Origin of the sequence: Chryseobacterium formosum, assembly GCF_026460885.1 — a bacterium.
Taxonomy (GTDB): domain Bacteria; phylum Bacteroidota; class Bacteroidia; order Flavobacteriales; family Weeksellaceae; genus Chryseobacterium; species Chryseobacterium formosus.
In genome coordinates this window covers 57672-115342 of record NZ_JAOVZW010000003.1, presented here as the reverse complement: position 1 = coordinate 115342, position 57671 = coordinate 57672, and the positions used below count along the sequence as shown (strand labels likewise).

The window sequence follows — 57671 nt, the reverse complement described above, 5'->3', positions numbered from 1 at the left end:
GGATTGTATTTCCCTGAACTTTCAGCGTTTATTTTTCCTAAAGAATCATTAGGAAACTTACAGTTTTTGAGCCAAATCGGTTTGATTCTCTTCATGTATATCGTCGGAATGGAACTTGACTTAAGTATTTTAAGAAAAAAAGCACATGATGCAGTGGTTATCAGTCACGCAAGTATTATCATTCCATTTGCATTGGGAGTTGGGCTTTCTTATTTCATTTATAAAGAATTTGCACCGGACGGAATTCAGTTCAGTTCCTTCGCTTTATTTATAGCGATTGCAATGAGTATTACAGCATTTCCGGTTTTAGCAAGAATTGTTCAGGAACGAAATCTTCATAAAACCAAGATAGGAACTGTTGTAATTACCTGTGCAGCAGCGGATGATATTACAGCTTGGTGTATTTTGGCAGCCGTAATTGCAGTGGTAAAAGCGGGATCTTTTTCGGGATCAATTTTCGTAATTATCATGGCAATAGTCTATGTTTTCATCATGATAAAAGCGGTAAGACCATTCTTACACAGAATTGCAGAATCTCAAAAAGGAAAAGGTTTCATCAGCAAAGCTTTGGTAGCCGTATTTTTCTTAATCTTAATTATCTCTTCTTACGCAACAGAGGTTATCGGAATTCACGCATTATTCGGAGCATTTATGGCAGGAGCAATTATGCCTGAAAACGTAAAATTTAGAAATCTGTTTATCGAAAAGATAGAAGATGTAGCCTTGGTTCTATTGCTTCCTCTTTTCTTTGTTTTTACTGGTTTAAGAACACAAATCGGATTATTGAATGATCCGCATCTTTGGAAAATCGGAGGTTTTATTATTCTAACGGCCGTTGTCGGAAAATTTGTAGGCAGTGCTTTAACCGCAAAATTCCTCAAACTCAGCTGGAAAGACAGTCTCACAATCGGAGCTTTGATGAACACACGAGGTTTGACCGAATTGATCGTTTTAAATATCGGTTATGACTTAGGAGTTTTAGGACCTGAATTATTTGCAATGTTAGTAATTATGGCATTATTCACGACATTTATGACCGGACCATGTCTTGACGTTATCAATTATTTCTTTAAGGGAAAAAAATCGTCTTTGGAGGACGAAGATTTAGATGAAAATGACGCCAAATACAGAGTTCTTTTATCTTTTGAAACTCCAGAATCGGGAAGTACATTGTTAAAACTTGCTGATAATCTTACTCATAAAATGAACGGAAACAAAAGTGTAACCGCAATGAATATCGCTCCGGTTGATGAACTGCACGCTTTTGATATCGATAATTTTGAGAAAGAGCAGTTTAAAAATGTTATTGAAACTTCTGAAGAGTTAAATCTTGAGGTAACTACTCTATTTAAAGCTTCCACTGATATTGAAAATGATTTAACAAATATTTCAAACAAAGGAAATTACGATCTTCTTTTAATCATGCTTGGAAAATCGATGTATGAAGGAAGTTTGTTAGGAAGACTCTTAGGTTTTACTACAAAAATTATCAATCCTGAAAAATTATTGAATACCGTAAAAGGAAAAAGCAATATTTTCAACAATTCACCATTCGACGATTCTACGCTTCAGATTTTAGATAATACAAATATTCCTGTGGGAGTTTTAGTGGAAAAGGATTTTAATTCGGCAGACAGAGTATTTATTCCAATCTTTAATCTGAGTGATTTTTATTTGCTTGAATATGCGAAAAGGCTGATTAATAATAACAACTCACAAATTATTATTTTGGATGTTGCAGGACAAATCAGAAATAATATTGAGGTAAAAGAATTGATTAGAAGCATCGAACAGGTTGCGCCAAACCACATTACTTTATATAACGAAAAACAGATTGAAAAAGAATTCTTAAATGCTCAGGATTTAATGCTTATAAGCAAAAAAAGCTGGAGAGGTTTGATTGATTCAAAGAGTCTTTGGTTGTCTGATATTCCTTCAACATTGATTATTTCAAATCCTTAAATACAAAATGACTTCATAAATTAATGATTTTGATAGTTTACTAAGAAAGCCTGGAATTTCCAGGCTTTTTAATTATTATTTTTCACAAACTTTATTTCGAACGTATTGACTTAGAAAGAATTGAATTTTTTCTCATTAAAAAATCAGGCATTACGTCTGTGGGAAGAAAGAGTTTGCTTTCTCCATCTGCTTCCAAATTACTTATAATCTCAGGATTCCAGCTTAATAAATCATTCATGTTAATTTTTAATTCTTCGGCAATTACATCTAGTTTAAAACCTGCATTAATTTCAGTTTCAGACAAAGCAATTCCCGGAGTATGATTTTCTCTTGCTTTCAAAAGCGATATCGTTCTTGAATCGCTATAATTTGCCAAAACCGAAGACAGTTCTCCCGTTGCATAACATGCGTTGAGATACTTTTTAACATGATTGATGGTTTCTGCAGGCAAGTATTTAGAAAAAACGTGATATTGCGTTGAATTGGCAGCCTGCATCGCTTTGGCAATATTTCCTTCGCCACAATTGTAAGCCGCAACAACCGTAACCCAATTGTTGTATTTTTTATACAGATTTTTTAGTGAAACAGCTGCCGTTTTCGTACTTCTGTACAAATCATTTCGGCGATCTTCCGTTAATCCGTATTGATTGGCATGAGCGGTCATAAACTGCCAAACTCCCACTGCTCCTGCACTTGAAGTGATATTTCTGTTAAAATGAGATTCAATTAAAGCTAAATTTCTCAAATGCTTCGGCAAACCTCTTTCAACCATAGAATATTCGATGAATGTAACGATTTCTCTGTTGGCTTCAATGATATTCTTATATTTCCTCACACTGCTTTCTGAAGTATCGGATGCGGAAAGAAACTGTGCACTCACAAAATGAGAACAACCTAAAAATGTTGCCGCTAAAATAATATTTTTGAAATTTGGTTTCATTTTTAATCTGTTTCTAAACTTATTTTAAATCCTGAAATCACAATTATTTTTTAAAATTCTCGCAGATTAAACAGATTTTGCAGATTTAAAAATCAGCTTGATTAGCTAAATCTGCGAGAGATTTTATTTTAATTTGAATTTACTTAGATTCTGAAATTAATCTACTTTCCAATTGATTTTTTCTTCTTCAGTATTCCAATCAACAGAAAGGTTTTGTCCGGATTTCACTTCTTCTCTTACAATCATTTTTGAAATCGGTCTTGCCAATTGAGATCTGATTACTCCTGAAATCTGTCTCGCTCCGTATTTACTGCTAAATCCGTTTAGAGCTAAATTTTTCACAGCTTCATCACTAATTTTTAAACTCATTCCTAATCTCGTCAATGAATGATGAAGTGATTTTAATTGAATATTAAAAATTCTTTCTGCAATAGATTCAGTAATCGGCGCAAATGGAATAATTTCTGTAATTCTCGCCAAAAACTCCGGCCTGAATTTCCCAGAATTTGACATAATCTGCATTAATGAATTTGATTCAGGGACTTTTCCCTGTTCAAACTGTTTTACAATTTCTTCGCTTCCGATATTTGAAGTAAACAAGATTAAGGCGTTGCTGAAATCACCTTCTTTTCCAAGCTTGTCATGAACTTTTCCTTCGTCCATAATCTGCAAGAAAACATCAAAAACAGAATGATGTGCTTTTTCAATTTCATCAAATAAAACTACGGTATAAGGTTGCTGTCTGATTTTATTCACTAACATTCCACCTTCTTCATAACCGACGTAACCAGGAGGCGCACCATATAAAAGTGCTGCAGAATGTTCTTCTTTAAATTCTGACATATCGAAACGAACCATCGCTTTTTCGTCATTGAAAAGCAATTCTGCCATTGATTTTGCCAACTCTGTTTTTCCAGTTCCCGTTGGTCCTAAAAGGAAGAACGAACCGATTGGCTGTCCCGGTTTATTTAATCCGCTACGGTTTTCTACAATCGCATCCGAAAGTATTTTTAAAGCGTGATCTTGCCCTACAACTCTGTTCATTAAAAGACCTTCCATATTCAGAAGTTTCTCTTTTTCCTGAGCCTGAATTTTACCGATTGGAATATTGGTTTTTGCCGCCATTACTGCCGCTAATTCCAAGCGATCTACTTTTTCTCTTTTTACAGCTGCATGTTGTAAAAGTTCAGTGTAAGTATCTTCAATAATTTTTTGAATAGATTCAACCGGCATTGAGTTATCGATTTGTGGTTGCTCACTTAAAGAACCCCACAGAATCGGGCTGATTTTATCTCGTAATAAATTATAATTCCAGATTAATTCATCAGCTTTATCTTTATCGTCAAAATATTCTTCTTTTAAAATATTTTCATAGATTTCTTTCCAGCTTTCTAATTCTTTTTCAGAAAGTTCGTCTAGCATTTTTATTGCTGCCATTGTTCTATCTAAAAGATCAATTGCTGCATCCGGAAGTTTTTTACCTTTTGCATAACGTTTTGCTAAACGTACACATTCTGGAATAGCAGTTTTTTCGACCTCAATTCCGTGGTGTTTTTTATAACCTTCGAGCAAAACATCAATCATTTTAACGCAGGTTTTTTCGTCCGGCTCATTGACTGTTAAAACTTCAAAACGTCTGTTGAAAGCCTGTTCTGGTTCAATAATTTTTCTGTATTCTTCCTGAGTTGTTGCTCCAATTACGGTAATTTCTCCGCGAGCTAATTCAGGTTTCAATAAATTTGCTACATTTCCGATGCTTCCTTTTGCATCTAAAAGGGTGTGAATTTCATCAATAAATAAAACTGCTTTTTCAATTTTTTTACATTCATTGATTACTTTTTTCAGACGGTCTTCAATTTCGCCTTTATAAGAAGTTCCGGCTAATAATGCTCCAGTGTCAAGTTCCAATAAAGTTGCATTTTTAAGCATTTCGGGAACATTTCCTTTGATAATTTCTGTAGCAAAACCTTCAACCAAAGCAGTTTTACCAACTCCCGGTTCTCCGATGATAATTACATTAGGTTTGCTTCTTCTACAAAGAATTTCGACCAACATTCTCAGTTCTTTATCTCTTCCGATAATATTTTCCAAATCACCGTTTCTCGCCTGTGCAGTTCGATCCACACAATATGCTTTAATGGACGGAAAAGATGAATCTGAAAAATCTGATGAACTTCCACCAAAAAGCGATGAAATTTCACCATTTTGCGTTGCTGCGAAAGGTGTATCTTTTCTATATAAATTGAAAATTTCGTGTTCTCTTAACGGAAGTGATTTTAGCTGCTGCAAAGTAAAAGCAACCTGAGGTTTTACAATCGCTGTCAAAATACAAACCGGAGTAATCTCATCCAAACCTAATTTTAAACGGATATCATCGGCTTCTTCAAGGATTTGATCAACGAATTCGCCTTCTCCAACCTCAGCGGGAAGATGTGTGGTTTTAGGATAATCTTCAATTCGGACATCTGCCCATTCGTAAAAATATCCAGGATCTTTATCTATAGATTTTAGAAATTCATTCAGACCAATATCTTTGTGCATTAAAGCCTGCAAAATATGCGGTCCGCTGTAGGTTGCGTTGTAATTTTCTCTTGCAATTGACTGTGCAATATGAAATAATTGTTTCACAGTCTCGTTGGTAACAAGTACTCCCATTTATATTTTAATATTTTGATTTTTGGTGTAACTAAAATAAGTCTTTTTTATCAATCATTAAAATTAAAAATTGGTTATTTTCAATTGCCTGGGAATATTTTGGGGAATTTTTAGAACATAAAAAATTAAGAGAAATAAAAAACCAGAATATAGTTCGATATTTCTCTTAATTTAAATTTTATCTGATAATCTTGTATTTATCTTTTGGTTTATGAATAAATAAAGGTAAAGAAAACTCCTCGTTCGTTTCTTTATTGGTATAATGTATAATTGGCCTTTCTGCATCTAATAATGTACAAATTTTACCATCTCCAAAAAATTTCACATCAGTTACTTCCGGGAAATTATCCAGTACATATTTTCCACCAAACAGTTCTCCAAAAAGATTTGATAGCTCTAATTTATTATCTACAACTCCGAGGTACATTGAGGTATCAATTTCATCAAATCTATCCTTCATTTCATCGTGAAGTTTATCAATATCCCGATCTTTAAATAAACTATGAATGAATCTGAAATATTTTTCAACGTCATATTTATTCAATGTATTGGCATTAAATTGTTCCGAATTTTTCCAGCCGTCTATCAAATAATTTACCTCAGCCTTAAAATCATGAGTCAAATTTACAACGGGCAGATTGTTTTCTGAAAAATCTAATTTTTCATACTTAAATGCCTCAACTGTATTGTTATAATTATCTGTAGAAGCGTCATAACTAAAGACTTTTATCGTAATAAAACCGTCATTTCTCAATGATTCTTCTCCTTTCAAAGGCAAAATGTTTATTTTAATGTTCTGTAATCCGTTTTCCAATATAAAATGATTGATAGGAACATGAGACGACACCGCTCCCCCAACGTGATGACTGAAAGCAGGCATATCATTAATGAGAATATCAAAATTACATATAGACGAATTGAAGCCTACCAAGTAATAAGGTTCGTTGAATTGAGCCATTTGTTATTTTTTGTGAAATATTTTAATTTGATATTGATACTTTGAAAATATGGTGTTACTTAAGTTTCACAAATTTATTTTCCATTCCTTCGAAAGAGATTGTTAAAGTATCGTTTTTCACGGTGTATTTACCTTCTGTTTTTTCTTTGGTTTCTTTTTCAACAGTTACAATTTTATCACCTTCAACTTCATAAGTAGATTCTACCGTATTTTGCATTTTTCCTTCTCCTACATATTGCATGAATTTTCCGTCTTTTGTAAATTCTACTACAATTTTTTCGATCGGGCTTCCTGTTTTTGAATCTTTAAGAGAACTCTCCCATTTACCGATTAATTTTTCATCTCCCTGCTTTTGAGAATTACAGCTAAATGCCAGAAAACATCCTAAAATAACTAACAATTGTTTCATTTTTTATTTTTTTATTGTCCAATATATTGTTTTTCAAACTTGATTTCATCAGGCATTACGAGTCTCGATTCGCCTTCATAACTCAAGGTTCTTTTAAAAATTCCCAGTTTCACCGTTCCGATTGCAACGAATGTTGCTTTTACGCCTGCAAACTCTGCAATCGGAGCAGCATAAATTCCTTTTTTATCTGCACCCACTTTTATTCCACCGGTTACAGAAGTACTTACATCGGCTTTTACTTCACCTTCGAAAGCCAAATAACCAATTCCTCCTTTTGCCCAAGCTTTAAACTCGGCAATAACCTGAATTTTCCCGGTTGCTTTTACTTCTCCTGAAGTTTCTTTCGGGTAAGAAGTGTTGATGGTTACTTTCCCATCAAGATATATACCACCACTTATGCTAATGATGAAATGCATTCCGGCTTCTTTCCCTAATTTATCTAAAATCCATGAAATGATACTTCCCGCTCCGGGACAAACAGCATCTCCACCGAATTTTATAAATATTTTCCAAAGATCAACTTCAATTTTTGCTTCTACCAAAGGTTTTGCAGAAACTCCTATGGAAACCATTGTTGTAAGATCAATCGCAGTTTTCGGGGCTCTTTCTAAATACCACTGTGCTGCAAATGCAATTTTGGGAGATTCTATTGTGAATTTAGCTCTGCCTTTTGAAAGAGGTGAGTTTGAAACCCTTTCCGTCATGCTTTTCATTTTATTAAAAATCCCAAGCGTTTTTCGGATTTTACCATCCCATTTGTGCCCAAGTTCCATAGTTTGAGGAGCACTTGATCTTCCCTGTGTAATTCTATTCCACTCGGCTTTTAATGAAAGAGCAAATGACTGATCCATTTCGCCATAGTTTTTAGACCAGCCACGATCGGTTTCAGCACCTATTACTTTGTTACGCCCTTCTTTAATATCATATGGATGAAGTTTATTTCCAAAAGTATGCGCAAAAGGTTGATCGTGATTCCATTTAAATTCGACAGTCCATTTTATATCCGGGAAAACTTTCACCTGAACAACCGCATTATTTTTATTTGAAAACCATCTGCAGGAATTCACAAAAATACTGTAAACTGTAGCAGAACTTCCCATTTCCAATACATTGAAAGAAGGCCAAATATAATTCAGAGGTGCAATATTTCCCCAAGCTAATTGAGAGTTTACAGGAAAAGCCAATGAACTCGCACCAATTTCATGAGGTTGTTTGTATTCAATAGATTTTACAACAATCTTTTTTTCATGTTTATCTTTATCTCTGAAACAAGCTTTATTTACATGCTGCAAAACATCAACTGTAAGATTTATATCTGAGCTCGGCGCTAAAGTTTCATAAATAATCGTTTGAGCATCATGAGCATGAAATGTAAAAGAAATATCGACTCTTCTGTTGTTTTCGTAGTCTTTTTCGTTCTTGTATTTTATATTATCTCTACCCATTTTATCGTCGGTAGGATCTACTTCTCCTTTTCCGAGAGAAATGATTCTGGAGAGATCCAAACCTCCGGATCCAAAGAATTTTTTTACAACATCTGCTCTTCTCTGTGAAAGACCTTTATTGTAATTTTCTTTCCCAATAACACATGCGTAACCGCTTAAATTTATGGTCGAACCTTTATGCTCTAAAAGAAACTTCAAAATATTATTTAAAACTTCCAGTCCATCTTTATCGATTTCAGTAGAATCAAATTTGTAATAAATTGTTCTGTGAATTCTTTCATCGGGAGCTTTAATTCGTTTTATTCCTTTTCCATTATCAAAAACTGTAACTGTAGAATTGCTTGCTTTTCCGTCTTTCACGACGTTTTCTGTAAATTTAATTACCTCAAATTTACAAGGTTCAATTCTTGCAGAATTTACATCTGGTTTATAAACTTTTGTAGGAGTTTGATTTTGGCTAACATTTGTATTTGTTGTGGCAACTTTATTCTTAACATTCAGATAAATTGCGTGCAAATCATCACCAAGATTATCTTTAATATACTTTCCTGAAGCCTGATCTTTAACCTTGATATAAAACTCCTCAAGATTCTGAATATTATCTACATGTGCCATCCAAGCATACGTATTCTGTATTTTCAGATTAACTTCACCATCAATTACCTGCACATCGGTATACACACAAATCTGCTTATCTGCTTTTGCATACTGCTGATTCCAAAGTTCTATAATTAAATTATTACCGTTAAGACCCTCAGTTTGCAAATTGAGATGTACAATATGACCGTAAGAAATATGTTGTGCTTTTTTATTGTTTTTAATACTTGGGCTGTCTTTTTGATAAGACCATTTGCTGGTGATAATTTTCGGTTCGCACCAACCTTTAACGTATAAACCAACATTGTTTTTAAAATCTCGCTGCCCTGAAAAACTTGCTTCAACATAAAAATTATAACTACCGCAAAACTTTTTCTGCATATAGAATTTATATCCTGTAGTGGAAGGTGACTGAAAAAGAATAATTTTACGATCATTGGTTTGTCTCATCCAAATCACAGGTTTCTTTTTATCTTCAGCAGTGGTATTTGGCAACCATTCTTCCACCTGAAAATAGACATCCTGCTCAGCCACAATGGTAACTCGCTGACCGGGAACAGACATTTTCGGATAATATTTACCCTGTGTAACTTTTATTTTTTTTACGCCTTTTGCCATCTGATTATTCTTTAAATTACACCTTCCTGCACTCCCGTCATTGAAGATTGCTCTTTATACATCGACTCCGAATCTACCAACGGATTGATCTGTTGCTGCACATCCTGATCTGCATTTTTGAAATTTTGCTGGCTTGCTTCTGCTCTTTGTCCGTGATCTATGATTTCTATACACGGCGTTCCTGCAATCGCACAAACAGCTTTGCTGTCTTCCAAAATAATATAACCTCCGTTGCTAAGCTGTACTTTATCGTAAAAATTCTGCCATTCAGTAACCATAATTTTACATGGCGGAGGCGGACTTCCCATTTTTAAGCAACTTCCGAATGTATTTTTCTCAAATGTTGCAGCGCCAATTTCTTTCGTGGTGACAATCAGTTTTTTTGCTGCACTTTTATCGTTTGCATACTCTTTTTGGTGAGTAAGCACTTTAAGATTATCCGGAGCCTGCCCAAATTGACATTTGCACATAGCTCCTTGTACTACAATGTGTTTTTCTGCCATAACTAAAATTCTTTATTTGAAATTACAATTCTCGACAAATATTCATTCCCGAATTCTAAACGGACGAATGAGGTATTCATTTTAAAAGTTACAACCGTCAAAGCTTTTGAGGTATTTTCATCTACTCCCACCGTTGTCTGATACAATTGAGCTTTGTAGCGCGCAAATTTATCTTTACATTCGGAAGGCGAACTGTCGTTAAAAATCAAACCGTAAGGTAACCCTGAAACGGCATCTTCACCATAATATTGAATAGCATAATATTCTTCTCCACTTGTCATATTTGCGTAAATCATATTGAAATTTTCAAAATCCCAATTAGAATATTTTTCGTTTTTGCAGGTTTCACAATCCATTTCACTAGGATCTGTTTTTAAAAGCTTTGTAATCTGATCTGCATTGGTCGGAAGACTGATAAATTGTTTTTTTGCGAAAAGATTCTGAAGATATTTTGAGGCAATCTTTTTTTGTGATAGTTTAGCTTCAAAGCTGGCAGTTTCATTGGCTGTTTGAGCTGCTGTAGTAACCTCAATTTCCGATTCTGAGCTTATTGAAGCTGATTCATTTGAAGCTTTATTGATTTTTGAGTTTAAAAGAAATTCTTTGACTTCTTTCTCTAGTTTTCCTGTTGATTTTGTAAGTTTTACATCAACTTCTTTTTTTGACCAATTATCAGGATTAATTTCCTCCAAGAAAACAGTGACTTTTGTACTTTTTGCTGAAAGTTTTTTCATTGAAACGTTCCAGATCGCTTTTTGGATAAACTGTTTAGGTTTTGCCCCTTTTTTTAAAGCTAAATCCAAATAAGGATTTTTCTCATTTGAGTCAAATTTCAAATCATACAGATCAACTGTGGTTGAAAATTCATTATCTCCTGCAGCAGCGGCTTTTGGTTCGTCTTTCGTAAAATCATTGGCAAAATCGAAAATGGTATTTTGCAGTGTTTCAATATCTTTCGGAACCGTAAATTCTGTTTTCTGCCCAAAATTCAGAGCAAAAATGAGAATAAAAAGCGTTAAGAAAAATTTATCAAATACTATTTTTTTCATTGGTTTGGTTTTAAATTTAATCGGTAAGAACTGTTACAACTATCGATATTTTTTTTCTGTCTTCAAGATTGATGTCACATTCTAAGTACAGTGATTCTGAAAGCTGAGTTTCACCATTCAGATAATATTTAAGCCTGAAGTTTCCGTCATCATTCATTACCGGATTATCTTCTATAATTAAAGAAAATGGTGCTCCGTTAATAAAATCATATCGACTTCTTTCATCATATAACTTTCCGGTTCCAGCAATATTTATTAGATCATCTTCATCTTTTAAAGGATCAATCTCAACTTCAATTTTATAGCTTGGTTCAATTGCATTATTGACTACTGGAAAAGTTTCAGTCATTTCAGTCTGATAATCCTGATTAAATTTCTGATAAATTCCAAAAAACAAAGTCCTGATGAAATAATCGTTTTTAATGAAAATAAAAAGAGAATTGGGTTGTTCTAAAACCTTCTCAATTTTCTGGCAATATTCATCTACAATATCACCTTCAAACTCTTTATAAACCTCATCTTTAATATTTTTCCATCTTTCTTTAAATACATCAGTGCCTTCAATATCATTAAATTTACCTTGCTGATCAACACTTATCTGCATTGGAAATAAAACTTTTGATGTTTTATATGCCAGTAAATCTGCAATTTCGTTTACTTGTTCTTCATTTAGAAAAAGATCTGAAATTCTGTCAATTTCAAAAAAATGAAATCCGTTTTCACCTTTTATCCATCGAACGGAACTATCATATCTAAGTTCATTTTTTTGTCCGTTCTTTTCAATCGTAATCATCGTACTGTATTTCAGAGACGAATTTTCCGGCTGAAAAAGCAATCTGTTTCCGTGGCTAAATTTTACAAGTTTATTCTTATCTGAAACTGCTGTTCTTGGCAGAAAAAGCTCTTTTTGTTTGTTAAGTTGTATTAAAACCTGATCTTCTATCTTGCAATGATTGTTGTGAAAAAGCTTCAATGACGACTCTGAAATACCATAAAGATTGGCAATACTTTTCAGCGTTTCACCAGATTGAATGATATGTTTATTAAACTTCTGCATAATATTTACTTACATTCCTCCTATATAAATGAAAGCAAAAAGTGCAGGAATGATTAAAAATAGATTGATTACAGCCATTTTATTATTTTTCGAATAAAAAAATCTGCCAGTTTCAAAAATCATAAAAATCCCCCAAATTATAAGCATTCCAAAAGCAATCATCATTGGTAAATCTATGCCCATTCCGCTATTTCCACTTGTATCATCCAGCTTTTTATTGATGAGTATAAAAATTGGAAAAGCAGCAATGGCAAGTCTGATTATGATATGAACTGCTAAATTTTTCATTTGTTAAAAATTTTAAATGTGAAGTCACTTATTTCATAATCTTTGTCATTCTGTTTTAATAAAATCTTAATTCCAGTATTTTCCGGATTTACAGTAATGAATAAATCTGCAGGAATATTCTGATCTATTGAATTAAAAACTTTATATGTTTGCTCAGTTGTAAAATCTAGTGGAAATTTCGAGCCAGCTTCTCCTTTGTAATTGGCTCTGTAATATTTTTCATCTTTTGAAAATACGATTCTGGCTTCATATTTTTTATCTCCGTCATTCCATTTAAACAAAACATTATAAGGAATTGCAATATCATTATATGCTTCATTATTGGCAAAAGTGGTCTGTTTTTCCATATTAATTTCTCCAATCTGCATCCAATTTATTTTTTTGGAAAGATTGATTTTGAGCTTGTATTTTTTTCTATACAAATCCCATCTTCCGTAAGGTAAAGAATTAGAAGCTATTTGCTTTTTAAGGTGTTCACTATAATTTTTGAACCATCCTTCATAAATTTCCTGCTGACTTCTGTCATCGTCTATAACATCACTGAATTTATCATAATGTTTTTCTAAAGCCTGAAAACGCCCTATTTCTTTTTGATTTTCATTCCCTTTAATCCACAGTATGGTTACACCATTTAAAGCAACACCAACAGAAAAATAATTATATTTTGGCTCTTTTAAACCATTAAAAGGATTTACTGTTTTTTCCTGTAGAAGTTTTTCAATATCATCTTTAGGTAATTTAAATTCTCCTTCAAAGAATTTATTTTCTATGTATGAATAATATCCAATTTTTAATAGTTGAGGAACTTCTTTCATCTCATCTCCCACAACAAAATCACCTCCGCTTCCCCACATACCTCCAAGCTGAACACCCATCCCGTTTATAGGAATCATTTCATTATTTTCAGAATAAAAAACCTGTTTATATGTATCGATATCAAAATTTTCAGGAGTTCCTATTCCTGCATCGTATTTGTATTTATTCATAGTAGATTTTTGAGCAAATTGCATGGTTGCAATACCCATTAAAAATAGAATTAATATACTTTTTAAATTAACCATAAATTGGTTTTCGTATTCTGTTTGGTCTTGGACCGTGCCCCATCTTCTCTGTTGCAGACCAATGAACATATTGATTGATTAATTTTTTCTCGTTCTCAAAATCAAGATAAGTTTTATATGAAATCTGTTTTCTTTTACCAAATTCTGCATTTTTTACAGCAGAAACATATTGCTCTAATTTTGACTTTACATAATGCAAGATGTGAGAGCCATTTCCCGCTTTTTCCGGAATTTTAAATTTTTCAGTAACTCCATTTACACTAAAATTGCTGCCTTTTTCGGTTGATAAACTGCACATAAAATGAAGCGGAATGTAGCTATATCTTTTATCTATAAATCTTTCACCCTGTAAACCAATGTAATTCACATATTTATTGGAATGCGGAGCAATAGTAATTTGTTTATCCAAATACCATCCTTCATCAATATACACTTGTCTTTTCTGATTAGCTAAAGTATTATACTGATTATTGTCGTTAATAACTCTCGCAGGAGAAACAGATGCTCTATGATACTGTTTAAATATCTCACTCTCGTAGCAACCTCCAATATCGGCATGAGCTCCTGGAAGAACTACTTCCAAACCTTTATTTGCAGTACTTTCAATCGTTGTAATATTAAAGTTTGATCTCCATTCATGACCTGCAGCAATTTGTACTACATTCATCACTTTCGGTCCGCTTATGGCACTTAATCCTAATTCTTTTCTATCATTTACTGAGCTGTTATCATTTTCAAAATTCCCTCCATAAGACGAAACCGTATCGTAAAGACCTACAAAATGTACTTTAAGACCAGAAATAATAATCCCATCATTATTACATAAATATCCCAAATAACCTCTTGCAGGAAGTTTTTTGTCATTCACAGAATATCCGTCAAGATCCATGTAACCATACTCCGTTAAAGTAGCATCGTATGAAGACTTTGTAATCTCATTCACGAAAGCTCTTGCAGCAGCAGCGCCACGACTAAACCCATAAACATCAACCGTTATATTTACTGTAGTACCGGGAGTAAGTTTTTCTCTCAGTTTTTTACATCCTTTTCTTATTTTTTCTCGAATGCCGGTTTCTCCCATTCCCATTGTGTAACCTGCGACCGTATCTGTATCTCCATTTAAAGTACCAATTCCTTCAATGTAAATAAAAGGTGCCGATGTATAAAAATGATACATTCTCGCTACATTAGAATAGTCATTTAAATAACTGTCTTTATCAAAACCCCAAGGATCTTCTTTTACAGCTTTAGCGTCATAGCTTTCTCCTTTCTTTTTCTTTTCTTTCTCTTTTCTGATGTAGGTATTTCGTTCATTATTCAAAGTACCGTCGAAAAAAAAACCTAATCTGATTTCAATAGCGTCATCATTCTCATCTTCAGAGGGAGAATAGCTTCCAAAAGTTATATTTGCCATTGGTTTTTCATTTCTGAATTAATATTGAATTTGATGAAAATTACTTATTTCCATGCGACATTATTTTTTTATTGCTTGCCAAAACAAGATTGCCTTTTTTAGCTTCTGCATTGATCTTTTGTGCAATTTTCTCAGCTTTCTTACCTACATTTAAATGATAGGTATCGTTTACTTTTATGATAATATTTTTTGCTGTTTTTCGGATCGCCATGATTAGAAAAGTTTAGATTTTTCTGCACTGTTAAATTCAACGATTTTACCGCTTTGCATGGTCATATTTTCCAATTCGCTGAACATTGAGATTTCTCCCGCAATTTCATTGGAAGTTTCAGACTGACGGAAAAACTCTTTCTCTACCATTTCAGTTCTCGTATCTGAAGATTCACGAATATCTCCCGCCGCAGTTTGTACAATATCTGTTCCTGCTGTAGAAATAATATTGTCGTTTGCAGAGCTCGTAATACTTGCTCCAGCTCCAATTGAAATTTCTTTTCCTGCAGTAATATTGATATTTTCACCAGCATTTAAAGTGAAATTTTTCGGTGCATTCATTGAAATATTTCCTTTTCCATCCATGAAATAAGTATTTCCGCTCGGATCGATAATATTTACACTTCCTTCTTCGTCATTCATTAAAATCCTTATTCCACTTCTCGTTTGAATTGATTTTAAATGATTGTTGATTCCCCCACCCAAACCAATTCCGCCATGAAACATTCCTCCCATCACGAAAGGTCGGTCAGGATGATTGTGTACGAAATTTACCATCACCTGATCTCCAACTTCAGGTATCGCAACATAACCTCGGTTTTGTGTAATCTGATCTGTTCCTCCCGCATCAGGACTCATCATTCTTATAAAATGGGTCGTATCATTCGTTTGCCAGTCAAACTTCACCTGAACTCTTCCCTGTCCTTCAGGATCAGCGTTGGAAATAACCGTTGCAATTTGAGGTTGCGCAATAGGAATTGTGAATTCCGGTTTCGGTAAAAAGCCTGTATCGGAAGCTATTCCGTTAAAACTTCCGGTATAATGACCGATCGTATCGATTTCATGTGTCGTTTCTGTCACCATGATTCTTGTGAAATACGAAGTTTCATTGGTGTCAACTTTTCGCATTTCAATGTCTACCGAACATCCCGGATGTAAAAACGGAACGGTTGTAGTTCCCGAAAGATTAAAAACATTGACCGCTTCACTTCCTGCAGTACTTTTTTGAGAATATTCTACGTCTAGATGCGTCGTTGCTTTAATCGGAGCAACTCTCAGTGAAGGTGTTTTATAAATTTTATCGTTGTGTTCGTAAGCGGTTTTTGCTAAATCTCCAACATGCTGAATCGGGGTATTTCCAGATTTTAAAACTTCATTTTTACTGCTGTTATAACCGTAATATTGAGGTTTTGTATGAACTGCTTTTAATTCAACTTTAATATCATTGGCGCTGCTTCCATAAATCAGTTTGATAGGAGTATTCTGTGGCGGAAGTTTTCCGAAATGCAGAACTTCGCCGTCATAATAAAACTGTTCACCGTAAGCTTCTGCCATTCGAGCCAGATAATTGTAATGCGTTTCATCGTATTGACTACTGTAAATAATTTGAGAATAATCATTGGTATCGATTCTGATATCGAACCTGCTTTTATCTAAACCCTGTTTAATGACTTCTTCAGCAATAATTCCCATATTCACCGACTGATTTCCGCCAAAACTCTGAATATGAGGAGCACCATCCAACAAAATAGTCGGACTGTATCCTGAAAGCACGATATTTCCCAGACTCATCTTTTCCTGACTGAAACCAACTCCCGTAATCACCCCTACAAATGTTCGTTCAGGACTGCTTTCAATATCTTTATAAGAAATAACAGCCGTTAATCTTTTGCCTAAAAACTTATTGGCTTCTTCTAAAGTATGGGTTTGGCGGTCGCCTAAAGTATCGTGAGCTAATGTGAGTGTAAATTCGTGGTGTTTTTGTGCACTCTGAGTGAGTTTAAAATGCTTGAAATACTTGATTACTTTACCTTCTATGACTAAAGAAAATTTAACCAAACGGTTAATTCCCGTATGATGATTCTCTGAGATTCCTGCCGCATTTTGGGATGGACGGAACTGCTTTCCACTAGATTGTTCTGGTGTGCTTGACATAATTTTGTGATTGTGGTATTTAAATATACAAAAATTATTCAATAACAAAGGATCTATTAAAGCAAAATCCTATGCAAAAGATAACAAATCTAAATTTGTTATGATATTTATTCTGAAAAACTATATAAATTCTTGAAGTGTCAAAAAAGACCATCTAAAAAAGACAGTCTTTTTTGTATACAATACACTGGAAAAAATAAGTTTGAGATTAAACCGGCCAGATTCCTTCGTAAGCAGAATTACCATAATTGATTTTTTCTGCGCTGATTACGAAGCTTATCAACATTGAATTTTCGTCAACTGCGTCGAAGTCAACTTCATGTTGAATAACGTAACCGTTTTCCCAGTTTAATGTAATCAAAGTTCCTTCTTCGTGAGATTTGTTGAAAGTAACTTCACCAGAAGTTGGTTTGTATTTTCCGTTTAGTAAAGATTCAAGGATTTCAGATTTTTCTGTTGCCTCGATTGTTAATTTGATGATTGCATTTGAAGGATCTGAAGCTACTCTACCTGAAACATCTGTAGATCTAGAAACGCTGTAATTCAGCTTTAATAATTTCTGTCCTTCGCTACCGTTGAATTTTAAGATTCCTCTTGAATTTGCTGCCATGATTTGTAAATTTATTCGTTAATATTCTGTGATTTCTATACCTCAAAGATAGAACCAACGTTCTTAAAATTTACATTTCGAAAGCGATATTTCAGATTTTGTAGTAATTCTACGATTTGATGTCGTAAAACTACGATACCTTTTAAATCATTAAAAATTAAACCTTTCTTTACAAATATGTTTTCCAGTTTTAATCTTTGTTCCGTCTTTTGAAATAGAATATTCTGAAATATGTTTGCACTCTTTGTGATCATTTTCACCTGTAATAAAAACAATAGTTCCTAGAGTTACAATGAAAAGACTTCCTAAGAAAATGAAGAATTGCTTTGCTTTCATGATAGTTTTACATTAAAAATCAGTTAGGATATGGGATTGCTTTATCTAATTCTAATGAACTGTAATAATTTTTAATACTTTCTTGAATTGATTTTCTTTTTTGATCAAGCTGCTCTACTGTTGTTATCTTTTCTCCCTGAAAAGTAATATTTCCTCCGGTTTTTAGTATTTTTCTACCTTCAGAAACGGGATCATTATAATAATTTATTTTTACATCATGATATTGTTTTCTAGTCACACGAATGGGTTGAGTTCCATAATGTATTTCTAAAAACTTCTTCGTATCAAAATCTTCATTGAGTTTTTTAATTTTAACTAAAACATAAGTGAAATCTTTATTTTGATCATTTAATTCGAATATTAATCCCGGCAAACCTCTGAATTTATATGGACCTTCCTGAAAAGGAATTGCTGCACAAAACCAAGCTGTCCAAAATCTTCCGCCAAAATTCGTTGTAGCTTTTTGAAGTTTGTATTCTCCAGATTTTTTCGTTTCGTTTTCAATTTTCCAAACCATTTCATCTTTAGAATTAATACTGAAATAATCAAACATATTATCGTGAAACTCTGTGTTTTCAAAACTGTTAGTTTTTCTAATAACTAATTGATCGACCTGCGTATTATAAAACTGATTGACATTATTCCTTTTACCGATAGAATCTGCCTCAATAAAACCATAATCATAAAACTTCACCTCATCTTTAGTAACATCTAAAACCATGTTGATCTTAACATTCTTGGTATATTTTTTTACGTCGAGTTCATAAATAAATCTATTGGTTTGCGAAAAACAGATACTGAAAACTAAAAGAAAAAGAAGTTTAATTAATTTATTCATCTTAAAAATAGGTTGCTATTATAAGGCAAAGATAATTTTTAATTCTCTTTACATTGAAAATATTGAATAAAAAAAGACTGCATTTCTGCAGTCTTGTAAATTTTATTTGAAAATTATTATTGCCCCATCAATTCTCTGATACGTTCCTGCATCAATTGTTGATCTGAAAGAGCTTCCCATCCGAAAACAGAAATCATAACAATATTTAAAATAAGATACAGCGCACTTAGTGATAAACCTATAATACAAAGAATTTTCCCAGTATTAAGATTGTTGTAATCTGAGTACATTGTAGGATTTGCTTGATACAATGCATTGTCTTTTTTGTAAAGAACAAGCCCGATAATTCCGGCAATAAGCCCTAGAACACCATAGCAACAACATCCTACAATAGAAACGATTCCTAAAACAAGTACCGCCGTAGCATTTGGTAATTTTTGTTGATTCATAATTTATTTTTTAATGTTTAGTTTAGTTGTGAATGAAAAAATGTTTATAAAAATAAGAAAAAACCATTATTACAGAATTAATTATTGCTAAAAAAATTAAAATCTGACCGTAATTTCTTTTTTTGTCGATAAAGTTAAGTCCCACAAAGCAGAAAAACAACAATAAAGTGTAAACTGCCGGAAACATTTGAAATGCCTCAGAAAATTTACCCTGAAAAACCATTACAATAGCTCTTTGAGTTCCGCACCCGAAACATTCTATTCCCAAAAACTTTTTGCTGGGACACGGAAGCATGAAATCTTCTATATGCATTGTCGTTTTTTTAAATTCGCAGCTAAAATTAAGAAGAAATTTTCGCTCTTAAATACTGATGTGGAAAAAAACATTCTTCTTTCGTTTCAAAAGAACCCTGAACCGCCAAATATGGGTTTCTTAAAATCTCTCTCGCCACAAATATTAAATCAGCTTCACCGTTTTGCAAAATTTCTTCCGCCTGTTCAGTTTTTGTGATTAAACCAACCGCTCCGGTTTTCACATTTGCCTGATTTCTTACCGCCGAAGAAAAAGGGACCTGATAACCATCAAAAACCGAAATTTTTGCTCCGTGAATATTTCCACCACTTGAAACATCGACCAGATCGACATTGTGGTCTTTTAAAATTTTAGATAATTCTATACTTTCATCAATATCCCAACCGTTTTCAGCATATTCCGTTCCTGAAATTCTTACAAATAGGGCTATATTTTCATTCAATTCTTCATTAACAGCATCTACAATTTCGATTAAAAATCTAATTCTGTTTTCAAAACTTCCACCATATTCATCAGTTCTCACATTAGAAAGTGGCGATAAAAACTGATGAACCAAATATCCATGAGCTGCGTGAATTTCAACAACATCAAAACCAGCATCTACAGCACGTTTTGCAGCATTTTTAAAATTCTGAATCTGTTCTTTAATTTCTTCTAAAGTTAATACATGCGGAATTCTTTCCGTGGGATGATAAGGAATAGGACTTGGCGCAATAGTTTCCCAACCTTCTTCAAGAGAAATTTGTTTATTTTCCCATGTAGAACCTTTTCTTCCTGCATGAGCCAATTGAATTCCTATTTTAGAATCTGAATTTTTGTGTAAAAATTCTACAATTTTCTGAAGTTTTTCGGCTTGATCGTCATTCCAAATTCCCATGCAGTGATTGGTAATTCTGCCTTTCGGTTCCACTCCACTTGCTTCTACGATGAGAAGACCGGTTCCACCTTGAGATCGACTTCCGTAATGAACAAAATGAAAATCATTAGCCAAACCATTATCTGAAGAATACATACACATTGGCGACATTACCCAACGGTTTTTCAGCTCTACATTTCTGAATTTTATAGGAGAATATAACATTGAATTTATTTTTTTTAAAGTTTAAAATTACGATTTACTATCGTAACAAAGATATTGCCAGCTTCATCAAAAAGGTTTACTTTTATGCCCCTTTTTACGCAGGCAAAAATGAAAAAAGATATAAAAATCAATTACGAACATTTCAAAAGCAGGAACGAACTTACAGAAGTTGAAAACAGCCTCTTTGAAAAAGCAATTCAGGCAAGAAAAAATGCTTATGCTCCCTACTCCAACTTCTTTGTAGGTTGCGCAGTGTTGCTGGAAAACGGTGAAATTTTCTCAGGAAACAATCAGGAGAATGCAGCTTTTCCCTCTGGACTTTGTGCTGAAAGAACCGCTTTATTCTGGATTGGAGCTAATTTTCCGAATCAGGTTGTTAAAAAAATATTTGTTGTGGGTGGGCCGAAAGAGTTTTCAGAGAAAAACCCACCCATACCACCTTGTGGAGCTTGCCGACAAAGTATTATTGAATATGAAACGAAGCAAAATGAAAATATTGAATTGTATTTTTCTAATTTAAATGATGAAGTGATTAAAGTGAGTTCTATCAAAGATTTGCTTCCTTTTTATTTTGACGGAACGTTTTTGTAAGGTTTCCCACGGATTGCACAGATTAACACAGATGATTGAAAATATAATCTTCAATTTCTGAATAAAATTTTGCGAAGTATTATGAAATGAAGAAGATTTTAAATTTAGAATTTGAGATTTTTCGACTCCACTTCGTTTCGCTCAAAATGACAACCAAATTAAAACAAGTTTTTAGACTTAATAAAAATTTAATCTTTCTTTTCAAAAAAACTATATTTGCAAAAATTTTGGTTTCTAAGAGATTGGAACTAAGAGGGAATTGGGTGGAAATCCCAAACTGTCCCCGCAACTGTAAATCGCAACCCTATTTTCTACAAAAAAAACCACTGTCAAAAACGGGAAGGTGTAGTAAAAGCGAAAGTCAGGAGACCTGCCGAAATTTTAAATATTAATAAATGATTGCTTTCGGAGGAAAGGCAAATATGACATGATTTTAAAAAAAGCATTTACCCTACTTTCTGTGTCTTCATGCCTGACAATTTATTATGGTCAGGAAAAAATCATCGACACGGTTTATGTATTTGATAATCAAATGAAAAAAGTGAAACTTTTTCATTCGTTAAATACTTTATCTCCAGAAGCTATTCAAAAAAATTCGTCTAATCTTTCTGAGGTTCTACGTTTTCAGTCACCTGTTTATATTAAAGAAAATGGTCGTGGAGCAGTTTCTTCACCTTCTTTCAGAGGAACAACGGCTCAACAGACTGCTTTTGTATGGAACGGAATTAATATTAATTCTCAGTTTTTAGGACAGGGTGACATTAATAATATTGCACTTTTCGGGTATGATCAAATGGACATTAAATCCGGTGGCGGAAGTGTGATTTACGGAAGCGGAGCAATTGGCGGAAGTATTCATTTAAATAATAATCTGAGCTTTAATAATGGTTTTAGTGGGTTATTTAACTCTGAAGTTGCGTCTTTCGGGACTTATAATAATTTTTTGAAAGCAGCTTACAGCAATGATAAATTCAGTTTTAAAGCTTCTGCAAATTATCTGATTAGCGAAAACGACTACAAGGTTCCTGAAAAAAATAATTATATCAACAGAAACGGAAAGTTTTACAATACGACTTTCAATTTCGGAGCGGCTTACAAGATTGCCAATCATCAAACAATTTCATGGCAAAGTCAGTTTTATGATGCTACTCAGAATTATAGAATTATTGAAGAGAACGGGAATAAGACAAGCTATGCTGCGCAGACTTTTAGAAGTCTTCTTTCTTGGGACATCAACAAATCTAAAATTTCAAACAGTTTAAAAGCAGCTTACACTGAAGATAATTTCCAGTATTTTGGAGTTTATAACGCACCTTTTACGAGTGGTGGAATTAATAAAAATTATATTTTTAAAAATGATTTCAATTATTTCATCATTCCTAAACTGAACATCAATGTAATTGGTGAATTTCAGCAAAATCAAGGTGACGGTTTAGGAGATTCAGGGATAGAAAATGTAAGTAGAAATGTTGGCTCAGTTGCGGGTTTGTTGAGATATTTTGCAACACCGAATCTTCGGTTTGAAGCCGGAATTAAACAGGATTTTGTTGAAAATATAGATTCGCCTCTACTCTACTCTTTTTCGGGAAAATGGAAAGCGAATAGTTGGTATCAGGTTAATTTAAACTTATCAAAAAACTTCAGATTCCCTTCATTTAATGATTTATATTGGAATCCGGGAGGAAATCTTAATCTAAAATCAGAAACTTCAGTTCAGGCAGATATGAATCATGAATTTAGTGTGGCAGGTTTTACCCTAAGTTTAAGTCCGTATTACATGAAAATCGACAATATGATTCGTTGGTTACCAACGGCGTTTGGTTATTGGGCTCCTGTTAATACCGACAAAGTAGAATCTTACGGTCTGGAATCTCAGCTCAGTTATCAAAAAAGTTTTAATAAAAATCATTCTGTAAAGCTAACTGCAGGATATGTTTATACAAAATCCGTAGATTTGGCAACTCAAAAACAGCTGACGTATGTTCCGTTGCATAAAGTTTCTTCGAATGTAGATTATCAATACAAATTTTTGAAAGTTTACGCACAGGGAATGTTTAACGGATTAACTTATACGACTTCTGATGAGAGTAAAAAATATGCGATTTATCCTTATTTTGTAATGAATGCGGGAATTTCGGCAACAATTTTAAAAAAATATACTTTAGGATTTAAAGTAAACAATATTACTGATACTGTCTATGAAACAGTAGATTATTATCCGCTTCCAAAAAGGAATTACAGTGTCAACGCAACAATAAATTTTTAAAACAATAATATTATGAAATTAAACAGACTATTACAGTTTATTTTTGGATTCGTCCTGTTATTTTCGATTTCGTGTACTTCGGATTACGAAGAGATTATCCCGGAAATCACTTACAATAACGGATTCTTGGTTACAAATGAAGGTAATTTTGGGAAACCAAATGCTGATGTAACTTTCGTTACAAAAGATCTAAGCTTGATGCAAGATGACATCTATAAAGTAAAAAACAACAACGAAAACTTAGGTGATGTACTTCAGACAATGGTTTTCAATGGTGACAAAGCATATCTTTTGTTGAACAACTCAAACAAAATTACAGTTGTAGACCGTGTAACTTTTAAAAAATCTGGAGAAATTACAGCTCAATTAGACAATCCTCGTTACATGGCAGTTGCTAATGGAAATCTTTACGTTTCTAACGATAAATATGCAGGTGGAAAGTTTGTAAATGTTTACAAATTATCTGATAACTCATTTGTAAAGAAAATTGATTTTGCATCAACAAGTACAGTTGAAAGAATCGTAGAAGCAGGAGGAAATATTTTTGTACAAAACACTAATTCTTTCAACCCTGGAACTACAATTACAAAGATCAATACCACTTCAAATACGATTGATGCTACACCGATTCAGGTACCAAACGGAAATAACATCAACAGAATTATTTCTTACAACAACAGTGTTTATGCGATTGCTGAGGGAACTTCTAATTCTTACATTCACCAAATTCCTGCAGCAGGAGGAGCTATTACAACGACAACATTGGCAGGAATTGAAAAAGGAACGAATCTTCAAATTGACGGAGGTAGATTTTATTTCAGTTCTAAGAATAAAATTTATTCTATGGCGATGACCGCTACAACTGCTCCTACATCACCTCTTATCACAGCGGTAGATGGAGGAGATTATTTTACACTTTACGGATTCAATGTTATAGACGGAAGAATTTTCACAATTGATGTAAAAGGATTTACAGCACCAAGCGAAATTACTGTGTACACTACTGCAGGAGCTGCAGTCAGCAAGTTCAAAGCAGGCATGGGAGCAAACGGAGTTTACAAAAACTATTAATCTCTGATTTTTCTTAAATAAAAAATGCGGTTTCTTTCGAAGCCGCATTTTTTTTATATCTAAATCTATCTTCTCGCTTTAAAATAAGCTTTAAAAGATTCGCATCCACTAATCATATCTTCATATTGACCGGAATAATTATTTCTAAGATCTTGATAGTATTTATTTTGTTCAAATCTTCTGTCTTCATAATCATCAGCTTGAGAAAAAGAATTTGTAGTATTCTCTCCTATAAAATCGTAATTATAATTTTCACATCTTCCCTGCATTCTTAGGCACAAAGCTTTAAATATATCGGTTTGAGCATTTTCTAAGGCTTTACCATAATAGAATTTTGCAAGACTAGCTGTATTAAATTCCTGATTATCTTCGCGAATAGAATAATTTCCTGCCGAACTCACAGAATATCGTCTCATCATCCATGCATTTCCGTATTGTGACATATTGTAATAACAATTGGCAACTAAAAAATAATAGTAATCTCTGTCTTTTTCTTTCGAATTATTGGCTTTATTAAGATATTCAATAAGCTTTTTGGTCACTGAAATCTTATTTACTCGAAAATGTTCTTTTTCCGGAATAAAATCTGGCGTATATTTCAAATGATAAAACGGATTCTGATCAAAAACTTTGCTGGAAGAATAGTAATTGTCTTTACCATCTCTTTCCCAAAGTGAATATTGTGCATCAAAATAATTTTCACCGAGTTTATTGAAAGCACTTAAAGCTAAATTCAGTTTATTTTGTCTAATGTATTTTGTTCCTAATAAATCATACAAAGAATTTGTTTCTGATTGATTAATCAAATGAAAATCTCTGTAAAATGAATCCGAATTTTTACTTAAACCATTAATTTTATTAATAAAACTCTGTAATTGTTCGGGTGAATACACCGCATCCAAATAATCAAAATAGTCAACATAATAAGTACCGTAAGTATGATTAGAATTTTTCAAAGATTTATAATACACAAAATTATAATCATCTTTTGAACGAATCAGAGAAGCATATAAAAGTGCGGCATCATCAGTGTTTCCAAGATATTCTAACTCTCTACCCAGAGCAAATATAAAATGTTTGTTATCTTTATTTTTAATGATAATATCCTTCGCCGCATCCGGAATTTTAGCATTTCCATAGGTTTGATTAGCAAAAAGGTTCAACGCTTTTATCATTTCAACGTTGTTCCGCATTGGATTTTGAGTTGGTAAAAGTTTTTCAAGCTCAGCAATTTGGTTTAAACTTTCAGAATAGTTTTTGGTCATTAATAAAAGTTCGGCTCTTGTATATTTCCAGAAATTCGGATTTTCAACTTTAGATAAATCAACTGAATCGATAAACTCCAAAACTTCTTTTGCATATCGTCTGTCGATGTCTGAACGTTCTAAAATTTTAAGAACATTTTCGTTTTCAGGATCACTTCCCCAATAATCATCATTCGTAGAAAAAAGAGAATAATAAGGTGTGAAAACCCAATCTTCAAGTTTACCCAATTCACGATAAAGCAAAAAACTCAATCCATCATATCCTGGATTTTCAGCATAGATTTGTTTAATATTTTTTAAATTTTTATCCGGATTATAAAGTCCGTAAAGCAGTAAAACATTTGCTTTTTCTTTTTCATTTTTAGCTAAATTTAAAACATCAGCTACAGGAACTTGTGATGCAAAATATTGCCACGAAACAAATCTTTTTTCCGAACTGGCCGCAAAGACTTTCGCAAAATATAGATTTTTCAACGCCGGATTTCTCTCTGAAATAGCTTTAAAATACAACGCCCAAACATCAACAACATCATTGGTCTGATCTGCCGAAAAAAATTGACTGTAAATTTTCTCAATACTCTTCATGTCCTTATTATAAAAAGCAAGACGAAGCGCCAGAAAAGCATATCTTTTTTTGAATTCACTTTTTCTGCTTTTTGAAGCCAAGAATGTCGCTTTATTAAGCAAATCATTTCTCTTTACAGTCACCGTATTTTCATTTCTCTCCCACGGATCATCCTGCCATGTATTGAAATACTCACAGTTTTTAGCAAATTTCAAATAACTAATTGCCTCAGTATCTTTTTTGGAATACAAATAATGAAGAAACGGATTGGTAGAGTTTTCCTGAATATCAGAAAAACTATAACTTTCTAAAACTGAAGAAATATCATTAATTAGAACTTTGTTATTACAATATTTTCTCCACAACTTTTCATTATCCTGATTGGAAATCACAGCTTCAGAATTTTGTTCAAAACTTAACGACGAATAATAAAACGACGAATACGACTGATAAGAAAAGTTCTTAGGATTCAGAAAATAAAACCTAACATCTTCTCCGTAAGGATAAAAACCACACGCAGAAAAAACACTACTTAGTAAAATCGCTGTAAAAATGACTAATTTCTTCATCGGTGTAATTATTAAGTTGATTTTCGTCTAAATGAAAAAGCGTAACGGTAATTTCTTTATCAAACTTGATATTTTTCTTGATAATCGTAATAGCTTTATTGATTTTATCTGCCGTTATTTCTTCATATTTTATCTTGTCGCCCACTCTCAGATAGGTTTCATAATTAATGACTGTATCTTTCTGTACTTCATACCAGAGTGGTTTTATCTCCTTTAAATGAGGTTTAATATCTTTCACATCATACAAAACATTGGTAAACTGATTGTTTTGGTAAACCTGCATCCAGGAATAAACCGGAAGCGCAACATCCAAATGCAGCGGATATTTTTTGCCACTATTCAGATAACTTTCCAGCTCTTTGAGATCAAGAATCGAATTTTTAGACTGATCAGCCAATGGATTAATCAGGTTATAACACATCAAAGTCACTTTATCAACTGGTGGAACACCCATTTTATCGGGATATTTGTAAGGGTATAATCTCAAAGTTGCTGAAATTTCTTTTTGTGAAATCGGTTTTAATTTCTTTAGAAAGTAAAAATACTTATCCTTTGTAGAAGCCGTCCAATCGCAATCAATCTGTATTTCTGAAACCCTTAAAGAGTCTAATCTTTCGTTTGTATATTTATTGATTAAAAAATTGACATTATCTGCCAATTTATCCAAATCATTGTTATTGCTTTTTTGAAAAACTATATTTTTAATATAAACTGTTGGAATAATTTCATAAGAATTCGTTGATTTTTCATCGCAATAAGAATTAAGTGAAAAACTTGTTTTAGAAATAGGAAAATTTCCCATTGCATCCGTATAATCGACCTCGAAAAATTTTACATACAGTTTCTTAATATTCTGATTGACGAGAATATCTTTTTCTTTGTTAGAACTAGTAGCATAATCATTAGATTTCCAGTAATAGAAAGCGTTTTCTACTTTTTCTACCTTATTATTCTCACAGGAAAAAATCAGAAAAAGTAAAGACAGAAACAAGAAGATTTTTTTCACCAATAAAATTTTAAATATTAAACAAAATTGAGTTAGAACATTTAGCAAATGTAATAACAAAATTGTTCGGCTTTAAAATTATTTATAGTTAAATTTCAAGCAAAAAAAAAGCAACAGATAAAAATCTATTGCTATATAATTTATTGTTTAATTAGGTTTTAAGCTAAAGTCAATCCCAACTTTTCACCTTCTGCAATCACGAAATTTCTTGCTTCTTCGCTGTCATTTCCGATTTCGCCTTCAAGAATTGCTTCTTTTACTTTTTCCTTTAAAATCCCAATTTCTCTTCCGGGTTTTAAATTAAACATCGTCATAATTTCTTCTCCGGAAATTGGTGGCTGAAAGTTTCGTACCTGATCTTTTTCCTCAACCTCCTTAATTTTCACTGCAACATATTCAAAATTTTTCTTGAATTTCTCCTGTTTTCTGGAATTTTTTGTTGTGATATCGGCTTTACAAAGTGTAAATAAATCTTCCATGTCATCTCCAGCATCAAAAAGGAGTCTCCTCAATGCTGCATCTGAAGCATCATCTGTAATTAATGCAATGGGGCGGGAAGAAAGTTTAACCATCTTCTGAACGTATTTCATGTCGGCACTCAAAGGCAGCTTTAGTTTATAGAAAAGCGTTTTTACCATTTTTGAACCTAAAAATTCGTGCCCGTGGAAAGTCCAGCCTGTTCCTTCAACGAATTTTTTTGTCGGAGCTTTTCCAATATCGTGAAGTAAAGCTGCCCATCGAAGCCACAAATTATCTGTATTTTCAGAAATATTATCGACAACTTCCAAAGTATGGTAAAAATTATCTTTGTGCGTTTGTCCTTCAACTTCTTCAACCCCTTTTAAATCTATTAATTCGGGAATAATTAATTTCATTAATCCCGTTTGTTCCATTAATTTTAAGCCAATTGAAGGTTTTTGGGAAAGCATGATTTTATTAAACTCAACCATAATTCTTTCCATTGAAACAATCTTGATTCTTTCAGCTTCCTTTTTAATGGCTTCCAATGAATTTTCTTCAATCGTAAAATTTAAAGTAGAAGCAAAACGAATTGCTCTCATCATTCTCAACGGATCATCAGAATAGGTTTGAGCAGGCTCCAAAGGTGTTCTGAGAATTCCTTTCTGTAAATCTCCAATTCCGTCAAAAGGATCAATCAGTTCTCCGAAATTATCTTTGTTTAAAGAAATTGCCATCGCATTGATGGTAAAATCTCTTCTTTTCTGGTCGTCTTCAATGGTTCCACCTTCCACGTCGGGTTTACGGCTGTCTTCGGTGTAGCTTTCTTTTCTGGCACCAACAAATTCCAGTTCAAGGTCTTTGTATCTGATCATCGCCGTTCCGTAGGTTTTAAAGATTGAAACCTTAATTTTCGGATCGATTTCTTTTCCTACATTTTGAGCCAATTCAATTCCGCTTTGTTCGGTCACAAAATCAATATCGGTAGAAGCTTTTCTTTTCATTAAAAGATCCCGCACAAAACCACCAACGATGTACACCGATTGGTTATTTGCCGCAGCAACTTCAGAAATGATTTTGAAAAGTTTTAAGTTTTGATTTTGATTAAGGTTGATGAACATTTTTTTTAAGATGTTAGATATTAGACTTTAGATATTAGACTTACAACTGAATGCTTTATAATTGTTAGCTTATATCTAATTTAAAACCATTAAGAAATCAGATTTTAAGTATAAAAACTAAATTTCCGAATTCTTAATGGTTAAATGGTTTTACAAAGATAATTAAAATCTTTTCTTTTATTCTCTTAAAACTTTTATACGATTGTCGCTCCAGATTTTAATGACTGAAGAACCTGAATATTGTGAGACTTTTTCTCTGTTTTCTTCCACAGCATAATCTACCAAATCAATAATTTCTTTCGAAATATCGGAGAATTTCAACGGACTTTTATCTCCACTGAAGTTGGCTGAAGTTGAAACTAAAGGCTTGTTCAGTTTTGTAATCAACTTTTTGCAGTAAAGATCTTTTACTAGGCGAATTCCAATACTTCCGTCTTCTGCCAATAATTCTTTCGGTAAACCTCTTGGATTTTCATAAACCAATGTAACAGGTTTTTCACTTAAATCCATAATTTCCCAAGCCATTTCCGGAACATCAACCAAATCCTGTAATCTCTTTTCAGTTTCCACCAAAATAATCATGGATTTGTTTTTTTCACGTTTCTTGATGTCGAAAATTTTATTGATGGCGTCTATGTTGGTTGCGTCACAACCAATTCCCCAGATTGTATCGGTTGGATAAAGGATTGTTCCGCCGGATTTTAATATGTTGATAATGTTTTCCATTTTTTAATTTTTATAAATATTGAGTAGAAAGTTGCAAATAAAATTGAAATTAACCATAAAAAATAGCCTGATTTCAACTCAGTGATTGAAGCTATTCGTCCACTTTTTGTCATAGTTAAATTTTCAAAAAATAGGAATGTAAATGCAAGAAAAGAAGAAATAATTAATGGGAAAATTGATTTATCATTCTTTTTAAATAATAAAAACAACCCAAAAATCAATAATGGATTGGCAAACCAAATACAGCCTTCCAAAAATCCTCCAGCTATAAAATGAGCCCCGCCAAATAATAGAGCAGAATAAGAAGGATAATTAACTTCCCCGAAATATTGATAAATCATACAATCTTGTGTGAGTGATATTAAAAAGATCAACACACTAATTAGAATTACAATATTTGTTTTCGATTGTGTCACAAATTCGGCAGGTATCTTTCCTCAATAATATTCAAATGATGAATATTATGACCAACAATCAGTTTTCCAATGGTTTCTGCTGAAATTTGGTTTCCATTAGCTGTTCCGATGTTATTTAAAACTGACGGATTCAATGTTTCCAGTAAAATCAGAGACGAATTTCTTATTAGTTGATACTCTTCAATCAAAGAATCTAAGTTCCTTTCGTTTGCAAAAGAATTTTGAGCATACAATTCCTCATCAAAACCCGGCAAATTCTTTTCTTCACCTCTTGCAATAGCCAAAATTCTGTATTGAAAAACTCTTTCCGTATCAGATAAATGAAGAAGTACTTCCTTTAAAGTCCATTTTCCTTCTGCATAAGCATACTTTGATTGTTCTTCTATTAAATAAGAATATAGGGAAACAGTTTTTTCACCAACCAATTTTAATTCTTCCAACCAATTTTCTGATGGAATGAGATCTAAATATCTTTGAATGTATTTTTGAAAATCAGTCATGTTTTTAGTTATAAGTTATTAATGATGAGTTATGAGTCTGAGAAAATTCACAATTGACGATTGACCATTCACTATTATTTATTTGTCCATTCGTAGAAATTCACCTCATCGTACAATTCAAATCCACAAGATGGATATAGTTTGTTTCCGACGTCGTTTGATTTTCCGGTTTCTAGGAGAATTCCTGCTGCATTTGTAGATTTTGCCAGTTCTTTTGATTCTTCAATTAATTCTTTTGAAAAACCTTTTCCACGATAATTTTCATTGACAAATAAATCATTTAACAACCAATAACGCTTCATTCTTGTGGAAGAAAACAATGGATACAACTGTACAAAACCAACTAATTTTCCATCACTTTCAGAAACAAAAATTTCCGAATCTTTATTTTCAATTCTTTCTTTCAAAAAACTTTCTGCAGATGGAATATCAGATTCTTTATGGTAAAAAATTCTGTACTGATCAAACAATTCAGCTAATTGAAGTAAATCCTGAATGGTAGCTTTTCTTGTATTTTTCATGTTAAAATTTGAGTAAAAACAAACATCCGCTGTAAAAACGGATGCTTATGATTTATTATTTTAAGAAAAAGCTTTTTCCAAATCTGCAATCAAATCTTCTGCATCTTCGATTCCAACGCTTAGACGAACCAAATCATCGGTGATTCCTAATTCTGCACGTTTTTCTGCAGGAATTGATGCGTGAGTCATCAAAGCTGGATGATTAGCTAAAGATTCTACTCCACCCAAAGATTCAGCCAAAGTGAAAACTCTTACTTTCTCTAAGAATTTAATCGCATCTTCTTTTTTACCCGATTTAAAAGTAAATGAAACCATTCCTCCGAAATCTTTCATCTGAGCTTTTGCCAATTCATATTGCGGGTGAGATTCTAATCCCGGATAAATTACTTGCGCAACTGCAGGATGAGATTCCAAATATTTTGCTACAGCCATTCCGTTTTCAGAATGTCGCTGAACTCTTAAAGCTAAGGTTTTAATTCCTCTCAAAACCAAATAAGAATCGTGCGGACCTAAAATTCCACCACTTGCAAATTGAATGAAGTGTAATTTTTCTCCCAATTCAGCATCTTTAGCAATTAGAGCTCCAGCAATCACATCAGAATGACCTCCCAAATATTTTGTTGCAGAATGCATTACAATATCAGCTCCCAAATCGATGGGTCTTTGAAGATATGGTGTTGCGAACGTATTATCAACTGCAACCAAAATATCTTTTCCTTTTACAATTTCTACAACTGCTTTGATATCAACCAATTTCATCAATGGATTGGTCGGAGTTTCTACCCAGATTAATTTCGTTTTATCTGTAATGACATCAGCAATTTTAGAAACATCATCAAAATTCACGAAGGTAAATTTCAACTGATATTTTTCAAAAAGTCTGGTGAACATTCTGTAAGTTCCACCGTACAAATCATCTACAGCAACTACTTCATCACCCGGATTTAATAATTTTAAAACACAGTCAATCGCAGCCAAACCAGAACCGAAAGCTAAACCTCTCGCTCCGTTTTCAATGCTTGCCAAAGAGTCTTCCAAAGCCTGTCTTGTAGGGTTTGCCGCTCTTGAGTATTCATATCCCGAATGTACTCCCGGACTTTTTTGTGCGAAAGTTGATGTTAAAAAAACAGGAACATTTACAGAACCAGTCGCAGATTCGTGATGTTGGCCTCCGTGTATAACTTTTGTATTGAAATTCATTGTATTATAATTTAACAATGTATCAATTTACCAGTTTACCAATGATTTTCACATTGTTACTTTGGTAGATTGTTACATTAATTGTTTACATTTTTATAGCTGATTTAATTGCAAATTCTTCTGCGATTTGCTCAATCCATGTTGCAACATCATCTTCTCCTGTTGCTCTTTGATAGGTATTTCCCATCGAAAGCAAAATCTGATGCATAAACATTTTCATTTGGTCAACCGGCATTTCTTTTGTCCAAAGGTCGATTCTTAAAGCTTCAGAAGCTTTTTCGTCCCAAACGGAAATCATCACCGCTTTTGTCTCTTCTTTTTCTACTCCACCATCTTCAGCATTCCAGGTCATTTTTTCAGGAATATGGTTTTCATCCAGCTCTACATCTATCGTTATCTGAGTCTTTCTCATTTTTCTATTTTTCTAATATGTTTAATTGGTTGTTAGTTTTTGGTTGTTAGTTGTTAGAATTACATAATATTAAAAGCTATCAATCATCAACCAATCCCCATCAACACTACTTATTCTTCTAACTTCGGTTTGTATCCTGTTTTATTAAAGATTTCTGTAGCATCCATTTTAAGGAAATCAGTTAATTTTGTTTCAGGGTTTTTCTTTAAATATTCTTTACAAATCTGCCATCCGGTGAAAACACCGACCATTGGTGAAGATTCATTATCAATTTCAGTATAAAATTTTGAAAACGGTCCCGGATTGATGAAACGGTCTACCAAACGGTGATCGTCACCAAAAATCAAGTTATTTTCAACAAAATAATTGTAAATATTAGCCTCGTTTGCAACTGACCAATCATACTGTTTTTTATCATAATCCATTTTTAGATAATCTGGAGTTTCGGGAAGGAAAGCATCCTGAAGCAACATTATTTTTCCATTGTACACCAAAAGATCGATGAATTTTTGGTGATCTGTTGAAAAAGGAGCAATCTGTTCTGCAAAAATTCTTGATACTTTAGGAACAATATTGTTTGGATTCATTGACTTCTGAAAATAAGTCTCCAAACCTTTATAATTTGCATTATTAGTTCCCATAAAACCACTTACATCAATAAAAAGAAAATTGGTTTTATCATCATAAAAAATTGGATCCTGAATCATCTGTAATGTTGATGAAAACAAATAAACTTTCGGAGTTTTAAATGCCGGAAAATAATATTTGATGTGCGAGAATAAATCCTGAAGCTCTTTTTGAAGCTTCATCTGATCGATTTTTGAAATTGCTTCCTTATAAATCTTCACTTCATCAGGATTCACTCTATTTTTGGCAAAATCTGCATCAGAAACAGTTCCCTGAAACCATGGAAATTTAGCTTTAAACTGCTCCATCGGAACATTTACATCGTAAAATTCTTTTGAAATATCGGTAACCTCTACTTTTTCGGCAGGATTTTTTATCTCAACTTTCCAATTGGTCTCTTCCTCTTTTTTACAAGAGTTTAAACTTAAAACTAAAAGGCATGAAAGTGCTGCAATTCTAAAAATCTTCATTATTTTTACATGAAATTTAAGTTTACAAAAATAATGAATTAAACACAATTTAATGATGAAATGCAAAATAATTACTTCCCTTTTTATGATTGCAGCAATTTCCTTTTTCAATTGTCAAAATCTTATTTTTAAGGATAAAAACTTAGAAAAAGCAGTTGTAGAAAATTTCGATTTAAACAAAGACGGATTAATCAACCAGTTTGAAGCAGAAAAAGTAGAAAATCTTTTCGTAGTAAAAAAAGGCATTACAATAACTGATGATTTGGCTTATTTTAAGAATATTAAAATGATAGTTCTTGATGAAAATTCAATTTCACATATTTCTATTAAAAGTCTAAAGAAGCTTAATCTTTTTTCGTGCACTAATTGTAAAACATCAACTTTTTCAGCAGAAAATATTGAGTTTTTAACGTCACTTTATCTTGACAACAACCAAATTACAGATGTTTCGCTGAATTCAACATCAAGAATTGATCAATTAACTATATCTTTAAATAAATTAAAGGCAATTGACGTAAGTACTCTAAAATATTTACGAAAATTAAACATCGAACACAATCAAATTCAAAAACTTGATATTTCTAAAAATCTGAATTTACAGAGTATGAATGTGAGAGGAAATCCTTTAAAAGAATCCGATATTAAAAAAGCTACACAAGATGTTACTATTTTTGGGTTTGAAAAAAAATAAAGCATGTATTTAGAAACAAAAAGACTGATTTTAAGAAAATTTGAAGAAGCAGATTATGAACGTTTGTTTCTTCTTGATTCCGACCCTGAAGTCATGAAATATATTGGTATGCCTACACTTTCAAAAGTTGAAGAATCTAAAGAAGTGGTAAAAATGATTATGCAGCAATATAAAGATAATGGTTTGGGAAGACTTGCCGTTATCGAAAAAGAAAGCGGACTTCTCATCGGATGGAGCGGACTGAAACTGCACACTACAGAACTCAACGGACACAAAAACTTCTTTGATCTCGGTTATAGATTTCTTCCTGAAACTTGGGGAAAAGGATACGCTTTCGAATCTGCAAAAGCTTCTCTTGAATTTAGTTTTAATGAACTAAACGTTGATGTAGTTTATGCCGCAGTTCACTCTCAAAATCTTGCATCAAGTAAAATTCTAACCAAACTCGGTTTTGAAAATAAAGGCGAATTTACCGAACCAGACGGAATTTGTTTCTGGTATGAACTTAAAAAAGAAAATTTTAAATAATAAAAAATAGACAATGCAGACACAAAAAGTAATAGATCATATTGTAAACTGGCTAAAAGATTATGCCGAAAAATCAGGAGTAAAAGGTTATGTAATCGGAGTTTCGGGTGGTGTAGATTCCGGAGTGGTTTCTACTTTGGCAGCAATGACAGGTTTAAAAACTTTGTTGATCGAAATGCCGATTCGCCAGAAAGAAGATCAGGTAAACCGAGCTTGGGAACACATGAATGATTTAAAATCTAAATTCCCGAATGTTGAAGCAATGTCAGTGAATCTTACCCCAGCTTTTGAAGAATTGTACAAAACTTTTGATGTACATGATGATAAATTTCCAAACGAAAAATTGGCTTTTGCAAATACGAGATCGCGTTTGAGAATGCTTACTTTATACTATTACGGACAAATCAACGGTCTTTTGGTTTGTGGAACCGGAAATAAAGTAGAAGATTTCGGAATTGGTTTTTACACGAAATATGGCGACGGCGGTGTTGACATCTCTCCTATTGCTGATCTTTATAAAACTGAGGTTTATGAATTAGCGAAAGCTTTAAATTTGGTTAAAAATATTCAGGAAGCTATTCCTACGGACGGACTTTGGGATGCAGAAAGAACTGATGAAATGCAGATTGGAGCTACGTATCCTGAATTAGAAAAAATCCAAAAAGAATGGGGAACAAAAACTGAAACAGATTACAGTGGAAGAGATTTGGAGGTCTTCAAGATTTTCAGCAGAATGAATAAAGCTGCGCAACATAAAATCAATCCCATTCCTGTATGCGATATTAATGAAGAGTGGAGAGCATAAAAGTGAATTTTGCTTTGCAAGTGAATTGTCAGTTGTGAATTTTTGCAATTCTATTTGTATATTTAAAATTAACAATTCACTAGCGAAGTTAAATTAACCATTGACTATAAAATTATGAATCCTAAAATCCGTTCGTTTTTCTTTGCCTGTCTCGGACTTCTTTTCGGAATGTCTGTGATGTACATTTACAATAATTTCATTGCTGAGAAAAAACCGCAACCAAAGACTGAAAAGGTTTCAGAAGCATCCATTAATCAATCAGTTCAGCAATCAATTGATGCTCTCACGAATGAAAACACTGTGATTAGTTATATCAAACAAAATCATCAGCTTCCTGAATATTACATAACAAAGAATGAAGCTAAAAAGCTGGGTTGGAATCCTTCTCAGGGAAATCTTTGTGAAGTTTTGCCAGGAAAAGCAATTGGTGGAGATTATTTTGGAAACCGTGAAGGAAAGCTACCAAAGGGTGAAAAGTATTTTGAAGCAGATGTTAATTACAATTGCGGAAACAGAAATAGTGATAGAATTGTTTTTACTAAAAATGGTGAAGTCTATTTAACAAAAGATCATTATAAGAGTTTTGAGAAAAAGTAATGTCTTAGAATTTGACGAATGATATTTTGGATACTATGAATCATTTTTGAGATTGAATTTAAATTTGATTTTTTTAAGATTGCTTCGTCGCTTCGCTTCTCGCAATGACAATAAAACTCTTAAATTTGTACATCATAAAAAAATAAACTATGAATACAATATACATTGACTTTACAGAAATCGGAGATTACGAAGATTTTTATACTCAACTAAAAGAAAAGATAAAGCTTCCGGAGCACTTCGGAGATAATTTGGATGCACTTTCTGATGTTATTTCTGGCGAACTTGAAATGCCGCTTCACATCGAGTTTGTGAATTTGAGCGTCGATCAGCTTGAACTTTTTGAAGATCTTTTGATTACTTTAGAAGATGCAGAAGAGGAAGTAGAAGATTTTACTTTTACTTATTTTCTTGAGCAATATGAAGATGAGGACGAGGAAATTGATGAGCAATAATTGATCTACAAATAAATGAAAAGCCGTATCACATTAAATATGATACGGCTTTTTGTATTTAAAGAATTTAATTTTATTTAAAAACTAACGGTAAAATTATCATTCTCTGAAATCTCATCAATAATATTAATAAAATTGGTTTCATCCGGTCTTGGGAGATTGGCGTTGTAAATTTTTCCTTCAGGATCAATCATTATAAATCTCGGAATTCCTTCTACACCAAGATTATTAAGAACATTCGGATCAGAAATCCACCATTGAATGACTGCAGATTTCTTATTTTTCAAATCAAGTTTCCATTTATTTTTATCTGCATCAATGCTTGCAGATAAGAAGACCAATTTATCATTGTAAGAATATTTATTGGCTTGATATTCAAAAACAGGAGTTGTCTCTCTACAAGGAGCACACCAAGTTGCCCAAAGATCAATCACCACGTATTTGCCTTTAAATTTAGCCAAGCTCATTTTCTTACCAGATTCGTCTTCAAATGCAATGGCAGGAAAAGGTTTTCCTTTTTGCTGATTGTTGATCACCTGCAACTGAGAACCCACAAACATTTGGTATTTAGAATTTTGAAATTCTGAAAACTTCTTTTTGAACAATTCTTTACGCTGATTTTCATCTTTAATCAAATTCATCACTTTCAACATCTGAAAAGAAAGCAACTGATCTTTTTCTAAGCTTTTAGGCATTTGTGAAAGTTTTACAAACACAATACTGTCAGGATTTTTTGTTCCATCTTTTGGTAAAAACTCTTTTAATTTCCAGTTCTTGTAATCTACGTTTGATAAAAGCATTGAAGTCGGCTTTTTCACAATATCCTGAAGCTCTTTCATTAAATCTTGAGGCGGCGCAAATTTCTTATTTGTAAATGAGGTCATTTTCTGATAATCATAAATGGCATTCAAAAGAGCAACCGCATTTTTCTGCTGCTGAAACTGTCTGAAATCGTCTGCAAAATAAATATTCTCCTTTGTGCGGTAATTTCCAAGATATTTTTTTCCTTCTTCCCATTCTTCATTTGCCGCTTTATAAAATTCTTCAGGATCATTGGTTAATTGTTTATCGGCAACAATAAATGAGTAAAACATAGAAAATCTACCTGATTTTGCAATCACATATTGGTCTTCTGCTTTTCGGGTTCCTTTTAATGTAACTTCAAAATGTTTGGGATCAGATTTAATATCAAAATTTATTTGATCGCCTTTAGACAAGACAAAAGGATACTGTTTTTTATCAACAATTAAAATATAAGTAGCCAGATCTAAATTATTTTTAGATTCCCAAGAAAACTTACCATCTTTCACAGGAATATCGGCTAAAGGTTCTTTTAATTCTTCAGAAACAATTTTTACAGTTTTCACTTCATTAGGCGAATAAATACTTCCCTGAATCGAAGTGACTGCTTTATCTTTTTGCGGATAATCTGGTTTAGTAATAAAGAAATATATTCCTGCAAAAACTATTATTCCGACTAAAGTTTTAGCAATTGTCCCTCCGTTTCTCAGAAAAGCATTTTTAAACCCTCTTCTGCTGTACCAAATATAACCTATCACAAAAAATACAATTGCCCAGAAAAGACTTAAGTATTCTGTATAATTAAAAAAGTGATTCAACTTATAAGAGTCTTTATAAAAAAGTGCTGTATCGATATTGTTGTAAGGTGAATAATCATAAGTTTCCTGTCTTATTTTACCTACAATATTAATTACAAAGCCTACAAAACCAATAACAAATGGCCATATAAACCCGGGAATTATAATAGACAACATCATCTGAAGCGAAATAATGCCTAAACTCAAAACAAACATTCTTACAAAAGTCTGCGAAACCCAATAAAAATCTACAGCATACGTTAAATTCTCCTGAGGAAATAAAACCTGAGCCAGGAAACCTGAAATCATCGTAGCAACAAAAAACGTAACCAAAGAAATCGTGGTAAGTGCCACTAAAACCAAAAATTTTCCCGAGTAAATACTGAATTTGCTTAAAGGCTGCGTTTCAAGGAAGGTCCAGCCGTTGTTTTTATGATCGGTCTGTGCAATTCTTGTGGCAGCAATAATGATGAAAAGAAGCATAAAAAATGTTCCGAAAGAACCTACTCCATCTATCAAAGAATCTTTAGTTACAGAGGTAAGTACACCATCATATTTTCTTGAGCTCTCATTAAAAATCTGTACAACAATGCTTAAAATGGGAAGTACCAATGCGAAGAAAAGTGCTAAAATGAGCAATCCAAGGTTCTTTGTTTTAAGCCATTCTGCTGCAAAAGCAGTTTTAATATATTTTAATTCTTTTTTCATCTTTTAGTTTTGTTTTGTAATTTCCATAAACCATTCTTCAAGACCTCCTGCTGCAGAAATCTGATAGATCTGAGCGCCATTATTCACCAAAAGCGTGTTGATTGCTGCAATTTCCATTTGAGAATTGGTAACAACCGAGATTTCAGTTTCAGACTTCAGCTCTGTTTCATATTGGCTTTTTAAAACATCATTAAATTTTTCAGCATCATTCAAATGAAATTTCGTTTTTTGAAATTTATACAAATCATTAAGCTGCTCTTTGCTTCCTTCAAATTTAATTTCACCATTGGAGATAATTCCTAAATGCGTTACCATTTTATCGATTTCCAACAATAAATGACTAGATATAAAAACAGTTACTCCCTTTTCACGGTTGAGTTTAATGAGTAATTCTCGTACTTCAAGCATTCCGTTCGGATCTAATCCATTAACAGGCTCATCCAATACCAAAAGTTCAGGATTACTGATCAACGCTAAAGCAATCGCAAGTCTTTGCTTCATCCCTAAAGAATATTTCTTCATTTTAATATTTCGGGCATGAGAAAGACCCACGGTTTCCAAAACCTCGCCAATTGTCTGAGTATTCAGATTTTTGATAATACAGACGATTTTTAAATTATCATATCCGGAAAGATGATCGTAGAAAGCCGGATAATCGATCAATGCGCCGATATTTTGTAAAGCTTTAGGATAAATTTCAGAAACATTCTGATTGAAAACTTTTACCGAATTGGTCTTATCATTAAACAATCCCATAATCAGTCTCATCGTAGTAGATTTCCCGGCTCCGTTTGCTCCGAGAAAACCATAGATTGAACCTTTTGGAACTTTAAGATTCACATTTTTCAGAATAAGCTTCTGACTGTCGAAACCAAAATTGAGATTATTGATTTCTATAATGTTTTCCATATAGTTTTTGATGTTATGAGTAGATTTAATCACAAGATTGTTACATATAAAAACAAAAATGCGCCTACAATGTAAGCGCATTTCGATAATATTTTTTATAAAAGTTATTTTATCGGCCAATAACTTCAGTAATCGGGTTTCCTACATTTCCGCTTGGAAACTGAATATGTAACAAAGCTGAAACCGTAGGCGCAATATCGGTCATGTGATATTGTTTATTGCTTTCGCCATGCTTGATTCCCCATCCCATAAAAATCAATGGAATATGTGCGTCGTAAGAATTCCAAACACTGTGTGTAGTACCAGTTTTTGAATACGGAGGAAGCATAGAATCGTGAGAAATCAATTGAATATCACCACTTCTCTGTCTGTTGATTCCATTAATGATCCTTTGTTTAATAGGTTCCGGAATACTTGCTTCCTGTACTGCCGTTGTAGACACTGCATACAAATCTGAAGGATCATTTTCAAGCTCTTGAACCGCAAATTTCTTAATTAGTTCTAAATCCAGATTGTTATCTGCTATTAATTTTCTGTCGAAGTAAATCTGATAATTATCTACTCCGTTAATTAATTTATCAACTCCAAATTGAGCTTTCAATTTTTCAGTAAGGCTTTTTTCCATTCCCTCTCCATAAAAACCTGTGGTAATCTTATGTTCTTGCAAAAACCCTACAGAATGAGCTCCACCATGATCTGCCGAAACAAAAACCGTGTATTTATTCTTCCCTACTTTTTCATCTAAATATTTAAAGAATTTTGCTAAATCCTGATCTAATCTTAAATAAACATCTTCTACCTCAATAGAATTCGGGCCAAACTTATGTCCGACATAATCTGTTGATGCTAAATTGATAGCTAGAATATCAGTAACATCATCTGCTCCCAAGTTTTCACCTTCTACAGAAGCTTCAGCCAATTTCAGCGTTAAAGTATTTCCGAAAGGAGTATAACGGATGTTGTCTTTTTTAGTTTTATAATCTTCAGCAAGATTTGAATATGGGAAAGTAGGTGTTTTTGAACTTCCTAAAAGTCCTTCCCAAGACACATTATCGGGTGAACTTTCTGTATATTGATTGATTGGCAATAAAGTGTTCCAACCATTTGCGACCATTTTTGTTGGTAAATCCTGTGCATTGAAAGATTTTACCCATTGCGGCAAATCATTCATGTACCAAGTACTCGTAATAAAATCACCTGTAGAATCATCAAACCAATAAGCACCGTTCGGAGTGTGACCAGCAGGAAGAATCGAAGCTCTGTCTTTTAAAGAAACCCCTACTACTTTCCCTTGAAAATTGGTTGCTAATCTCAACTCGTCTGTAACCGTTGTAGACCAAAGATTTTTGGGAGAATGACTTCCTACTTTCACATTGGTTGTCCCTACCGGTTTTACACTTTCGTCAGTTGTACAGTATACATTTTTACCCGTTTCTTTGTCTGTCCAATCATTTCCGGCAATCCCATGAATCGCAGGAACCGAACCTGTATAAATTGAAGTATGACCTAAAGCCGTAACCGTAGGAACGTAAGGAATATGCACATTATTAAGAGAATATCCTTTGTTTAAAAGTCTTTTGAAACCGTCATTTCCGTATTTGCTGTAATAACGGTACAAATAATCCCACCTCATCTGATCAATGACCAAACCTACAACCAATTTTGGTCTTTCGACCTGTGAATTCTTATTTTTTTGAGCATTGATGGTAATTACAGACAGCATTGCCACTGCCGCAATTGAAATTTTCCTAAGCATTGAATAACTTTTTAGTGGCACAAATTTAAGGGTTTTGAAAGTTTTGATGTGTGAAATTAAGATGAATTTTCAACCAACATTTATTCCGACTACTATTTAAAAGTTAATTTAAATACTAGTTGATCAAACCGTTGTGCATTATGAATGCAAAGAAATAAGTTGTTCATTCGATTGAAAATCAGTAAATTGTTTTTACCACAAAACATTTACAATGAACAACGTAATTGTAAATTACGAAAGAATTTTGGAAGTTTTACGGGAAATTTCAGATGAAATACTTTTATCTTATTAGAGACGTATTCCCAAAATGAAGGATTTAGAGGTTATAAGCCTCGTCTTATAAGCGAGAAGGTAGAACGGAGGTGTTATGACCGGAGCCCTCTACGTGATTATATGTTGTGTTGTTAATTCGGATTGAACTGAATATTGAAATACTTTAGATAATCCTCTATTGGTTCCAATCCCATTTCTTTTCTTCTTTCGTTTACAGTTTCAGGATTTTCTAATTTATACAATTTACCATTTTCTATTTGTGAACCATATATTTGGGGTTTTCCTTCGTCCATTAACATCCTATCTTTCATCAATGCATATTGCTGTTTAGATAAGTCTCCATTTTTTACCGCTTTCTCTATTTGTGGAAAATACTTTTTTCTGATTTCTTCAGTACTATGTTGCAGTCCCAACCAGATTGCATCCATTTGTCTTTGACCCACCTCCTTTAATGTTGGCATACCACACTTTTCAATAATGCTAATCACTAACTCCTGATTCCTATGGTCTTCTTTAGCGTATTTGATGAGTTCATTTGATTTTCTAATCCTTTGGTCACTTTCAAAAACTTCGCTCAAGATTTGAAGTTTTTTGCTGCAATCGACTTCAATAATATCTACTGAACCTACATAGACAAATTTATCCTTATTCATATAAAGGAATACTGATATCATTAAAACAAGAGCGGTTAATATGCTAAATAATATTTTTTTTATTTTCATTTCTATTTCTATTGTATTATATTCCCAAATAGATTGACCATTTTTGGAATATGACACAAAAGTAGGAATTATTTTTAAGTGTCGGAATAAAATATGTAAAGATGAACAGTATTGTTATCCAAATAAAGGTTTTTGCGCATCACAGCAAATGTCTTTTTATGGCTACAAACTTCATGCGGTTTGTCCTGTGAACGGTGTTTTCAAAGTATAGACTTAAGTCCGGCATCTATTCATGATATTCACTTTTTGAAGGACATTAAAGAACAGTTGTCTGATTGTATCTTGCTTGGTGATAAAGGGTATCTCTCTTCAGAGGCACAGGTAGATTTGTTTAATTATGCTAATATTACCTTGGAAACTCCGGAAAGAATCAACCAAAAAGACTACAAACAACAGTTTTGCTTGTTTAAAAAGTACAGAAAAATAATTGAAACATTATTCTCTCAGCTATGACCAATTTATGATAAGAAGGAATTATGCAAAAACATTTGAAGGATTCAAAACAAGAGTTTTAGCAAAGATTACAGCTCTTACAATTGTTCAATTTATTAATAAAAACTATTTAAACAAAAAAACAACAATCTAAAATCAAGTATATTTTAAAATGCACAACGGGTAGTTAATCAATCTTAAATTACTACAGACATACTGATATGCTCGAATCATATAACCTGATACGAGCGTATCAGACCTCATGAGATGGACGTATGACACATGCTGATACGGGCGTAACATATCAATATAGATAAATCTTTAGTGAAAACGGAGATTAGAAATAGGAAATTATAACCTAACAGGATTATTTTTAAAGTATTCTTCCATTCTTAAAGCTGATTTCTTTAAATTTGGAACCACCATATTCACAAAAAAATCAATTTAGTAATGAAGTTTTTCAGACCTTGTCTTTTATTCATTTCAATTATTTTGTTCGGCTGGCTTTTGATGAGTAATACTAATCTCATTAATGTTGCAGCTTCTTTGAATGAGTCCGAAATTAATTCGCAAATTGAAAAAGTAAACAGCTTCTCAGAAATCAATGGGCTTAAAGAGTTTGCAATCGAAAGAATCAATTACATCGAAGTTATCAGACACCGATTTTCAGACAATGCGATGATGAGAATCGCAGTGATTTGTCTTAGTTTTAATTCAAATTGTACTTTACACAACAAAAGTTTCCCATTCAAAAACATTGAGCAAATCATGATTTTAGGAGTATATTGGTTTTATAAATTTCCCGATGGGCTTTATGACTACAGTTTTTTCAAATTTGCAAGAGGTTTGGGAGGTCACGCAAACGATGCGGCAGAAATTCAAGCCAGAGTTTTTGTAAAAGATTTAGAACAGTTTTTAGGCGAAATAAAAACTCTGAAACAGCAATATCCAAAAGCATATTTAAGCATTAAGACCGATGGAAGTGATCTTCTGATCAATATTGGTGACTACAATTTGTCTGATTATCACTTTCAGTTTGCTGAAGAAATCGAGCAAATTTTAAAAGAACAAAATGCAATCTCAATAAGCAATGATACGCCATTCAATAAAGTACAAAGCTATGATTTCAACAATGGTTCTGAGATGATTTTCGAGAGAAACAATCATACTTTCATCAGTAGAGTTGGTTCAAATTTCAAGAAACACAACGCAGAAAATACTGCTTTAAGAATTGATTGCCACTTATCTTTAAAACATAAAAAAGATTTCATTGACGATGTTACTCAAATCTGTATTAAAGAAGACATTTCGGTATTTTATTATAATGACTCTGAATTTGAAGGCAAAGTTAATGTTATGCTTTTCTTCACTAATGGCCGACAGAAAAAAGATAAAATTCAAAACGTAAACGTCAATTCATTTGGCGATAAAGTACTGCATCTCTTTGAAAAATATTCTGCTAAAATTGGTCATTTTGGCGGTTATGATCATTATCCGAAGAACGGACCTTTTATAGAACTGATGAAAGATCAGGAATTTATTATTAATTAAAATCTTTAAAACAAATCATTATCATGAAAAAAACATCAATCATAATCATCTTTTTACTATTTCAACATTCTGTTTTTGCTCAGAAAAACCAGTACAATGATTTCATTAAAACATGGAATTTTATTAAATATTATCATCCTGATGTCGCAAGTGGAAAAGTTGATTCAGACAGTTTGTTTTTAAGTACTATTAAAAATATCAGTTCAAAAGACGATTTCAATTCTGTGATTGGTAAGTTATCTGCAAATCTTAACAAGAAATTAACCCATCCTGTTTTGGCTGAAACCTCGAAAGATATTTTAGCGCAAAATCAGAATTTTGATTGGTTTCAAAAGAATAAAAAGATTAGTACAGAAAATAAAAATTTACTGAATAACATCTATAAAAACCGTTTCGATTACGGACTTTTAAAAGAAGGAAAATCAGTCAGTGACGAGAAAAAATATCCTTTTCCAAAAACAGAAAACTTTTCATTGGAATACAGATTATTGACAATGGCAAAAATTCAGGGAATTGTCGATTATCTTTTTCCACACAAATATTTAATGGATAAAAATTTTGATTCTTACTTTAATAATTTACTGGAAGAAGCCGTAAAGTCACCATCACGAAAAGACTTTGAGGTCGTACTTGCTAAAACTGTTTCATACTTCCAGGACAGTCATGCATTTGAATTTTACCGCCAATTGAATTACAGGGACGAAATTTTATTCAACATTTCTTATTATTCACCGTTTGATTTTCAGATCGTTGATGATCATTTGTTGGTAACCAATCTTGTCTTTCGTGAAATTTGTGATAAAGCTCAGATTAAAGTTGGCGACAAAATCACGGAAATTAATGGAAAAAGTATTCCGCAGATCATTAAGGAAAAAAGCAAATTACTTTCTGTTTCCAACCATCAAAAATTATTATATGTTCTTTCAAAATATGAATATAATCTTATTTGGTCTAATAATCTTCCGCAAAAAACCTTAAAAATACAATCCGGTTCTAAGAAATTTTTAACAGAAATTCCATTAATCAACACAACGGATAAATCAAATGTTGCGATTCTTTCGGATTATATAAACAATAAAAATCGTAAGATAGCAAGCCATGGTTTGGCTAATAAAGATATTGCTTACTTTAAAACCAATGAAACTTTGGACTTCATTAATAATGTAGATGATAATAAAATCGATGCGGTAATGGACAGCATTTTGAAAGATGCTTCACAGAAAAAAGCCATCGTTTTCGATATGAGAGCTTATCCGGATTGGGGCGGTTTTGTGTATCATTACATTTATAAATATTTTTCGCCAAAAGAGAATTATTTCGGAAAATATTACAAACCGAATCTGAAAAATATTGGTACTTTTATTTACAAAGATTATGATTATTTTCCGACGATTGAAAATAAAACAACTCATGTTTATAAAGGAAAAGTTTTCATTCTTGTAAATCCCGAAACAAGAAGTGCAAGTGAATGGTATTCTATGAGTTTGCAGAAAATTTTCCCACAATCATTAACGATTGGTCAGCAAACTTCGGGTGGAGACGGAGATTTGGTGAGGGTTAATCTTCCCGGAGATTATGTTTTACCCTTTACAGGGAACGGAATTTTCTATCCTGATAATTCACAGACTCAACAAACAGGAATCAGAATTAATGAATTGATAAAATATAAAGATCAGGATATTCTCGACAATCGCGATCTTGAATTTGAAAAGGTTTTGAATTCTATAAAATAAATATTGTTGGAAAACGAGAACGCACAAGAAATCAATTTTATCGTAGATAAAATCTTTGCGCCTTAAAAAATGTTGTCATTCAAATTCCTTGCGACTTTGCGTTTTCCAACAAACAAATAGTCAGCAAAACTTTATCGACAAAAACTATAAAAGATATTTGAGTTTTTATTTTGTACTAATTAGTACAATTATATACCTTTGTCTCATTAAAATAAAAAATGGCAGGAAGACCAAAAATATTCGATGAGCAGGAAGCGATCCAAAAAGCAACCGAAGTTTTTAGAAATAAAGGCTACGACACCGCTTCTGCAGACGAATTGCTGAATGCCATGGGAATCGGAAAAGGCAGTTTTTATCTGGCTTTCAAAGGTGGAAAACAGGAACTCTATGTTCGTTCCATCAAACAGTTTTCTGAAAATTTTAATAAAAAAATTGGTCAAGTAATTGAAAATTCTGAAGATCAGATTGAATTCATCCGACAGTTTTTTCTGGTTCTTGCCGATGCGGAAGATTGTGACATTGAAAGAGGTTGTTATTTGGGAAATGCATTGGTTCAACTTTCTGAAAAAGATGAAGATATTAAAAGAATCACTGCCGAATTACTAAAAGGTTTGCAGAAAGTTTTTGAAAAAGCTATTAAAAAAGCACAGCAAAACAGACAACTGAAAACACAGGAAGATCCTGAAATTCTGGCTTGGCATTTAACAAATCTCTGGAACGGAATTCACGTAACAAGAAGAATGGAAAGTTCTCCGGAAATCCTTCGTTCGATGATTGAAATGAATCTAAAATTACTAAAATAAAAATTTTTATCATATTTTGTACCAAACAGTACAATACTTAAATTGAATATAAATCAAACTAAAACAACTATTATGAACACAACAAACAACACAATTTTGATCACTGGCGGAGGTTCAGGAATCGGTTTAGAAATCGCAAAAGCATTAAGTCCTGCGAATAAAATCATCATCGCCGGAAGAAACAAAGAAAAATTAGAGGCTGCGGCGAAAGGTTTAGAAAATGTATTCACAATTCAGGCGGATATTACGAATGAAAGCGATATCAACAGATTGTACGAAGAAGTAAAAACCACTTTCGGAGGATTAAATATTTTGATCAATAATGCAGGAAATGCTTATGTTTACAATATTGCGAATGACGGGGATGCTTACAGTAAAGCAGTAGCAGAATTCACAACCAATTATTTTGCGCCGATCAGACTTTCAGAAAAATTTCTTCCTCTTTTGAAACAACAAAATGAAGCAGCCATCGTGAATGTTTCGTCTATCGTAGGATTTGTTCCGGGTTCACATCTTCCGACTTATTCAGATTCAAAAGCTGCTCTTCACTCTCATACAAAATTGTTGAGATACGAACTGGCAAAAGATACCAATGTAAAAGTTTTTGAATTAATGCCACCTTTAGTTGCTACAGATTTTTCCGCAGAAATAGGTGGAAAAGAAAACGGAATTCCGGCTTCAGATGTTGCCAATGATCTTGTAAAAGCGCTACAGGAAGATATTTATGAAATTCGTGTAGGAAATACTGGATTGCTGTATGATAATTTCTTCGCCGCTACAGAAGGCGCTTTCGCTACTTTCAACAATTAAAAAATTTCATCATTCCTGATTGGAATTGATTCCATATATTTTATCTCTCACGGGTTTTTCGTGGGGGATTTTTTATGATAATATAATTTAATCAATTGAATATTTGACCCCCACAACAAACAAAATTTGAACCCTACAACAAAATCTCCATCCCAAATAATCCCCAACTTTGTCCTGTAAAATTTAAATAAAAATGAAAAACGTACAGACAAAAGAAACAGTTTTGGTAACGGGAGCAACAGGATTTTTAGGAGCTCATACCGTTCTGCAATTATTACAGCAAGGTTATGAAGTGAAAACAACACTTCGTTCACTGTCGAAAAAAGACAGCATCATCAAAGCATTGGAAGAAGGCGGAATTACAGATTTTTCTCATCTTTCATTCATTGAAGCAGATCTTACAAGTGATGACAATTGGGACGAAGCCGTAAGAAATTGTGATTTTGTTCTTCACGTCGCGTCACCCTTTCCTGCACAAGATCCGAAAGATGAAAATGAACTCATCATTCCGGCAAGAGACGGAGCTTTGCGGGTTTTGAAAGCGTCGCGTGATGCGGGAGTGAAAAGAATAGTTTTGACTTCTTCTTTTGCAGCGGTTGGTTACAGTAAAGATATTAAAGACCATATTTTCACGGAAGAAGACTGGACAGATGTGAATGCGGAACTTCCTGCTTACATCAAGTCGAAAACAGTTGCTGAAAAATCTGCATGGGAATTCATCGAAAAAGAAGGCAACGGTTTGGAACTGTCGGTTATCAATCCTGTCGGGATTTTCGGTCCTTCAATTGGCGGAATCACTTCTGCTTCATTGGATATTGCGGTTTCAGGAATTTTGAACGGAACATTGAGCTACACTCCTACTTTCACGATGGGCGTTGTGGATGTAAGAGATGTTGCGGAAATTCATATCAAAGCAATGTTGAATCCGAAAGCTGCAGGAGAACGTTTTATTGCGACTTCAGACGGCGTGATGAGTCTTTACGATGTTGCCGAATTGTTCAAAAAAGAAAGATCGCAATACACTGAAAACATTCAAAAATTAGAACCGATCGGCAAAGAATTCTACAAAGAAATGTCCAACGGAAAAGCAAAAACAATCCTTCATTGGAATCCAAGAAGCCGTGAAGAAGCTTTATTAGCAAGTGCAGATAGTTTGATGAATGTTTAATAAAGCTCGTCAATTCGAGTAAAAATTATTTGTAGCAAAGTGGAAAATAATTTTGTATCGAGAATTTTTCATTAAAGACAAATTCTCGATACACTCCATTTCATTTCGTTACTCGAATTGACGAAAATCAAAATCACTTTTAGTAAATTTGAAGGTAATTCCTTAGAAAACTAAGAGTTATATTTTTTTAACTGAAATAAAACTGATTCTTTGCTTCTTTTGTATCAAGACAAAGGAAAAATAATAAAATGAAATTCAACAATATACAATCCTGTCATCTCGGTCCCGAAATATCACCGGAACAATTTATTCCAGAGCATTTCTTTTTGTTTTTGCTTAAAGGATCGATGGTTTCTTATGATGGTTACAAGCATTACTCGATGAAACCGGGAGATTATTGTATTGCAAGGAAAAATCATTTGGTTCGGTATACAAAATATAAAGAAGATGGCGGTTTCGAAAAGGTTATTATTGCTTTTGATGAAGCTTTTCTAAAGAGATTTCTGGAACGCCATCCTTATCAAACGGAACCGACTGACAATAATGATTCTTTTTTATTTATTAAAGAAGATAAGCTAATCAATAATTTTATTCAGTCTTTAGAACCTTATTATAACGGATCTGAACAATTGGATGACACTTTTGTTGATATCAAACGTGAAGAATTGTTGATGATCTTAATTAAAAATAATCCTGATCTCAAAAATATTTTCTTTAATTTCAATGTTCCGCATAAAATTGATCTGGAATTATTTATGAATCATAATTATAAATTCAACATCAGTTTAGAACGTTTCGCTTTTCTTACAGGTCGAAGTTTATCAACTTTTAAAAGAGAATTTAAAGCAATTTTCAATACAAGCCCTGGAAAATGGTTGATAAAAAAACGTCTCGATGAAGCTTATTTTCTTTTGGATAAAGAACATAAAAAAACGACAGATATTTATATAGATTTGGGATTTGAAGACCTCTCCCACTTTTCTTTTGTTTTTAAAAAGGAGTTTGGAATTTCGCCTTCAGAATTAAAAGCTCATTCATAAATTAAAAATCACATTAATTCACCTGTAATTTAACATAACTTTAAATATTCTTCACACTCTTTAGCATCAATTTTGCTTCCACAGAAAAGCATAATTACACCTGTCAATCTATTGAAATATGAAGAATATCGTTTTAATAAGTGCTTTATCAGCATTTACTTTGTGGTCGTGCAGTAAAGAAGATAAGGGTCAAGCTCAATCACAATCAGAAAATACTCAAAATCAAAATACATCAGAAGTTATTTCAGACACCGGTTATAATATGAGCAAAATTCCTGTAACCGATAAATTTCACGGAACATTTCCTTATTTTCAGCTTCCTGAAGGATATACTTTCACAGACCCAAATTCTTATCATGGAGACGGACAAACCAAAGATTTTGATAAAGAATATTTCTACGATCATGGTTCTTACACTTCAATGGAAGGGAAAACTTTTAAAGCCGAAATCAGAGTTTCCGAAGAATTTAAAGATAAAAAATTCTCACCTTTGGAAATTCAGAAAAGCTTTGATGAGCTGATTAAAAATGTCGGTGGTGTAAAAATAAATACAGGTGAGCCATTAAGAGAAGGTGAAGAAGAACGCATTAAAAGAGAAAATCCGGAAGCCTACAACTTAGGGTATATGCATTCTTGCAACAACTGGAAAAATGTAAATACATATATCATCCGAACCGTCGAAAAAACCGTATTTATACAATACAATTTAGGAAAAGAGCAAACCAGCATTACCGTTTTAGAAGCAAAGCCTTTTGAAAACAAAATGTCGATTGTTGGAGAAAAATCCGATAAAGATTCTTTAGAAAAGAATAAAAAATAATTAACTTTTTACAAAATCATAAAACACATTTCGATGTGTTTTTTTATAGAATAATTTATTGATATTTACAGTAAAATCAAACCATGAAAAACAATTATTCAGTCTTATTATTTCTTTTGTTATCACTCAATTTTCATGCACAAAAGAAAACTTTCAAATGTGAAAAAGTATATGATGCTGTAAAACTGATTGACACAGAAAAATATAATGAAGCCATCACAATTTTAAGAGAATGTGAAAAAATAGATCCTAAAGAATATACCTATCCTTATGAAATTGCTTTAGCATACACCAATAATAAGGAACATGAAAAGGCAATTTCTGAACTTAAGCGAATCAAAAATTATGACAATTTAAAAGCAGATTATTTTCAACTTTTAGGAAATAATTTTGATTATCAAGGTAAATCCGAACTTGCGATTGCTACATACGATGAAGGTTTGAAAAAATTTCCTGATGCAGGAAGACTTTATCTTGAGAAAGGTGTTGTTTATGAATCTGAAAAAAAATATAATGAAGCCATTAACAGCTATGAAAAAGGAATATCAGTAAATCCTTCCTACTCTTCAAATTATTACAGAGCTGCAAAGCTTTATCTTCGTTCTGACAATAAATTATCCGGTTTTATTTTTGGTGAAATTTTTGTCAATCTTGAGAGAACTACTAAACGCACCAAAGAGATGAGTAAATTACTTTATGATGGCTACAAAGAAGCAATTATTTTTAAAGATGATAACAATTTAAGTATCTCAATTTGCAAAAATATTTTAATTGATGTAAGTAAATTAGATAAAAATAAGCTTCCGTTATGTTCAATGTTTGAAGCAAATCTACTGCTTTCAACGACAGGTCAAAAAGAGTTTTCTCTCAATTCTTTTGCAAAAATTCGTAGTGAATTTTTAAAAATGTATTTAGAAATAATGAAAAAAGAATATCAAATTGTTTTATTTGATTACTTCAAAAAAATGGATGATAATAAAGTTTTTAACGCCTATAATCATTACATATTCCAAATCGGAGATGAAAGTGCTTTTACAGAATGGATGCAAAAAAACGATGCTGAATATCAAAAATTTGTAACTTGGTATACTCAGGACGAAAATTTATTGATGATTGACAAGAATAATGTTTATGTTTCAAATTAGATAGAATAAATCCTTTAAGAAACCTCTGTAAAACCTACAGAGGTTTTTTTATGCACAATCTTTGCAAATTCCCGTCAAAATACAATTCACACTTTCCACAGAATAGCCTTTTTCTAAGGAAAACTGAACTTCAATTAGCAGACATTCAATCGTTTCACATTTTGTACATCGGAAATGAAAATGATGATCTGCCAGTTTTTTCTCTTCACATTTAATGCATACTGCAAAATATTGTTTCCCATCTTCGGCTACAATTCGATGAAGGACTCCGTCTTCACAAAACCTATTTAGAACACGATAAACAGTTGCTCTATCGATATTAATATCGACTTTTTTCATAATAGTTTCCTGACTCATTGCTTTTTTTGAATCTGTTAAAACATTTAAAACAGCATCTTTTGTGGGTGTACTTCTTCTTATCATTTTATTAATGCGAATATGTTGCAATAATAAAAATTTATTCTAACTTTGACAAACTTTTCAGGGAAGAATATTTCATTAAACTTAAAAATCAAAAAAATGAGCGAAAAACAATACGAAGTAATCATCATCGGCGGAAGTTATTCTGGACTTTCTGCAGCAATGGCTCTAGGAAGATCATTAAGAAAAGTTTTGGTGATGGATAGTGGAAAACCTTGTAACGACAAGACTCCACATTCTCATAACTTTTTGACCCAAGATGGAAAAACTCCAAAAGAAATTGCGTCACTTGCTAAAAAACAAGTTGAAGAGTATGATACCATAAGTTTTTATTATGGAAAAGCAATCGACAGTAAAAAAACTGAAGATGGTTTTGAAATCACACCCGAAAACGGAGAAACTTTCAGCTCGAAAAAACTCATTATTGCAACCGGAATTACCGACGAAATTCCGGAAATCAAAGGTTTTGCAGAATGTTGGGGAATCTCGCTGATTCATTGTCCATATTGTCACGGTTACGAATACAAAGGCAAAAAAACGGGAATTATTGCCAATGGAGACAAAGCCATTCATATCGCTTCTCTAGTGAAAAATTTAACTGATAATGTTACTGTTATCACGAGAGGAACAGCCAATTTTACTGATGAGCAAAAAGAAAAGCTTCAAAGAAATAATATTCAGATTATTGAAAGCGAAATTTCAGAATTAAAACATCAAAACGGAATGATTGAAAGCGTTATTTTCTCAGATGGAAAAGAAGTTAATTTTGAAGCAGTTTATGCTGCTTTGCCTTTTCATCAACATTCGGAAATTCCAAAACAATTAGGCTGTGAGTTTACAGAATTTGGTCATATCAAAACAGATTTCATGCAGAAAACAAATATTCCAGGAGTTTTTGTCTGTGGCGATAATTCCTCGATGATGCGTTCGGTTTCTAATGCTGTAATGACGGGAAATGTTGCCGGAGCAATGGTGAATATGGAACTGGTGACGGATTGTTTTTAATGATAATAAATCTTCAATTCATTTTTGTAGTTTTGAATAATTGAATAGGCCAAAGAATAAATTCAAATAAATAAATTAAACAATAAAATGTCCGAACAATTTATTAAACGTGCCTTAATCGGTGCTGTTACTTTTCATGAAATCAATCAAAAAATTATAGACTGGAACTATTCTGATATCGAAGGGGAAGGTTTTTATTACAAACTTCTTTCTGGAAGATATGGCCATGTAAAACTGAAAATATCAAAAATTGAAAATTTTGAAAACATAATTATTGAGTGGAATGATACTGCACAAATTCCTGAAGAGTTCAGAGAAATAATTCTTAAGACTTTAGGTTTTTTTATTTCTTACATTGAAGGTTTAAAAGGTAAACAGCAATCATTAAAAATTGAAATCATTGACGGGAGCTCTCATTCTGTAGATTCAAGTAATTTAGGGTATGAAATCGCAACAAAATTTGCTTTACATGATTGTTTTGGAAATCTGAAGAAAGAAATTTCAGAATCTGATAGAAAATTGATTGCAAGATTTAAAGAAAAGTAACAATTTTATAAATAAAAGCTGAACGCTGTTTCATAACTAAATTTACTTATCTTTAAGTTCAATATTCAAAAACATGATGAATAAAGATCTTTGGGGAAAAATTGAGAAGTTCGACTTTGACCATTCTCCCAGTGAGTATGATTTTACATTGAGATTGGCTAACGAAAACTACTGGACTCAAAATTTCACTCAGCAAGCGATTTTGGAATACAAAAAATTCATGTATTTGGCTGCGGTTTCAGATATGATGGTTTCGCCGTCGGAAATTGTAGATACAGTTTGGCATCAACATCTTATTTCCACCAAATCTTATCATGAATTTTGCCAAATTTTAGAAAAGCAGATTCAACATATTCCTTCTACGCATAATAAAGAAGATTTTCAAAAATTTAAACTCGCAAAAGAACGCACAACAAAGTTATACGAAACTCATTTTGGACATCAGCCTGAAAATATTTGGAATCATTCAAATCCTTATGAAAGTATGAATTTAAAGAAATCAAAATTCAAGGTGAGAACTGCAATAATTGTTGGAATTTCAGTATTTATTACATTAGCAATTCCGCTTTACTTTTTGTTGAAACCACTATATTACAGCATAAAAAATCCCGATTTTATTCTTTTATATTTAGGTTTAATTATTATTTCAGTTATTGGTTTGGAATGGTTGAATCGAAGAAAATTTGAAAAAATCATCAATTTATTCGACAAAGATTCTTTTGTATTTAATCTTAATCCTTACGAACTGATCTATTTCAAAAACGGAAACATCAGATCCATCATCAACGGAAATGTAAGTGAGTTGATTGACAATGGCTCAATAAAAATAAATGCGGACAAAACAATCAGCACCAACGAATTAACTTTCATTAAATCTAAAGAACACGAACAGATTATTGAGTTATTAAAAGATCTTGGGAAAACTTCTTATCCTAATTTTTCGTCTCAACTTCTCTTAAAACCTGTATTTTCGAACATTTTTAAATCGATGGATGCCTTGAAAAAATATTTTATTCGTTCTAAGTTTTTATCCAATTTATTTGTTCTGAATTTTATTGTTTTTCTCGCGTTGATTATGCTGGGTTTTCTTCGAATCGCAACAGGAATTTTGCGGGATAAACCGATTTTCCAAATAAGTTTTGCGGTAATTGTATTAATCCTTTTTATGATTGGTTATTTATTCAGGCTTACGAATTTATTCAGTTTAAAATTTTTACCCGATTTATATAAAACAGTAATTTTACCCAAAAGAAACACCAATAATGATTGGCAATGGAGCTATTTTCTGATGGGAACAGCAGTTTTTACAACTTCATTTATTCCGCTAACGAACCGTACAACATCAGATGGTTCAGGTAGCAGTTGCGGAACCTCATCATCCGATTCATCTTGCGGCGGAAGTTCTTGCAGCAGTTGTGGTGGTTGTGGTGGAGATTAATTTTAAATTTAAAATATGAAAAAGATAATTCTATTATACTCAACAGCTCTTTTATTGGCAACTTTTTCCTGCAAATCTGAAAATAAAGAAACTGAAAAACCGATTAAAAATACTGAACAGATTTCTGAGTCTAAAACTATTGAAAAGCCAATTCCAGAAAAAGATAATCAGGAAATTAATTGGTCGGAATACAGCAACTTGGCTCCAATTGAAATTAAGGATGCCCATAATAAAGATGTTTTCAAAAAATATGGAATCGAATTTACCGGAAATTGTTATGCATGTGATTTAGCCGAATTTAAAATCAACAAAAAGAATTTTGATATTGTAAGTTTATGTGAAAAAAATGATTTTTACAGATACAAAGATTTCAAGTATGAAAATTCGGGAAACAGTTTAAAAATAACGACTTCAGATGCTATTTTCATTTTCACTAAAGTTGAAAATGAACCTATCTATAAACTTACTATTGAAGGCAAAAAGCCAGTACTCAAAAATAAAAGAATTTCAGAATATTATACTCCTCAAAGTCTGGTTGAAAAATTCGAGGAGCATGATTGTGGAGATTTTCAAGGGTAAAATATGAAGGAAGTTCTCAAAAATCATATTCAGAAAACAATTAATCTCTCAGAAGAAGAATTGGAGAAAGCTTGTTCTTTTTTCAATCAGAAAATTTTCAAGAAAAAGGATTTCATCATCAACGAAAATGATAAAGTCGACGATGTTTATTTTATCATTTCTGGTCTTGTAAAGCTTTCTTTTAATGACAGTGAAGGTAAAGAACATATCATTTCTTTTGCAATGGAAGATTGGTGGGAAACCGATTATGCGGCATTCTATACGCAATCAAAAGCTACTCAATCCCTGCAATGTTTAGAAGATACTGAAGTTTTAAAACTTTCTTTTGATGCTTATCAACAACTTTTGACAGAGCTTCCAAAAATGACCGATTTTTTCTTGAAAAAAAGCAATCGGTGGACATATTTCTAATCAAAGAAGGATTCTTTCTTTGATGACAATGAGCGCAAAAGAACGATACGAACAGTTTCTGAAATATTACCCTACTCTCATTCAACGTTTGCCAAAAACTATTTTATCAGCTTACTTAGGGGTTTCCAGAGAAACATTAAGCAGATTGTATTTAGAATCAGGTTTAAAAAAGCCTTAAATAGTGATATAGGTCACAGCATCAATTTCCCCATTCT

At 32.7% G+C, this 57671-nt stretch carries 56 protein-coding genes, 1 pseudogene and 1 riboswitch (1 of these 58 only partly in view); of the genes and pseudogenes, 23 read left to right on the top strand and 34 right to left on the bottom strand.

Going from position 1 to position 57671, the window contains the following annotated elements:
• Window positions 1-1962, top strand: the 3' portion of a protein-coding gene (locus OF897_RS03950) for a cation:proton antiporter (RefSeq protein WP_267264394.1). Its footprint begins 321 nt before the window's first position; 1962 of the gene's 2283 nt are visible here — the last part of the coding sequence; the start codon falls outside the window, past its left edge; it ends in the stop codon at window positions 1960-1962.
• A gap of 91 nt (window positions 1963-2053) precedes the next feature.
• On the opposite strand, the gene OF897_RS03945 is transcribed toward OF897_RS03950, so the two are convergent.
• The 19 genes from OF897_RS03945 to namA all read right to left on the bottom strand — a co-directional run bounded on the left by OF897_RS03945 (window position 2054) and on the right by namA (window position 20728).
• Complete coding sequence (locus OF897_RS03945) at window positions 2054-2902, bottom strand: lytic transglycosylase domain-containing protein (protein ID WP_267264393.1); 849 nt, start codon at window positions 2900-2902, stop codon at window positions 2054-2056.
• Window positions 2903-3058: 156 nt separating this feature from the next.
• The gene (locus OF897_RS03940; protein ID WP_267264392.1) at window positions 3059-5557 is read right to left on the bottom strand and encodes an ATP-dependent Clp protease ATP-binding subunit; all 2499 of its coding nucleotides are present in this window, start codon (window positions 5555-5557) and stop codon (window positions 3059-3061) included.
• Between the two features lie 178 nt (window positions 5558-5735).
• Complete coding sequence (locus tag OF897_RS03935) at window positions 5736-6515, bottom strand: hypothetical protein (RefSeq protein ID WP_267264391.1); 780 nt, start codon at window positions 6513-6515, stop codon at window positions 5736-5738.
• A gap of 55 nt (window positions 6516-6570) precedes the next feature.
• Window positions 6571-6924 carry a hypothetical protein gene (locus tag OF897_RS03930; protein WP_267264390.1) on the bottom strand — a complete coding sequence of 118 codons (354 nt, stop codon included), beginning with the start codon at window positions 6922-6924 and terminating at the stop codon, window positions 6571-6573.
• Between the two features lie 11 nt (window positions 6925-6935).
• Complete coding sequence (locus OF897_RS03925; RefSeq protein ID WP_267264389.1) at window positions 6936-9584, bottom strand: OmpA family protein; 2649 nt, start codon at window positions 9582-9584, stop codon at window positions 6936-6938.
• A gap of 11 nt (window positions 9585-9595) precedes the next feature.
• Window positions 9596-10087 (bottom strand): DUF4280 domain-containing protein, encoded by a 492-nt coding sequence (locus OF897_RS03920; protein WP_267264388.1) that lies wholly within the window; start codon window positions 10085-10087, stop codon window positions 9596-9598.
• Window positions 10088-10089: 2 nt separating this feature from the next.
• Window positions 10090-11136 (bottom strand): hypothetical protein, encoded by a 1047-nt coding sequence (locus OF897_RS03915; RefSeq protein WP_267264387.1) that lies wholly within the window; start codon window positions 11134-11136, stop codon window positions 10090-10092.
• A gap of 16 nt (window positions 11137-11152) precedes the next feature.
• Window positions 11153-12193: a LysM peptidoglycan-binding domain-containing protein gene (locus OF897_RS03910; protein WP_267264386.1), complete on the bottom strand. Its 1041-nt coding sequence runs from the start codon at window positions 12191-12193 to the stop codon at window positions 11153-11155.
• A 9-nt stretch (window positions 12194-12202) separates the two neighbouring features.
• Window positions 12203-12481 carry a hypothetical protein gene (locus OF897_RS03905; protein WP_267264385.1) on the bottom strand — a complete coding sequence of 93 codons (279 nt, stop codon included), beginning with the start codon at window positions 12479-12481 and terminating at the stop codon, window positions 12203-12205.
• Entirely contained in the window at window positions 12478-13467 is a 990-nt protein-coding gene (locus OF897_RS03900) for a DUF2931 family protein (RefSeq protein WP_267264384.1), read from the bottom strand. The genes OF897_RS03905 and OF897_RS03900 overlap by 4 nt, the downstream gene beginning before the upstream one ends.
• 67 nt (window positions 13468-13534) lie before the next feature.
• The gene (locus tag OF897_RS03895) at window positions 13535-14956 is read right to left on the bottom strand and encodes a phospholipase effector Tle1 domain-containing protein (RefSeq protein ID WP_267264383.1); all 1422 of its coding nucleotides are present in this window, start codon (window positions 14954-14956) and stop codon (window positions 13535-13537) included.
• Between the two features lie 40 nt (window positions 14957-14996).
• Window positions 14997-15167 carry a hypothetical protein gene (locus OF897_RS03890; protein WP_267264382.1) on the bottom strand — a complete coding sequence of 57 codons (171 nt, stop codon included), beginning with the start codon at window positions 15165-15167 and terminating at the stop codon, window positions 14997-14999.
• Window positions 15168-15169: 2 nt separating this feature from the next.
• A complete protein-coding gene (locus OF897_RS03885) occupies window positions 15170-17101 on the bottom strand; it encodes a type VI secretion system Vgr family protein (protein WP_267264381.1) in 1932 nt (643 codons plus the stop codon).
• A gap of 208 nt (window positions 17102-17309) precedes the next feature.
• A complete protein-coding gene (gene tssD / locus OF897_RS03880) occupies window positions 17310-17711 on the bottom strand; it encodes a type VI secretion system tube protein TssD (protein ID WP_267264380.1) in 402 nt (133 codons plus the stop codon).
• Between the two features lie 150 nt (window positions 17712-17861).
• A complete protein-coding gene (locus OF897_RS03875; RefSeq protein ID WP_267264379.1) occupies window positions 17862-18047 on the bottom strand; it encodes an FHA domain-containing protein in 186 nt (61 codons plus the stop codon).
• Window positions 18048-18066: 19 nt separating this feature from the next.
• Complete coding sequence (locus tag OF897_RS03870; protein WP_267264378.1) at window positions 18067-18885, bottom strand: GLPGLI family protein; 819 nt, start codon at window positions 18883-18885, stop codon at window positions 18067-18069.
• A 116-nt stretch (window positions 18886-19001) separates the two neighbouring features.
• A complete protein-coding gene (locus OF897_RS03865) occupies window positions 19002-19334 on the bottom strand; it encodes a CCC motif membrane protein (protein WP_267264377.1) in 333 nt (110 codons plus the stop codon).
• A gap of 22 nt (window positions 19335-19356) precedes the next feature.
• Window positions 19357-19647 carry a DUF2752 domain-containing protein gene (locus tag OF897_RS03860; protein WP_267264376.1) on the bottom strand — a complete coding sequence of 97 codons (291 nt, stop codon included), beginning with the start codon at window positions 19645-19647 and terminating at the stop codon, window positions 19357-19359.
• Window positions 19648-19675: 28 nt separating this feature from the next.
• Complete coding sequence (gene namA / locus OF897_RS03855; RefSeq protein WP_267264375.1) at window positions 19676-20728, bottom strand: NADPH dehydrogenase NamA; 1053 nt, start codon at window positions 20726-20728, stop codon at window positions 19676-19678.
• 108 nt (window positions 20729-20836) lie between these two features.
• Here namA and cdd point away from each other — a divergent pair, with 108 nt between their 5' ends.
• The 3 genes from cdd to OF897_RS03840 all read left to right on the top strand — a co-directional run bounded on the left by cdd (window position 20837) and on the right by OF897_RS03840 (window position 24656).
• On the top strand, window positions 20837-21319 hold the full coding sequence (gene cdd / locus OF897_RS03850) for a cytidine deaminase (RefSeq protein ID WP_267264492.1): 483 nt from the start codon (window positions 20837-20839) through the stop codon (window positions 21317-21319).
• A 211-nt stretch (window positions 21320-21530) separates the two neighbouring features.
• Window positions 21531-21711, top strand: a riboswitch (cobalamin riboswitch).
• 35 nt (window positions 21712-21746) lie between these two features.
• Window positions 21747-23585 carry a TonB-dependent receptor plug domain-containing protein gene (locus tag OF897_RS03845; RefSeq protein WP_267264374.1) on the top strand — a complete coding sequence of 613 codons (1839 nt, stop codon included), beginning with the start codon at window positions 21747-21749 and terminating at the stop codon, window positions 23583-23585.
• 12 nt (window positions 23586-23597) lie between these two features.
• Window positions 23598-24656, top strand: a complete 1059-nt coding sequence (locus OF897_RS03840) for a YncE family protein (RefSeq protein ID WP_267264373.1) — start codon at window positions 23598-23600, stop codon at window positions 24654-24656.
• 65 nt (window positions 24657-24721) lie between these two features.
• On the opposite strand, the gene OF897_RS03835 is transcribed toward OF897_RS03840, so the two are convergent.
• The 10 genes from OF897_RS03835 to gldB form a co-directional block, all read right to left on the bottom strand.
• Window positions 24722-27055: a hypothetical protein gene (locus OF897_RS03835; RefSeq protein ID WP_267264372.1), complete on the bottom strand. Its 2334-nt coding sequence runs from the start codon at window positions 27053-27055 to the stop codon at window positions 24722-24724.
• Window positions 27015-28061: a hypothetical protein gene (locus OF897_RS03830; RefSeq protein WP_267264371.1), complete on the bottom strand. Its 1047-nt coding sequence runs from the start codon at window positions 28059-28061 to the stop codon at window positions 27015-27017. Before OF897_RS03830 ends, OF897_RS03835 begins: the two co-directional genes overlap by 41 nt.
• A gap of 158 nt (window positions 28062-28219) precedes the next feature.
• Complete coding sequence (locus OF897_RS03825) at window positions 28220-29641, bottom strand: CCA tRNA nucleotidyltransferase (protein WP_267264370.1); 1422 nt, start codon at window positions 29639-29641, stop codon at window positions 28220-28222.
• Between the two features lie 177 nt (window positions 29642-29818).
• Window positions 29819-30367 (bottom strand): L-threonylcarbamoyladenylate synthase, encoded by a 549-nt coding sequence (locus OF897_RS03820; protein WP_267264369.1) that lies wholly within the window; start codon window positions 30365-30367, stop codon window positions 29819-29821.
• Window positions 30343-30708 (bottom strand): hypothetical protein, encoded by a 366-nt coding sequence (locus tag OF897_RS03815; RefSeq protein ID WP_267264368.1) that lies wholly within the window; start codon window positions 30706-30708, stop codon window positions 30343-30345. The genes OF897_RS03820 and OF897_RS03815 overlap by 25 nt, the downstream gene beginning before the upstream one ends.
• A 71-nt stretch (window positions 30709-30779) precedes the next feature.
• Window positions 30780-31283 (bottom strand): DinB family protein, encoded by a 504-nt coding sequence (locus tag OF897_RS03810; RefSeq protein WP_267264367.1) that lies wholly within the window; start codon window positions 31281-31283, stop codon window positions 30780-30782.
• Window positions 31284-31357: 74 nt separating this feature from the next.
• Window positions 31358-31804, bottom strand: a complete 447-nt coding sequence (locus OF897_RS03805) for a GNAT family N-acetyltransferase (RefSeq protein WP_267264366.1) — start codon at window positions 31802-31804, stop codon at window positions 31358-31360.
• Between the two features lie 60 nt (window positions 31805-31864).
• The gene (locus OF897_RS03800) at window positions 31865-33004 is read right to left on the bottom strand and encodes a cystathionine gamma-synthase (protein ID WP_267264365.1); all 1140 of its coding nucleotides are present in this window, start codon (window positions 33002-33004) and stop codon (window positions 31865-31867) included.
• An 85-nt stretch (window positions 33005-33089) separates the two neighbouring features.
• The gene (gene gldC / locus OF897_RS03795; RefSeq protein ID WP_267264364.1) at window positions 33090-33416 is read right to left on the bottom strand and encodes a gliding motility protein GldC; all 327 of its coding nucleotides are present in this window, start codon (window positions 33414-33416) and stop codon (window positions 33090-33092) included.
• A gap of 110 nt (window positions 33417-33526) precedes the next feature.
• Window positions 33527-34513 carry a gliding motility lipoprotein GldB gene (gldB, locus tag OF897_RS03790; RefSeq protein ID WP_267264363.1) on the bottom strand — a complete coding sequence of 329 codons (987 nt, stop codon included), beginning with the start codon at window positions 34511-34513 and terminating at the stop codon, window positions 33527-33529.
• Between the two features lie 52 nt (window positions 34514-34565).
• Between gldB and OF897_RS03785 the strand changes: the two genes are divergently transcribed.
• From OF897_RS03785 to OF897_RS03765, 5 genes are all read left to right on the top strand, one after another.
• Window positions 34566-35204 (top strand): leucine-rich repeat domain-containing protein, encoded by a 639-nt coding sequence (locus tag OF897_RS03785; protein WP_267264362.1) that lies wholly within the window; start codon window positions 34566-34568, stop codon window positions 35202-35204.
• 3 nt (window positions 35205-35207) lie between these two features.
• Entirely contained in the window at window positions 35208-35732 is a 525-nt protein-coding gene (locus OF897_RS03780) for a GNAT family N-acetyltransferase (protein ID WP_267264361.1), read from the top strand.
• A gap of 13 nt (window positions 35733-35745) precedes the next feature.
• Complete coding sequence (gene nadE / locus OF897_RS03775) at window positions 35746-36537, top strand: NAD(+) synthase (protein WP_267264360.1); 792 nt, start codon at window positions 35746-35748, stop codon at window positions 36535-36537.
• A gap of 114 nt (window positions 36538-36651) precedes the next feature.
• Window positions 36652-37134, top strand: a complete 483-nt coding sequence (locus OF897_RS03770; RefSeq protein WP_267264359.1) for a ribonuclease domain-containing protein — start codon at window positions 36652-36654, stop codon at window positions 37132-37134.
• 149 nt (window positions 37135-37283) lie between these two features.
• Window positions 37284-37589 carry a barstar family protein gene (locus tag OF897_RS03765; RefSeq protein ID WP_267264358.1) on the top strand — a complete coding sequence of 102 codons (306 nt, stop codon included), beginning with the start codon at window positions 37284-37286 and terminating at the stop codon, window positions 37587-37589.
• 77 nt (window positions 37590-37666) lie between these two features.
• Here the strand turns inward: OF897_RS03765 and OF897_RS03760 are convergent, their stop codons facing one another.
• The 4 genes from OF897_RS03760 to OF897_RS03745 all read right to left on the bottom strand — a co-directional run bounded on the left by OF897_RS03760 (window position 37667) and on the right by OF897_RS03745 (window position 43507).
• Window positions 37667-39895: a redoxin family protein gene (locus tag OF897_RS03760; RefSeq protein ID WP_267264357.1), complete on the bottom strand. Its 2229-nt coding sequence runs from the start codon at window positions 39893-39895 to the stop codon at window positions 37667-37669.
• A gap of 3 nt (window positions 39896-39898) precedes the next feature.
• On the bottom strand, window positions 39899-40804 hold the full coding sequence (locus OF897_RS03755; protein WP_267264356.1) for an ABC transporter ATP-binding protein: 906 nt from the start codon (window positions 40802-40804) through the stop codon (window positions 39899-39901).
• Window positions 40805-40913: 109 nt separating this feature from the next.
• A complete protein-coding gene (pafA, locus tag OF897_RS03750) occupies window positions 40914-42560 on the bottom strand; it encodes an alkaline phosphatase PafA (protein ID WP_267264355.1) in 1647 nt (548 codons plus the stop codon).
• 404 nt (window positions 42561-42964) lie between these two features.
• Entirely contained in the window at window positions 42965-43507 is a 543-nt protein-coding gene (locus tag OF897_RS03745) for a DUF6624 domain-containing protein (protein WP_267264354.1), read from the bottom strand.
• 130 nt (window positions 43508-43637) lie between these two features.
• Here OF897_RS03745 and OF897_RS03740 point away from each other — a divergent pair.
• From OF897_RS03740 to OF897_RS03700, 9 genes and pseudogenes are all read left to right on the top strand, one after another.
• Window positions 43638-44158 (top strand): annotated as a pseudogene (locus OF897_RS03740) (IS982 family transposase); the annotation flags it as partial.
• 279 nt (window positions 44159-44437) lie between these two features.
• A complete protein-coding gene (locus tag OF897_RS03735; RefSeq protein ID WP_267264353.1) occupies window positions 44438-45538 on the top strand; it encodes a hypothetical protein in 1101 nt (366 codons plus the stop codon).
• Window positions 45539-45561: 23 nt separating this feature from the next.
• Entirely contained in the window at window positions 45562-47271 is a 1710-nt protein-coding gene (locus OF897_RS03730; RefSeq protein WP_267264352.1) for a S41 family peptidase, read from the top strand.
• A 218-nt stretch (window positions 47272-47489) separates the two neighbouring features.
• Entirely contained in the window at window positions 47490-48074 is a 585-nt protein-coding gene (locus tag OF897_RS03725) for a TetR/AcrR family transcriptional regulator (protein WP_267264351.1), read from the top strand.
• Between the two features lie 72 nt (window positions 48075-48146).
• Window positions 48147-48884 (top strand): SDR family oxidoreductase, encoded by a 738-nt coding sequence (locus tag OF897_RS03720; protein ID WP_267264350.1) that lies wholly within the window; start codon window positions 48147-48149, stop codon window positions 48882-48884.
• A 193-nt stretch (window positions 48885-49077) separates the two neighbouring features.
• Entirely contained in the window at window positions 49078-50052 is a 975-nt protein-coding gene (locus OF897_RS03715; RefSeq protein ID WP_267264349.1) for an SDR family oxidoreductase, read from the top strand.
• Between the two features lie 248 nt (window positions 50053-50300).
• Window positions 50301-51092, top strand: a complete 792-nt coding sequence (locus OF897_RS03710) for a helix-turn-helix transcriptional regulator (protein ID WP_267264348.1) — start codon at window positions 50301-50303, stop codon at window positions 51090-51092.
• Between the two features lie 118 nt (window positions 51093-51210).
• Window positions 51211-51912, top strand: a complete 702-nt coding sequence (locus OF897_RS03705; RefSeq protein WP_267264347.1) for a hypothetical protein — start codon at window positions 51211-51213, stop codon at window positions 51910-51912.
• 83 nt (window positions 51913-51995) lie between these two features.
• On the top strand, window positions 51996-53057 hold the full coding sequence (locus OF897_RS03700; RefSeq protein ID WP_267264346.1) for a tetratricopeptide repeat protein: 1062 nt from the start codon (window positions 51996-51998) through the stop codon (window positions 53055-53057).
• Between the two features lie 48 nt (window positions 53058-53105).
• Here the strand turns inward: OF897_RS03700 and OF897_RS03695 are convergent, their stop codons facing one another.
• Window positions 53106-53480: a Fur family transcriptional regulator gene (locus OF897_RS03695; RefSeq protein ID WP_267264345.1), complete on the bottom strand. Its 375-nt coding sequence runs from the start codon at window positions 53478-53480 to the stop codon at window positions 53106-53108.
• A 96-nt stretch (window positions 53481-53576) separates the two neighbouring features.
• On the opposite strand from OF897_RS03695, the gene OF897_RS03690 reads away from it, so the two are divergent.
• The 5 genes from OF897_RS03690 to OF897_RS03670 all read left to right on the top strand — a co-directional run bounded on the left by OF897_RS03690 (window position 53577) and on the right by OF897_RS03670 (window position 57456).
• Entirely contained in the window at window positions 53577-54482 is a 906-nt protein-coding gene (locus OF897_RS03690; RefSeq protein WP_267264344.1) for an NAD(P)/FAD-dependent oxidoreductase, read from the top strand.
• 87 nt (window positions 54483-54569) lie between these two features.
• Window positions 54570-55028, top strand: a complete 459-nt coding sequence (locus OF897_RS03685) for a hypothetical protein (protein ID WP_267264343.1) — start codon at window positions 54570-54572, stop codon at window positions 55026-55028.
• A gap of 73 nt (window positions 55029-55101) precedes the next feature.
• On the top strand, window positions 55102-56466 hold the full coding sequence (locus OF897_RS03680) for a glycine-rich domain-containing protein (RefSeq protein WP_267264342.1): 1365 nt from the start codon (window positions 55102-55104) through the stop codon (window positions 56464-56466).
• A gap of 15 nt (window positions 56467-56481) precedes the next feature.
• Complete coding sequence (locus OF897_RS03675; RefSeq protein WP_267264341.1) at window positions 56482-57045, top strand: hypothetical protein; 564 nt, start codon at window positions 56482-56484, stop codon at window positions 57043-57045.
• 3 nt (window positions 57046-57048) lie between these two features.
• Window positions 57049-57456 (top strand): Crp/Fnr family transcriptional regulator, encoded by a 408-nt coding sequence (locus OF897_RS03670; protein WP_323809009.1) that lies wholly within the window; start codon window positions 57049-57051, stop codon window positions 57454-57456.
• The last annotated feature ends 215 nt before the right edge of the window (window positions 57457-57671 follow it).

Coding starts and splice junctions, on each gene's coding strand:
- OF897_RS03945 (WP_267264393.1), bottom strand. CDS start 2,902: ATGAAACCAAATTTCAAAAATATTATTTTAGCGGCAACATTTTTAGGT.
- OF897_RS03940 (WP_267264392.1), bottom strand. CDS start 5,557: ATGGGAGTACTTGTTACCAACGAGACTGTGAAACAATTATTTCATATT.
- OF897_RS03935 (WP_267264391.1), bottom strand. CDS start 6,515: ATGGCTCAATTCAACGAACCTTATTACTTGGTAGGCTTCAATTCGTCT.
- OF897_RS03930 (WP_267264390.1), bottom strand. CDS start 6,924: ATGAAACAATTGTTAGTTATTTTAGGATGTTTTCTGGCATTTAGCTGT.
- OF897_RS03925 (WP_267264389.1), bottom strand. CDS start 9,584: ATGGCAAAAGGCGTAAAAAAAATAAAAGTTACACAGGGTAAATATTAT.
- OF897_RS03920 (WP_267264388.1), bottom strand. CDS start 10,087: ATGGCAGAAAAACACATTGTAGTACAAGGAGCTATGTGCAAATGTCAA.
- OF897_RS03915 (WP_267264387.1), bottom strand. CDS start 11,136: ATGAAAAAAATAGTATTTGATAAATTTTTCTTAACGCTTTTTATTCTC.
- OF897_RS03910 (WP_267264386.1), bottom strand. CDS start 12,193: ATGCAGAAGTTTAATAAACATATCATTCAATCTGGTGAAACGCTGAAA.
- OF897_RS03905 (WP_267264385.1), bottom strand. CDS start 12,481: ATGAAAAATTTAGCAGTTCATATCATAATCAGACTTGCCATTGCTGCT.
- OF897_RS03900 (WP_267264384.1), bottom strand. CDS start 13,467: ATGAATAAATACAAATACGATGCAGGAATAGGAACTCCTGAAAATTTT.
- OF897_RS03895 (WP_267264383.1), bottom strand. CDS start 14,956: ATGGCAAATATAACTTTTGGAAGCTATTCTCCCTCTGAAGATGAGAAT.
- OF897_RS03890 (WP_267264382.1), bottom strand. CDS start 15,167: ATGGCGATCCGAAAAACAGCAAAAAATATTATCATAAAAGTAAACGAT.
- OF897_RS03885 (WP_267264381.1), bottom strand. CDS start 17,101: ATGTCAAGCACACCAGAACAATCTAGTGGAAAGCAGTTCCGTCCATCC.
- tssD (WP_267264380.1), bottom strand. CDS start 17,711: ATGGCAGCAAATTCAAGAGGAATCTTAAAATTCAACGGTAGCGAAGGA.
- OF897_RS03875 (WP_267264379.1), bottom strand. CDS start 18,047: ATGAAAGCAAAGCAATTCTTCATTTTCTTAGGAAGTCTTTTCATTGTA.
- OF897_RS03870 (WP_267264378.1), bottom strand. CDS start 18,885: ATGAATAAATTAATTAAACTTCTTTTTCTTTTAGTTTTCAGTATCTGT.
- OF897_RS03865 (WP_267264377.1), bottom strand. CDS start 19,334: ATGAATCAACAAAAATTACCAAATGCTACGGCGGTACTTGTTTTAGGA.
- OF897_RS03860 (WP_267264376.1), bottom strand. CDS start 19,647: ATGCATATAGAAGATTTCATGCTTCCGTGTCCCAGCAAAAAGTTTTTG.
- namA (WP_267264375.1), bottom strand. CDS start 20,728: ATGTTATATTCTCCTATAAAATTCAGAAATGTAGAGCTGAAAAACCGT.
- cdd (WP_267264492.1), top strand. CDS start 20,837: ATGAAAAAAGATATAAAAATCAATTACGAACATTTCAAAAGCAGGAAC.
- OF897_RS03845 (WP_267264374.1), top strand. CDS start 21,747: ATGATTTTAAAAAAAGCATTTACCCTACTTTCTGTGTCTTCATGCCTG.
- OF897_RS03840 (WP_267264373.1), top strand. CDS start 23,598: ATGAAATTAAACAGACTATTACAGTTTATTTTTGGATTCGTCCTGTTA.
- OF897_RS03835 (WP_267264372.1), bottom strand. CDS start 27,055: ATGAAGAAATTAGTCATTTTTACAGCGATTTTACTAAGTAGTGTTTTT.
- OF897_RS03825 (WP_267264370.1), bottom strand. CDS start 29,641: ATGTTCATCAACCTTAATCAAAATCAAAACTTAAAACTTTTCAAAATC.
- OF897_RS03820 (WP_267264369.1), bottom strand. CDS start 30,367: ATGGAAAACATTATCAACATATTAAAATCCGGCGGAACAATCCTTTAT.
- OF897_RS03815 (WP_267264368.1), bottom strand. CDS start 30,708: ATGATTTATCAATATTTCGGGGAAGTTAATTATCCTTCTTATTCTGCT.
- OF897_RS03810 (WP_267264367.1), bottom strand. CDS start 31,283: ATGACTGATTTTCAAAAATACATTCAAAGATATTTAGATCTCATTCCA.
- OF897_RS03805 (WP_267264366.1), bottom strand. CDS start 31,804: ATGAAAAATACAAGAAAAGCTACCATTCAGGATTTACTTCAATTAGCT.
- OF897_RS03800 (WP_267264365.1), bottom strand. CDS start 33,004: ATGAATTTCAATACAAAAGTTATACACGGAGGCCAACATCACGAATCT.
- gldC (WP_267264364.1), bottom strand. CDS start 33,416: ATGAGAAAGACTCAGATAACGATAGATGTAGAGCTGGATGAAAACCAT.
- gldB (WP_267264363.1), bottom strand. CDS start 34,513: ATGAAGATTTTTAGAATTGCAGCACTTTCATGCCTTTTAGTTTTAAGT.
- OF897_RS03785 (WP_267264362.1), top strand. CDS start 34,566: ATGATGAAATGCAAAATAATTACTTCCCTTTTTATGATTGCAGCAATT.
- OF897_RS03780 (WP_267264361.1), top strand. CDS start 35,208: ATGTATTTAGAAACAAAAAGACTGATTTTAAGAAAATTTGAAGAAGCA.
- nadE (WP_267264360.1), top strand. CDS start 35,746: ATGCAGACACAAAAAGTAATAGATCATATTGTAAACTGGCTAAAAGAT.
- OF897_RS03770 (WP_267264359.1), top strand. CDS start 36,652: ATGAATCCTAAAATCCGTTCGTTTTTCTTTGCCTGTCTCGGACTTCTT.
- OF897_RS03765 (WP_267264358.1), top strand. CDS start 37,284: ATGAATACAATATACATTGACTTTACAGAAATCGGAGATTACGAAGAT.
- OF897_RS03760 (WP_267264357.1), bottom strand. CDS start 39,895: ATGAAAAAAGAATTAAAATATATTAAAACTGCTTTTGCAGCAGAATGG.
- OF897_RS03755 (WP_267264356.1), bottom strand. CDS start 40,804: ATGGAAAACATTATAGAAATCAATAATCTCAATTTTGGTTTCGACAGT.
- pafA (WP_267264355.1), bottom strand. CDS start 42,560: ATGCTTAGGAAAATTTCAATTGCGGCAGTGGCAATGCTGTCTGTAATT.
- OF897_RS03745 (WP_267264354.1), bottom strand. CDS start 43,507: ATGATATCAGTATTCCTTTATATGAATAAGGATAAATTTGTCTATGTA.
- OF897_RS03735 (WP_267264353.1), top strand. CDS start 44,438: ATGAAGTTTTTCAGACCTTGTCTTTTATTCATTTCAATTATTTTGTTC.
- OF897_RS03730 (WP_267264352.1), top strand. CDS start 45,562: ATGAAAAAAACATCAATCATAATCATCTTTTTACTATTTCAACATTCT.
- OF897_RS03725 (WP_267264351.1), top strand. CDS start 47,490: ATGGCAGGAAGACCAAAAATATTCGATGAGCAGGAAGCGATCCAAAAA.
- OF897_RS03720 (WP_267264350.1), top strand. CDS start 48,147: ATGAACACAACAAACAACACAATTTTGATCACTGGCGGAGGTTCAGGA.
- OF897_RS03715 (WP_267264349.1), top strand. CDS start 49,078: ATGAAAAACGTACAGACAAAAGAAACAGTTTTGGTAACGGGAGCAACA.
- OF897_RS03710 (WP_267264348.1), top strand. CDS start 50,301: ATGAAATTCAACAATATACAATCCTGTCATCTCGGTCCCGAAATATCA.
- OF897_RS03705 (WP_267264347.1), top strand. CDS start 51,211: ATGAAGAATATCGTTTTAATAAGTGCTTTATCAGCATTTACTTTGTGG.
- OF897_RS03700 (WP_267264346.1), top strand. CDS start 51,996: ATGAAAAACAATTATTCAGTCTTATTATTTCTTTTGTTATCACTCAAT.
- OF897_RS03695 (WP_267264345.1), bottom strand. CDS start 53,480: ATGATAAGAAGAAGTACACCCACAAAAGATGCTGTTTTAAATGTTTTA.
- OF897_RS03690 (WP_267264344.1), top strand. CDS start 53,577: ATGAGCGAAAAACAATACGAAGTAATCATCATCGGCGGAAGTTATTCT.
- OF897_RS03685 (WP_267264343.1), top strand. CDS start 54,570: ATGTCCGAACAATTTATTAAACGTGCCTTAATCGGTGCTGTTACTTTT.
- OF897_RS03680 (WP_267264342.1), top strand. CDS start 55,102: ATGATGAATAAAGATCTTTGGGGAAAAATTGAGAAGTTCGACTTTGAC.
- OF897_RS03675 (WP_267264341.1), top strand. CDS start 56,482: ATGAAAAAGATAATTCTATTATACTCAACAGCTCTTTTATTGGCAACT.
- OF897_RS03670 (WP_323809009.1), top strand. CDS start 57,049: ATGAAGGAAGTTCTCAAAAATCATATTCAGAAAACAATTAATCTCTCA.